This window comes from Pseudomonas sp. GM74 (assembly GCF_000282455.1).
GTDB lineage: Bacteria > Pseudomonadota > Gammaproteobacteria > Pseudomonadales > Pseudomonadaceae > Aquipseudomonas.
The window spans coordinates 1-57,232 of record NZ_AKJG01000008.1 but is presented as its reverse complement, the minus strand read 5'-3'; the positions used below and the strand labels follow the sequence as shown (position 1 = coordinate 57,232).

49 protein-coding genes and 1 pseudogene (1 of these 50 cut by a window edge) are annotated in these 57,232 nt (G+C 59.9%); 23 read left to right on the top strand and 27 right to left on the bottom strand.

Going from position 1 to position 57,232, the window contains the following annotated elements:
* Both PMI34_RS24185 and PMI34_RS24190 read left to right on the top strand, forming a co-directional pair.
* Positions 1-107, top strand: partial view of an ABC transporter ATP-binding protein gene (locus PMI34_RS24185; protein ID WP_008046409.1) — the final stretch only. Its footprint begins 658 nt before the window's first position; the window shows 107 of its 765 coding nt (coding positions 659-765); the start codon falls outside the window, past its left edge; it ends in the stop codon at positions 105-107.
* A 126-nt stretch (positions 108-233) separates the two neighbouring features.
* Entirely contained in the window at positions 234-1,142 is a 909-nt protein-coding gene (locus PMI34_RS24190) for a MurR/RpiR family transcriptional regulator (protein WP_008046408.1), read from the top strand.
* A 56-nt stretch (positions 1,143-1,198) separates the two neighbouring features.
* Here the strand turns inward: PMI34_RS24190 and PMI34_RS24195 are convergent, their stop codons facing one another.
* The 3 genes from PMI34_RS24195 to kynU all read right to left on the bottom strand — a co-directional run bounded on the left by PMI34_RS24195 (position 1,199) and on the right by kynU (position 5,360).
* Entirely contained in the window at positions 1,199-2,608 is a 1,410-nt protein-coding gene (locus tag PMI34_RS24195; RefSeq protein WP_008046406.1) for an amino acid permease, read from the bottom strand.
* 85 nt (positions 2,609-2,693) lie between these two features.
* Complete coding sequence (locus tag PMI34_RS24200; RefSeq protein ID WP_008046404.1) at positions 2,694-4,007, bottom strand: OprD family porin; 1,314 nt, start codon at positions 4,005-4,007, stop codon at positions 2,694-2,696.
* A gap of 102 nt (positions 4,008-4,109) precedes the next feature.
* Positions 4,110-5,360: a kynureninase gene (kynU, locus tag PMI34_RS24205; protein ID WP_008046403.1), complete on the bottom strand. Its 1,251-nt coding sequence runs from the start codon at positions 5,358-5,360 to the stop codon at positions 4,110-4,112.
* Positions 5,361-5,569: 209 nt separating this feature from the next.
* Between kynU and PMI34_RS24210 the strand changes: the two genes are divergently transcribed.
* Entirely contained in the window at positions 5,570-6,043 is a 474-nt protein-coding gene (locus PMI34_RS24210) for an Lrp/AsnC family transcriptional regulator (protein WP_007971266.1), read from the top strand.
* 15 nt (positions 6,044-6,058) lie between these two features.
* On the opposite strand, the gene PMI34_RS24215 is transcribed toward PMI34_RS24210, so the two are convergent.
* Positions 6,059-7,072, bottom strand: coding sequence for an AraC family transcriptional regulator (locus PMI34_RS24215; RefSeq protein ID WP_008046402.1), 1,014 nt, complete (start codon positions 7,070-7,072; stop codon positions 6,059-6,061).
* 379 nt (positions 7,073-7,451) lie between these two features.
* On the opposite strand from PMI34_RS24215, the gene antA reads away from it, so the two are divergent.
* The 3 genes from antA to antC are packed head-to-tail and all read left to right on the top strand — an operon-like array spanning position 7,452 to position 10,374.
* Positions 7,452-8,843, top strand: a complete 1,392-nt coding sequence (gene antA, locus PMI34_RS24220; RefSeq protein ID WP_008046401.1) for an anthranilate 1,2-dioxygenase large subunit — start codon at positions 7,452-7,454, stop codon at positions 8,841-8,843.
* A complete protein-coding gene (gene antB, locus PMI34_RS24225) occupies positions 8,843-9,334 on the top strand; it encodes an anthranilate 1,2-dioxygenase small subunit (protein WP_008046400.1) in 492 nt (163 codons plus the stop codon). Before antA ends, antB begins: the two co-directional genes overlap by 1 nt.
* Positions 9,335-9,351: 17 nt before the next feature.
* On the top strand, positions 9,352-10,374 hold the full coding sequence (gene antC, locus PMI34_RS24230; protein WP_008046399.1) for an anthranilate 1,2-dioxygenase electron transfer component AntC: 1,023 nt from the start codon (positions 9,352-9,354) through the stop codon (positions 10,372-10,374).
* A 57-nt stretch (positions 10,375-10,431) separates the two neighbouring features.
* Here antC and kynB read toward each other — a convergent pair whose 3' ends face one another.
* Complete coding sequence (kynB, locus tag PMI34_RS24235) at positions 10,432-11,085, bottom strand: arylformamidase (RefSeq protein ID WP_008046397.1); 654 nt, start codon at positions 11,083-11,085, stop codon at positions 10,432-10,434.
* A 299-nt stretch (positions 11,086-11,384) separates the two neighbouring features.
* Here kynB and PMI34_RS24240 point away from each other — a divergent pair, with 299 nt between their 5' ends.
* The 5 genes from PMI34_RS24240 (at position 11,385) to PMI34_RS24260 (ending at position 18,060) form a co-directional block, all read left to right on the top strand.
* Positions 11,385-11,726 carry a hypothetical protein gene (locus PMI34_RS24240; protein ID WP_008046395.1) on the top strand — a complete coding sequence of 114 codons (342 nt, stop codon included), beginning with the start codon at positions 11,385-11,387 and terminating at the stop codon, positions 11,724-11,726.
* A gap of 100 nt (positions 11,727-11,826) precedes the next feature.
* The gene (locus PMI34_RS24245) at positions 11,827-13,083 is read left to right on the top strand and encodes a TolC family protein (RefSeq protein ID WP_008046393.1); all 1,257 of its coding nucleotides are present in this window, start codon (positions 11,827-11,829) and stop codon (positions 13,081-13,083) included.
* On the top strand, positions 13,080-14,564 hold the full coding sequence (locus PMI34_RS24250; protein WP_008046391.1) for an efflux RND transporter periplasmic adaptor subunit: 1,485 nt from the start codon (positions 13,080-13,082) through the stop codon (positions 14,562-14,564). Before PMI34_RS24245 ends, PMI34_RS24250 begins: the two co-directional genes overlap by 4 nt.
* The gene (locus tag PMI34_RS24255; protein WP_008046389.1) at positions 14,561-17,713 is read left to right on the top strand and encodes an efflux RND transporter permease subunit; all 3,153 of its coding nucleotides are present in this window, start codon (positions 14,561-14,563) and stop codon (positions 17,711-17,713) included. Before PMI34_RS24250 ends, PMI34_RS24255 begins: the two co-directional genes overlap by 4 nt.
* Positions 17,710-18,060 (top strand): copper-binding protein, encoded by a 351-nt coding sequence (locus tag PMI34_RS24260; protein ID WP_008046387.1) that lies wholly within the window; start codon positions 17,710-17,712, stop codon positions 18,058-18,060. Before PMI34_RS24255 ends, PMI34_RS24260 begins: the two co-directional genes overlap by 4 nt.
* A gap of 682 nt (positions 18,061-18,742) precedes the next feature.
* Here the strand turns inward: PMI34_RS24260 and PMI34_RS28935 are convergent.
* Entirely contained in the window at positions 18,743-19,339 is a 597-nt protein-coding gene (locus PMI34_RS28935) for a hypothetical protein (RefSeq protein ID WP_008046384.1), read from the bottom strand.
* A gap of 468 nt (positions 19,340-19,807) precedes the next feature.
* On the opposite strand from PMI34_RS28935, the gene PMI34_RS24265 reads away from it, so the two are divergent.
* The 3 genes from PMI34_RS24265 to PMI34_RS24275 all read left to right on the top strand — a co-directional run bounded on the left by PMI34_RS24265 (position 19,808) and on the right by PMI34_RS24275 (position 22,398).
* Positions 19,808-20,293, top strand: coding sequence for an adenosine-specific kinase (locus tag PMI34_RS24265; RefSeq protein WP_008046383.1), 486 nt, complete (start codon positions 19,808-19,810; stop codon positions 20,291-20,293).
* A gap of 408 nt (positions 20,294-20,701) precedes the next feature.
* A complete protein-coding gene (locus PMI34_RS24270) occupies positions 20,702-21,511 on the top strand; it encodes a glycosyltransferase (protein ID WP_008046380.1) in 810 nt (269 codons plus the stop codon).
* A gap of 83 nt (positions 21,512-21,594) precedes the next feature.
* A complete protein-coding gene (locus PMI34_RS24275) occupies positions 21,595-22,398 on the top strand; it encodes a 2OG-Fe(II) oxygenase (RefSeq protein WP_008046379.1) in 804 nt (267 codons plus the stop codon).
* Between the two features lie 37 nt (positions 22,399-22,435).
* Here the strand turns inward: PMI34_RS24275 and PMI34_RS24280 are convergent, their stop codons facing one another.
* From PMI34_RS24280 to PMI34_RS24300, 5 genes are all read right to left on the bottom strand, one after another.
* Positions 22,436-23,185 (bottom strand): hypothetical protein, encoded by a 750-nt coding sequence (locus PMI34_RS24280; protein ID WP_008046377.1) that lies wholly within the window; start codon positions 23,183-23,185, stop codon positions 22,436-22,438.
* Positions 23,186-23,288: 103 nt separating this feature from the next.
* Positions 23,289-24,893, bottom strand: coding sequence for a DUF5666 domain-containing protein (locus PMI34_RS24285; RefSeq protein ID WP_008046371.1), 1,605 nt, complete (start codon positions 24,891-24,893; stop codon positions 23,289-23,291).
* Positions 24,890-25,732: a DUF6502 family protein gene (locus PMI34_RS24290; protein WP_008046370.1), complete on the bottom strand. Its 843-nt coding sequence runs from the start codon at positions 25,730-25,732 to the stop codon at positions 24,890-24,892. Before PMI34_RS24290 ends, PMI34_RS24285 begins: the two co-directional genes overlap by 4 nt.
* 130 nt (positions 25,733-25,862) lie before the next feature.
* Positions 25,863-26,411 carry a hypothetical protein gene (locus tag PMI34_RS29495; protein ID WP_443216115.1) on the bottom strand — a complete coding sequence of 183 codons (549 nt, stop codon included), beginning with the start codon at positions 26,409-26,411 and terminating at the stop codon, positions 25,863-25,865.
* Positions 26,412-26,715: 304 nt separating this feature from the next.
* Positions 26,716-27,288, bottom strand: coding sequence for a DUF2214 family protein (locus PMI34_RS24300; protein WP_008046353.1), 573 nt, complete (start codon positions 27,286-27,288; stop codon positions 26,716-26,718).
* 268 nt (positions 27,289-27,556) lie between these two features.
* On the opposite strand from PMI34_RS24300, the gene PMI34_RS24305 reads away from it, so the two are divergent.
* Both PMI34_RS24305 and PMI34_RS24310 read left to right on the top strand, forming a co-directional pair.
* Positions 27,557-28,189, top strand: coding sequence for a dihydrofolate reductase family protein (locus PMI34_RS24305; protein WP_008046350.1), 633 nt, complete (start codon positions 27,557-27,559; stop codon positions 28,187-28,189).
* A gap of 90 nt (positions 28,190-28,279) precedes the next feature.
* On the top strand, positions 28,280-29,086 hold the full coding sequence (locus tag PMI34_RS24310) for a glycosyltransferase family 2 protein (RefSeq protein ID WP_008046348.1): 807 nt from the start codon (positions 28,280-28,282) through the stop codon (positions 29,084-29,086).
* Between the two features lie 75 nt (positions 29,087-29,161).
* Here PMI34_RS24310 and sorB read toward each other — a convergent pair whose 3' ends face one another.
* The 3 genes from sorB to mqo all read right to left on the bottom strand — a co-directional run bounded on the left by sorB (position 29,162) and on the right by mqo (position 32,997).
* Positions 29,162-29,809: a SorB family sulfite dehydrogenase c-type cytochrome subunit gene (gene sorB / locus PMI34_RS24315; protein WP_008046346.1), complete on the bottom strand. Its 648-nt coding sequence runs from the start codon at positions 29,807-29,809 to the stop codon at positions 29,162-29,164.
* Positions 29,810-29,819: 10 nt separating this feature from the next.
* The gene (gene sorA, locus PMI34_RS24320) at positions 29,820-31,061 is read right to left on the bottom strand and encodes a SorA family sulfite dehydrogenase catalytic subunit (protein ID WP_008046338.1); all 1,242 of its coding nucleotides are present in this window, start codon (positions 31,059-31,061) and stop codon (positions 29,820-29,822) included.
* 289 nt (positions 31,062-31,350) lie between these two features.
* Positions 31,351-32,997, bottom strand: coding sequence for a malate dehydrogenase (quinone) (gene mqo, locus PMI34_RS24325; protein ID WP_008046337.1), 1,647 nt, complete (start codon positions 32,995-32,997; stop codon positions 31,351-31,353).
* Between the two features lie 391 nt (positions 32,998-33,388).
* Between mqo and ilvD the strand changes: the two genes are divergently transcribed.
* Complete coding sequence (gene ilvD / locus PMI34_RS24330) at positions 33,389-35,071, top strand: dihydroxy-acid dehydratase (RefSeq protein WP_008046335.1); 1,683 nt, start codon at positions 33,389-33,391, stop codon at positions 35,069-35,071.
* 150 nt (positions 35,072-35,221) lie between these two features.
* On the opposite strand, the gene PMI34_RS29635 is transcribed toward ilvD, so the two are convergent.
* The 3 genes and pseudogenes from PMI34_RS29635 to PMI34_RS24340 all read right to left on the bottom strand — a co-directional run bounded on the left by PMI34_RS29635 (position 35,222) and on the right by PMI34_RS24340 (position 37,606).
* Positions 35,222-35,947, bottom strand: a complete 726-nt coding sequence (locus PMI34_RS29635; RefSeq protein WP_443216116.1) for a methyl-accepting chemotaxis protein — start codon at positions 35,945-35,947, stop codon at positions 35,222-35,224.
* A gap of 132 nt (positions 35,948-36,079) precedes the next feature.
* Positions 36,080-36,835 (bottom strand): annotated as a pseudogene (locus tag PMI34_RS29630) (MCP four helix bundle domain-containing protein); the annotation flags it as partial.
* A gap of 96 nt (positions 36,836-36,931) precedes the next feature.
* A complete protein-coding gene (locus PMI34_RS24340; RefSeq protein WP_008046331.1) occupies positions 36,932-37,606 on the bottom strand; it encodes a DUF2238 domain-containing protein in 675 nt (224 codons plus the stop codon).
* Positions 37,607-37,760: 154 nt separating this feature from the next.
* On the opposite strand from PMI34_RS24340, the gene PMI34_RS24345 reads away from it, so the two are divergent.
* Positions 37,761-38,192, top strand: coding sequence for a nuclear transport factor 2 family protein (locus tag PMI34_RS24345; RefSeq protein ID WP_008046328.1), 432 nt, complete (start codon positions 37,761-37,763; stop codon positions 38,190-38,192).
* A 156-nt stretch (positions 38,193-38,348) separates the two neighbouring features.
* On the opposite strand, the gene PMI34_RS24350 is transcribed toward PMI34_RS24345, so the two are convergent.
* A complete protein-coding gene (locus tag PMI34_RS24350) occupies positions 38,349-39,437 on the bottom strand; it encodes a polyamine ABC transporter substrate-binding protein (RefSeq protein ID WP_008046327.1) in 1,089 nt (362 codons plus the stop codon).
* Positions 39,438-39,491: 54 nt separating this feature from the next.
* Positions 39,492-40,793 carry an NAD(P)/FAD-dependent oxidoreductase gene (locus tag PMI34_RS24355; protein WP_008046325.1) on the bottom strand — a complete coding sequence of 434 codons (1,302 nt, stop codon included), beginning with the start codon at positions 40,791-40,793 and terminating at the stop codon, positions 39,492-39,494.
* Between the two features lie 161 nt (positions 40,794-40,954).
* On the opposite strand from PMI34_RS24355, the gene PMI34_RS24360 reads away from it, so the two are divergent.
* Positions 40,955-41,842, top strand: a complete 888-nt coding sequence (locus PMI34_RS24360; protein ID WP_008046323.1) for a LysR family transcriptional regulator — start codon at positions 40,955-40,957, stop codon at positions 41,840-41,842.
* Between the two features lie 245 nt (positions 41,843-42,087).
* Here PMI34_RS24360 and PMI34_RS24365 read toward each other — a convergent pair whose 3' ends face one another.
* The 3 genes from PMI34_RS24365 to PMI34_RS24375 are packed head-to-tail and all read right to left on the bottom strand — an operon-like array spanning position 42,088 to position 45,061.
* On the bottom strand, positions 42,088-43,596 hold the full coding sequence (locus PMI34_RS24365; protein ID WP_008046321.1) for a tripartite tricarboxylate transporter permease: 1,509 nt from the start codon (positions 43,594-43,596) through the stop codon (positions 42,088-42,090).
* Positions 43,597-43,611: 15 nt separating this feature from the next.
* A complete protein-coding gene (locus PMI34_RS24370; RefSeq protein ID WP_008046320.1) occupies positions 43,612-44,094 on the bottom strand; it encodes a tripartite tricarboxylate transporter TctB family protein in 483 nt (160 codons plus the stop codon).
* Position 44,095: 1 nt separating this feature from the next.
* Positions 44,096-45,061 (bottom strand): tripartite tricarboxylate transporter substrate binding protein, encoded by a 966-nt coding sequence (locus PMI34_RS24375; RefSeq protein WP_008046318.1) that lies wholly within the window; start codon positions 45,059-45,061, stop codon positions 44,096-44,098.
* A gap of 213 nt (positions 45,062-45,274) precedes the next feature.
* Here PMI34_RS24375 and PMI34_RS24380 point away from each other — a divergent pair, with 213 nt between their 5' ends.
* Positions 45,275-47,674 carry a DUF3772 domain-containing protein gene (locus PMI34_RS24380; protein WP_008046316.1) on the top strand — a complete coding sequence of 800 codons (2,400 nt, stop codon included), beginning with the start codon at positions 45,275-45,277 and terminating at the stop codon, positions 47,672-47,674.
* 121 nt (positions 47,675-47,795) lie between these two features.
* Here the strand turns inward: PMI34_RS24380 and PMI34_RS24385 are convergent, their stop codons facing one another.
* From PMI34_RS24385 to feaR, 4 genes are all read right to left on the bottom strand, one after another.
* A complete protein-coding gene (locus PMI34_RS24385; RefSeq protein ID WP_008046314.1) occupies positions 47,796-49,286 on the bottom strand; it encodes an aldehyde dehydrogenase family protein in 1,491 nt (496 codons plus the stop codon).
* Between the two features lie 101 nt (positions 49,287-49,387).
* Positions 49,388-49,777: a c-type cytochrome gene (locus PMI34_RS24390; RefSeq protein ID WP_008046312.1), complete on the bottom strand. Its 390-nt coding sequence runs from the start codon at positions 49,775-49,777 to the stop codon at positions 49,388-49,390.
* A 328-nt stretch (positions 49,778-50,105) separates the two neighbouring features.
* Positions 50,106-50,438, bottom strand: a complete 333-nt coding sequence (locus PMI34_RS24395) for a hypothetical protein (RefSeq protein WP_238538753.1) — start codon at positions 50,436-50,438, stop codon at positions 50,106-50,108.
* A gap of 451 nt (positions 50,439-50,889) precedes the next feature.
* Positions 50,890-51,798: a transcriptional regulator FeaR gene (feaR, locus tag PMI34_RS24400; RefSeq protein WP_008046308.1), complete on the bottom strand. Its 909-nt coding sequence runs from the start codon at positions 51,796-51,798 to the stop codon at positions 50,890-50,892.
* Between the two features lie 281 nt (positions 51,799-52,079).
* Here feaR and PMI34_RS24405 point away from each other — a divergent pair, with 281 nt between their 5' ends.
* Both PMI34_RS24405 and PMI34_RS24410 read left to right on the top strand, forming a co-directional pair.
* A complete protein-coding gene (locus tag PMI34_RS24405; protein ID WP_008046306.1) occupies positions 52,080-53,402 on the top strand; it encodes a hypothetical protein in 1,323 nt (440 codons plus the stop codon).
* 54 nt (positions 53,403-53,456) lie between these two features.
* Entirely contained in the window at positions 53,457-55,583 is a 2,127-nt protein-coding gene (locus tag PMI34_RS24410; protein WP_008046305.1) for a methyl-accepting chemotaxis protein, read from the top strand.
* 137 nt (positions 55,584-55,720) lie between these two features.
* Here PMI34_RS24410 and hpaC read toward each other — a convergent pair whose 3' ends face one another.
* Positions 55,721-56,233 (bottom strand): 4-hydroxyphenylacetate 3-monooxygenase, reductase component, encoded by a 513-nt coding sequence (hpaC, locus tag PMI34_RS24415; protein ID WP_008046303.1) that lies wholly within the window; start codon positions 56,231-56,233, stop codon positions 55,721-55,723.
* A gap of 259 nt (positions 56,234-56,492) precedes the next feature.
* On the opposite strand from hpaC, the gene PMI34_RS24420 reads away from it, so the two are divergent.
* Positions 56,493-57,122, top strand: a complete 630-nt coding sequence (locus PMI34_RS24420; RefSeq protein WP_008046301.1) for a response regulator transcription factor — start codon at positions 56,493-56,495, stop codon at positions 57,120-57,122.
* The last annotated feature ends 110 nt before the right edge of the window (positions 57,123-57,232 follow it).

The window sequence follows — 57,232 nt, the reverse complement described above, 5'->3', positions numbered from 1 at the left end:
TGTACCTGCACAAGGGCGTTGTCGAAGAGCGCGGCGACCCGAGTGAGGTGCTGGTCAACCCGCAATCCGAACGCCTCCAGCAGTTTCTGTCCGGGAGTTTGAAGTAAGACCGCCGCCCCCCATCCACGGCTCGGCGCTGCCCTGACAAGGCAGGCTTGGGATACACTCCAGCCAACCTTGTCAGGGCATCAGGCACAGCCCTTCTTTCACCTTCAGGAAATGTTGAGCTGGATATGCCAACCCCATCGAAAGACACCACGGTCTATGCCGCGCCGGTCATGCGCAAACTCACGGAAATCGTTTCCGAACTGCCACCGTCACTGCGCAAGGTGGCGGACTTTATCCTGCGTCACCCGCTCAAGGCCGCGACGCTGACCATCGAGGAGATGGCTCACGAAACATTGACCTCACCCGCCGCCGTCAACCGCCTGGCCAAAGCACTGGACCTCGGTGGCTACAGCGGCATGAAGGCCGAGCTGGTCACCACGTTGCAGCAGATGGTGTCGCCGGTCGACAAGCTGCGCAACGAACTTGCCCATCGCCCGGGCGGCGCGTTTGGCCTGCATGAGCAACTCCAGAGCGCCAGCAGCAACCTGGCCACCGCGGCGAGCAATAACCACGCCGATACCTTCGATGCGTTCGTCACTCGCCTGACCACGGCACGCAAAATCTACATTCTGGGGTTCGGCAACAGTGTCTACTTTGCCGGCCTCGCCGCCTCGACCCTGATGCCCTTCTGTGCGGACGCCACGGCCATCAGCATGGAAGGCGGTAACGAAAACGCCGCTTACCGTCTGGCCGCGATCACCGACCAGGACGTGCTGCTGGCGATCGCCCTGCCGCGCTACTCCCTCGACACCCTGCAACTGGCACGCTTCGCCAATGAACGCGGCGCATCGGTGCTGGCCATTACCGACTCACCCGCCTCGCCGCTCACCGGCATTGCTCAGCACACGCTGTTTGCGCCTTGCGATCACCCGGTGCTGACCAGCTCCAACATCGCCGTACTGGCCTTGATCGAAGGCTTGGTCGCCGGCGTGATGGCGCGCAATAAAGAAGCGGTCAAGCTGGCCACCGAACTGACGGAAAGCGTGATGTCGTACCTGCACATCCCTGGCAGCGGCAAACCGGCTAAAAAGTGAGCGATGGAAATCCAACGCCCGCTTCTTGCTGATTGCGGTCTGGCGCAACCTCCAGACTATGCCTTGGACTGCGCATTCAGCGCTGCAACGGCCTTGGGTTTCCTGAAGAAAACGCCGTAGACGATCGACAGCACCAGCAGGAACGGCACACCGAACACCAGGGTCATCTTGAAGGCTTCTGTGAAGTAGGTCGTGATCATCACGGCCCCCATCAGCACCAGTCCCAGCAATGTGCTGTAGGGAAACAGGCGCATGCGGAACGACAGTTTGCGGTTGCCATTGCGTTCGTGAAAACGACGGAAACAGAAGTGCGTGAGGAAGATCATGAACCAGGTAAAGATCGCGCCGAACATCGAGATCGCCATCATCAGGGTGAACGAACTTTCCGGGTACAGGATGTTGAGCAAGGTCGCCAGTGCGATACCTGAACTGGAGAGCAACAGCGCGTTCAGCGGGATCCCGGTCTTGCTCAGCACACCCATGGACTTTGGCGCATAGCCGGCACGGGACAGGCTGAACATCATGCGCGTGGTGATGTACAACTGGCTGTTCATGGCTGACAACGCCGCGATCAGGATCACGAAATTCATCACGCCGGTGGCGCCGGGAATGCCGATGGCTTGCATCACCGTGACGAACGGACTCTGGGCATGGCCGGCCTGGACCCAGGGCACGATCGCCAGCATCAACGCCAGGGTCAGCAGGTAGAACACCACCAGTCGCACGATAGTCCCGCGAAAGGCTTTCTTCACCGCTTGTTCCGGGTCTTTCGCCTCGCCGGCAGCCACTGCGATCATCTCCACGCTCAGGTAGCTGAAGATCGATACGATCACCGCGACCCACATCCCTTGCAGGCCATTGGGGAAAAAGCCGCCGTGAGCGGTGTAATTGTGCACGCCGTATTCCGGGTTGCCGGAACCGAACACCACATACACCGCCAGGATGATGAAGCCGACGATCGCGCCGATCTTGATGGTCGAGAACCAGTATTCGAAGGTGCCGAAGGTTTTCACGCTGATGGCATTGAGCACGATCAACACGCTGGAGAACGAGACGATCCATATCCACTCCGGCACGTTGGCGAACCAGTACTTCATGTACATCGCCACCGCCGTCACTTCCGTGCCGACCGCGAGAACAATCGCCGCCCAGTAGGCATAGCGCACCAGGAACCCGGCCAAAGGGCTGACATAAAATTCGGCGTAGGCACCGAACGAACCCGAGGTCGAATGGGCCACGGTCATTTCCGCCAGGCAGCCCATCAGCAGCAAGGTGATGATTGCGCCGATGGCATAGCTGAGCAACACGCTCGGCCCGGCATAGCCGATGGCATAGGCGCTGCCCATGAACAACCCGGTGCCGATTGCACCGCCTATGGCGATCATGCTCATTTGCCCTGACGTCAGCTGACGCCGCAGACCGTGTTCACGGTTGGATATCGTTTCGAAACCGCAGTTATCGGTCATTTTTATGTCCTCTGGATTTTATCTTTCTTGAAGAGCACGTCGTGGGTTTTAAGGTGGGGATCAGCCACGCACAGCAGGACACGGATCAGAAAATACTCAGTGGATATTCGATGATCACCCGGACTTCGTTGTTGTCCGTGGTGTCGGCGCGGGCGACTTGCGCGGTGGAACGCACACTGGCCTGACGCACGCGTATTGAAAGGTCACGGGCCGTGCCCGACTGCACGACATAGCGCGCCTCGAGGTCGCGCTCCCAGCGCTTGCCGTTATCGCCGTAACGTCCATAGGCGCCATTGGGGCCACCGTCGTAATGGCTGTCATCGATGTGGTCACCACTGACGTAACGGGACATGAAGCTCAGGCCCGGCACGCCGAAAGGCGCCATGTCCAGGTCATAACGCAGTTGCCAGGAGCGTTCGTTGGGGGCGTTGAAGTCGAGGACCTGAATCGAGTTGGCGAGGAAAATCGAGGTGCCCGGTTGCTGATCGAACCCCAGGTAATCGAACGGCTCATCGCCATTGACCCGCTGGTACGCCAGGGTCACTCGATGGGCGCCGAACCTGTACGCGGTGGACAGCGACCAGGTGGTGTTGTCGATCTTGCCGGCCAGGCTCTGGCCGCTGTCGTTGGTGCGGTAGAGATTGAAATCCAGGTTCAGCGACTGGCCTTCACCAACGGCATAGGTGTAGTTGGCGTTGCCGTAGTACTGGCGCCAGATGTCGGTGAACTGCGAACCGTAGAGGCTGACATTCAGTTGATCGCTCAGGGCGTAACTGCCGCCCAGATAATCGACGCTGCGGGTTTCCACCCCGGCGTACAGCGCTTTGAGCGCGCCATCGGCATTGGTCGAATTACTGTCGTTGCCAGCGGTGAAGTGGCCGATGTCCAGTTGCAATGCCTTGAGCTCATTGCTGGTCAGTTGAAAGCCGGTGGCACTGCTGGTGAACAGGCGCGCATTGCCGGTGCCGAACACCGGGTTGAGCGGGGTCAGGTTGCCGTACTTGAGTTCGGTCCGGGAAATCCGCGCCTTCACCGCGCCGCCCGCTTCGGAGTACTCATCCTCGGGACGACCATCGGCATCGACTGGCAGCAATCCCGTGCCCGTGCGTCCCTTGCCACTGTCGAGCTTGAGGCCCAACTGCGCATAGGCATCGACGCCGAACCCCACCGTTCCCTGGGTGTAGCCGGAGCGGTAATCGAGCATGATCCCGTGGGCCCACTCGTCCCGATAGTTCTGCCCGCCCGGGTTGTTGAGGTTATTGCGGTAGAAATAGAAGTTACGGTTGGTCAGGGTCAGGCTGCTGTCTTCGACAAATCCGTTGTCGGATGCGGCACAGGCCATTTGGCCAAGGCAACTGGTAATGGCGAGCGGCAAGGCAGGCCAGAGGGACAGTTTCATTCTGCGTGCTCCTTATTATTGTGATTGCAGAACTGGTGATTGCCGGCGGCCGAAGCCCTGCCGCAGAGAAAATCCTGCGGCAGGAATCGGATGCCGGCGGGTTCAGGTCACGCTGTGGCGAACCTGGAATTGCGCTTGCGACCAGGTGTTCCGGTCGAGGATCTCGCCGAGGATCTGTACCGCATCCCAGACTTCGGTGAAGGTCGTGTACAGCGGGGTGAAACCGAAACGCATGATCCGTGGCTCGCGGTAGTCACCAATCACACCCCGCTCGATCAGGGCCTGGATCACTGCATAACCTTCGGGGTGTTCGAAGCTGACGTGGCTGCCACGCCTGGCGTGCTCACGGGGCGTGATCAACTTCAGTTCGTGGGCCGCGCAACGCTGCTCGACCAATTCGATGAACAAGTCGGTCAGGGCCAGGGATTTGCGGCGCAAGCTGGCCATGTCGGTCTGGGCGAACACATCCAGGCCGCACTCGACCATCGCCAATGAGGTAATCGGTTGAGTGCCGCACAGGTAGCGCGCGATGCCGCTGCTCGGCTCGTAATGCGACTCCATGGCGAACTGCCGCGAATGGCCGAACCAGCCGGACAACGGCTGCGGCACCAGGTCGCACAACTGTGGCGAAACCCAGACAAAGGCCTGGGAGCCCGGCCCGCCATTGAGGTACTTGTAGGTGCAGCCAATGGCGTAGTCGGCATCCGCCTGGTGCAGGTCGACCGGTACCGCGCCAGCGGAATGGGCCAGGTCCCAGATGGCCAGCGCGCCACATTCGTGGGTCAGCGCGGTCAGGGCCTGCATGTCGTGCATGTAGCCGGTCTTGTAATTGACGTGGGTGAGCATGACCACCGCCGTGTCCTGGTCAATGGCTTGCGGCAACGCTTCAGGACTGTCGACCAGGCGCAGGGTGTAACCCTGTTGCAGCATCTGCGCCAGGCCTTCGGCGATGTACAGGTCGGTGGGGAAGTTGCTCGATTCGCTGACGATCACTCGCCGCTGCGGCGACCTTGTGGCCTGTACGCGCAAGGCAGCGCTGAGTACCTTGAACAGGTTGATCGAAGTGGTATCGGTCACCACCACTTCACCCTCCCCCGCGCCGATCAAACCCGCCAGGCGGTTGCCCAAGCGCTCCGACAGCTCGCGCCAGCCGGCGCTGTTCCAGCTGCGGATCAGGCCATTGCCCCATTCCTCGGCGACCACCGCTTGCGCCCGCGCCAATGCAGCGACCGGCCGCGCGCCCAGGGAATTGCCATCGAGATAGATAATCCCTTCGGGGAGCGCAAACTGCTGGCGCAGGGGCGCCAGCACGTCCTGGGCATCAAGCGCCAGGCAACTGTTTCTTGTCGTCATCGGGTGTCCTGTTTTTTGTTATGCGACGCCATCCGGGCAGGTTGCATCAGCCGGTTCCGGCGCCCTGATTCAAGGCGATTCGCTTGCCTTTCGGTGGAGAGATAATGAACGAACCTTTGAAGAATTTTCGTGCAAAGTAACCAGCCATGTAGTAGTTATTTCGCAGAATATTCGAATCAAACCACAATAAACGCGGATTTATTCAAACCATGAATCTCGACTCGACAGACCTGCGGATCCTGCATCAATTGCAACAGGATGGCCGTATCAGCAATCAGGAATTGGCGGAGAAAGTCGCCTTGTCACCCTCGGCTTGCCTGCGACGTTTACGCCTGCTGGAAAGCGAAGGAATCATCACCGGCTATCGCGCGGTGCTGAATGCCGAGCGGCTGGGCATTGAGCTGGAAGCCATCGTTCATGTGTCGCTGCGACAGGACGTCGAGGACTGGCACGAGACCTTCATCAAGAAGGTTCAGCAGTGGCCGGAGGTGGTCACCGCCTATGTCATTACCGGGGCGAGCAACTATGTGTTGCGGGTCCAGGCCCGCAACCTCAAGCACTTCTCGGATTTCATCGTCAACCACCTCAACCGCACCGCCGGCGTCACCGACATACGTTCGGAAATCGTCCTGCAAAAAATCAAGGAGCGCGAGCAACTGCTTGATCTGGTGGTGCGCAAGTGAGGCCGGGGCGGTCTGTCAAAGTCCCTGTTGGCGCCGGGCTTCGTTGCGCTGCAAGGTCATGCTCGGGGTTTCGTCGAACAGCTTGCGGTACTCGGTGGAAAAACGCCCCAGGTGCATGAAGCCCCAGCCCATGGCGATCCCGGAAATACTGCGTGCCGTGCCGTGTTCGAGGATCTCCTGGCGGACGGCGTTCAAACGATGTTTTTTCAGGTAGGCCATCGGCGACAGGGCGAAGTACTTCTTGAACGCGTCGAACAACTTGAAGCGCGAAACGCCGGCAGCGGCTTCGATGTCCTCCAGATGCAACGCTTCCCGTGCGTTGTCGTGGATGTATTGCCGGGCCCTGACCAGGTAGTGCGGCAACTTCACCCCCAGCGCATCCCGCAGCTCCTGCGAATAGTTGTTTGGCTGGGCGAGGATCAAGCCTTTGATCAGCGAACTTTCAATGTCCCGGGTGAAGGCCACCTGCTCGAAGAGTTCACTGCTGCGCTCCATCTCGTCGATGAAATAACGCGCCATGCGCCACCACGACGCCGACGGCCCATCGATCGCATCCATCACCGGCTCGAAGCGTAGCGGCGCATCCAGAGGCCGTTGCAACATCCCCTCCAGAGCCTCGCTCATCGCCACTCGGGTAATCACCACCTGGACCTTGCGACAGTCACCCGAGATCGCCAGCAGCTGGTTTTCATTGGGGGAAATGATGACCCCTTGATCGCGGTCGGACCTGACCACGCTGCCATCTTTGCTCAGCTCCTGTTCGCCCACCAGCGGCAAGCTCAGGCTGTAACTGCTGAAGTGTTCGGCGTCTTCGATATCGATGGTGACATCGGTTCCGTATTCGATGGTGCCCAGGGTGGTGGCCATCGACTTGAACATGTTGGCGTTGTGATGAAAGCGGATCCGTTCAGGGTTCGCGCTCACCAGCCGATGGGGTCCGCAGATACCGGACATCCAGCTTCTGGCGGCCTCCAGGTCATCGCTGTCGACACGAATGTCGCGAAACTGCGGATCGACTTTGTTGCTCATCACGGTGCACTCAAGGTTTTTTTTCAGCGCGCTCTGATGGCGCGTACAGGGTTTGCAAGGGCAAGTTCCAGGCCACAAGACGGCGGCGCTGACCCAGTGGATAGCAATCGCCAATTAAGTGGATAACGCTTGGCGACTGGAGCCTTGAAATGCCATCAAAGGGTCTCGAACGCCTGCTCGAACAGTACCTGATCAGCGCAAACCGCAGCAGCCGTTTATCGCCTGGGGCATGCCGCTGGGTATTCGCTGCCCAGTACTCCCCTTGAGTGTTACCGCCAAACTTTATGGACTGCCTTCGCCCACAAAGCGGATAGACCCGGGCCCACCCCACTCCCTCTAATGACGTACCGATTAGCCCCAATAAAAACAGGTACACCTCATGAGTGGCGAAAGAAACGTCGAACAATGGAAAACGTTCATCGAAAGCTGCCTGGACTTCCGTCCCGCAGAGGGCGTATTCCGCATCGCCCGGGACATGTTCACCGAGCCACAACTGTTCGATCTGGAAATGGAACTGATCTTCGAGAAAAACTGGATCTACGCCTGCCACGAAAGCGAACTGGCCAACAACCACGACTTCGTGACAATGCGCGCCGGCCGCCAGCCGATGATCATCACCCGAGACGGTGACGGCCGGCTCAATGCACTGATCAATGCCTGCCAGCATCGCGGCACGACGCTGACCCGCGTCGGCAAGGGCAACCAGTCGACCTTCACCTGCCCTTTCCATGCCTGGTGCTACAAAAGCGATGGTCGCCTGGTCAAGGTCAAGGCACCGGGCGAGTACCCGGAAGGCTTCGACAAAGCCACACGCGGCCTGAAAAAGGCGCGTATCCAGAGCTACAAGGGATTCGTCTTCATAAGCCTTGATGTGCAGGCCGACAACAGCCTGGAAGACTTCCTCGGCGACGCCAAGGTGTTCTTCGACATGATGGTCGCCCAGTCGCCGACCGGTGAACTGGAGGTGCTGCCCGGCAAGTCGGCCTACACCTACGACGGCAACTGGAAACTGCAGAACGAAAACGGCCTCGACGGTTATCACGTCAGCACGGTGCACTACAACTACGTGGCCACGGTGCAGCATCGCCAGCAGGTCAACAGCGAGAACGGCACCACCGCCAGCGGCACCCTCGACTACAGCAAGCTCGGCGCCGGCGATGCCAATACCGATGACGGCTGGTTCGCGTTCGATAACGGTCACAGCCTGTTGTTCAGCGACATGCCGAACCCTTCGGTGCGCTCCGGCTACGCGACCATCATGCCGCGCCTGATCGAAGAACACGGCCAGCAAAAGGCCGAGTGGATGATGCATCGCCTGCGCAACCTGAACATCTATCCGAGCCTGTTTTTCCTCGATCAGATCAGCTCGCAATTGCGCATCATCCGCCCGGTGGCGTGGAACAAGACCGAAATCATCAGCCAGTGCCTGGGGGTCAAGAACGAGTCGGACGCCGACCGCGAAAACCGCATTCGCCAGTTCGAGGATTTCTTCAACGTCTCGGGCCTGGGTACACCGGATGACCTGGTGGAGTTCCGTGAAGCCCAGCGGGGTTTCCAGGCGCGCCTGGAGCGCTGGAGCGACATCTCCCGCGGCAGTCACCGCTGGACCAGCGGCGCCACGCCCAACAGCGAATCGATCGGCATTGCCCCGGCCATGACCGGCACCGAATTCACCCACGAAGGGCTTTACGTCAACCAGCACAGCAACTGGCAGAAATTCCTGCTCGATGGGCTGGACGCCAAATCCCTGAAACTCCGTGAGGTGCAATGATGAATGCGCAGTTGCAGTACCAGATCGAACAGTTTTTCTATCGCAAATCCGAACTGTGCGACGCCCAGGACTGGGATGCCTATGTCCAGCTGTTCGCCGAACACAGCGAGTTCCATTTGCCGCAATGGGACTCCGAACACGTCTACACCCGCGACCCCAAGCGCGAAATGTCGCTGATCTATTACCCCAACCGTTCAGGCCTGGAGGACCGCGTGTTCCGCCTGCGCACCGGCAAGTCCGCGTCCTCGACGCCGATGCCGCGCACCCTGCATCAGATCAGCAATGTGCGGATCGGCGAGCTTGCAAACGGCGAGCTGGAGGTGCGCCTGAACTGGCACACGCTGTACTACCGCCTGGCGACATCCGAGCAGTTTTATGGCCATGCGACCTATCACCTCAAGCCCCTTGCCGATAGCTGGCTGATCACCCGCAAGCACGTGTTGCTGCTCAACGACACCATCAACTCGGTACTCGATTTCTACCACCTCTGAATCCAAGGAGACCGGGCATGAACCATAAGGTCGCGTTCAGCTTTGCCGACGGCAAAACGCTGTTCTTTCCCGTACAAGCCAACGAAATCCTGCTCGATGCAGCCCTGCGCAATGGCATCAACATTCCCCTGGATTGCCGTGAAGGCGTCTGTGGAACCTGCCAGGGACGTTGCGAGTCAGGCGATTACAGCCAGGACTATGTGGATGAGGAAGCCCTCTCCAGCCAGGACCTGCAACAACGCAAAATGCTCACCTGCCAGACACGGGTCCAATCCGACGCGGCGTTCTATTTCGACTTCGCTTCCAGCCTGTGCAACGCCGCCGGCCCGGATCAATTCACGGCAACGGTCACCGACGTCAAACAGGTGTCGGCCAGCACGGCGATCCTGCATCTGAACCTGGGCAAGGTGGGACCATCGCTGGATTACCTGCCCGGACAGTACGCCCGGTTGCTGATTCCGGGGACCGGGAACAAGCGTTCCTACTCGTTCGCCAATCGGCCGAGCGTCAGTAATGAACTGCAGTTTCTGATTCGCCTGCTTCCCGATGGGGTGATGAGCAACTACATCCGCGAACGTTGCCGGGTGGGCGACGAAATTGCCCTGGAGGCACCGCTGGGGGCTTTTTATCTGCGACACATCGCCAGGCCGCTGGTCCTGGTGGCCGGTGGCACCGGTCTTTCGGCGTTGCTGGGCATGCTCGACGAACTCGCCGAGCGCGGCTGCGAACAGCCCGTGCACTTGTACTACGGTGTGCGCGATGCGGCCGACCTGTGCGAACAGGCGCGTATCAACGCGTATGAACAACGCATCCCGGGGTTTCGCTACACCGAGGTGGTCAGCGATCCGTCGCCTCACTGGACCGGCAAGCGCGGCTATATCGCCGAACACTTCGACGTCGCCGAACTGCGCGATGGCCAGGTCGACATGTATGTCTGCGGGCCGCCGCCGATGGTGGAGTCGATCAAGACCTGGCTGCAGGCGCAGGCACTGGACAGCGTGCATCTGTACTACGAGAAATTTACCGAGAGTAATGCCTGACACCGCCCACCCGAAGGGGGCGCCAGAGTGGCGTCCCCTTCAGATCTGTTGAATGGGTTACACAGGTTGTGAGGTACGCAGCGGCCGTAAAATCGCCCTGACCGGACTGGCGTCCAGATGAGCGAACCGCAGCGGCAAGGCGATCAACTCATAATCCCCTTCCGGGACCTCATCCAGCACGATGCCTTCAAGAATCGCCATGTGATGGCGGGCCACGGCGCCGTGGGAATCCATGGTTTTGGATTGCTGCGGGTCCAGTGACGGCGTATCGATGCCGATCAAGCGCACGCCAAGGCTCGCCAGCAGTTCGATGGTTTCCTTGGCAACCGCCGTGAAATTCGAATCCCAGGTCATCAGCGGTGCTTGTCGATAGGTTCGCAACAATACCCGCTCAGGCACATCGTGCAAACGCCCATCCAGTTGCCCCGGCTGCACCAGCTCGCCGCTGTCCAGACAATGCAAAACGCGGCAAGGCCCGATATAGACGTCCAACCCGACCTCGCCAATCGCCGCGCCATCGGCGCTGTAATGCAACGGCGCGTCGACGTGGGCACCGGTATGGGGCGACAGGGTGATGCGTCCGACATTCACCGGACACTCGGGGCCGTAGGTCCAGACACGCTCCTCTCGAAAAGGCGTGTCACCCGGCCAGGTCGGTGTTTCGCTACTCAAGGGTGGACTGATGTCCCACAACGTTGTGTTTTTTGTCATTGCAATGCTCACCGTGGTTTCCGGGTGAAATGATACAAGTGGCAGACGTGAAGATTCGTGCAAAAAACCCAGGCAGCCCGGCGGTCTTTCGCACAATCCACCAAGGATGAGCGGGATGGCGGCAGGAAATTTCAACACCTGTCGCTTGTGGGTGATTGCACAGACAGCGTAAAACCTCTGTCAGCGATAATGCTGGCTTAATTCCGGCACGGTGATATCCCCTGAATCAACGCCTTCGGCAGGCTGAGAGAACATTCATCCAATTGTAAGAGCCCATTTCAGCCTCTAAACTCCAGCCCATGAAACGCTACCTGCGGTTTTGCCTCATTTTCGTGATTAGCCTGGCGCTTCCCCTCAGCGGGATGGCGGGTGTTCAGGCGCCCACAGAACCGTGCCCGATGAAGACGATGGGCATGGCGATGATGGATGACATGGGAATGGACTGCTGCAACGACATGAAAAGCCCGACAGAGCATGGCAAACCCTGCAAGCCGGGCCAGGAATGCAAGACAGGCGGCATGCTGCAAGTCTCTATCCTCAAGCCCCCTGTCACCGTGTTCAGCCCCGTAGTGGTTTCCTTCTTCAGTGATTCCCTGCCTGTACAAACCCCGTCCGGGGTATGGCGACCGCCTCGCGTTTGATTCCTGTCCAACATTGAGCCTCATTCCGCATTAGCGGGATGGACTGGCTGCGCGCCTGTCTTTTTGACGCGTGCAGTGGATGATCACAGGAATCGCAAACATGAACACCAAGTGCTATTGCACAGGTTGGTCCCTCGTGGCCGGTCTTGCGGCAAGCGTACTGGCATTGCCGGGCTTCGCTGCCGCATTGACACTCGATGAAGCGTTGCGACTGGCCGAAAACAATGCGCCGTCGCTGACTGCACAAGATGCAAAGATTCAGGCTGCCAGCAGTGCGGCTATCCCAGCGGGTGAATTACCTGACCCCAAGTTGCTGGCAGGTGTGCAGAACTACCCCATCGGCGGCCCGGATCGCTGGAGCATCAACGACGACTTCATGACCATGCAAATGGTCGGGGTCAGGCAAGAGATGCCCAACAGCGACAAGCGCAAAGCGCGCATTGAGGTCGCCGATGCGGCCGTTGATCGCGCTGCGGCAGAGCGTCGAGTCGAACGCCTGAAGGTACGCCAGTCCACGGCGTTGGCCTGGATCAGCAGCTACTCGGTCGAGCGAAAAGATGCGCTGTTGCGGGACTTCTACAAAGAAAACCGTCTGCTGACCGATACCGTCCGGGCCCGGATTGCCGGTGGCCGCGCTCAACCCGCCGATGCGGTGACGCCCAAGCAAGAAGCGGCTCGACTGGCGGAGCAACAGGACGATCTGGTTCTCCAAAGAGCGCAGGCCCGAGCGGCCCTCAAACGCTGGATAGGCTCCGCCGCCAACGACAAGCCTGTGGGCAGCTTGCCGCAGTGGCCTGTCGATTCCTCAAGCTACGCCCATAAACTGCAACACCACCCAGAGTTGGCCGCGTTTGCGCCAATGACCCGCGAAGCGCAAGCCAAGGTTCGTGAAGCCGAGTCGGAGAAAAAGTCAGACTGGAGTTGGGAGCTTGACTATCAACATCGCGATCGCCAGTTCGGCGACATGGTCAGTGTGCAATTGTCCTGGGACTTGCCGCTGTTTCCTGACGCCCGGCAAAACCCCAAAATCGCAGCCAAACAGGCTGAACTCAGCCAGCTTGAGGCTGAGCGCGAAGCCCTGTCACGCGAGCACACTCAACAACTGGAAAACGAACTGGCTGACTATGAACGCCTGAATCGTGCAGTAAGCCGGAACCAGGAAAGCCTGCTGCCGCTGGCCAAGGAAAAGGTCGAACTCAGCATGGCCAGCTACCGTGCCGGCAAAGGCGATTTAAACGCCGTTGTTACCGCCCGACGTGAACTCATCGAAGCCCGACTCAAACAGATCGACGTGGAAGAACAGCGAGCGCTGAGCAGTGCGCGTCTGTTTTTTGCTTATGGGGAGTCCAGCCAATGAACCTTGAAAAATGGAACGGGGCATTGCTGGCAGGTATCTCGCTGGCATTGGGTGTTGCCGGCGGCTACTGGTTCGCTCACCAGCGCTTGAGCGCGGTACCTGTTGCGACCCAGGAGCAGAAACTCAATTCGCCGGACGAACGCAAGGCTCTGTATTGGTACGACCCCATGTACCCGCAGCAAAAGTTCGATAAACCGGGTAAGTCACCCTTCATGGACATGCAACTGGTCCCCCAGTACCCCAGCGACACAGGGGACCGTGCGAGCGTCAGTATCGATCCGGGTCTGACCCAGAATCTCGGTCTGCGATTTGCGACCGTCACTCGCGGAATCTTTGATTCCAGCCTCGACGTGACAGGTGTCCTGGCGTTCAACGAACGTGATGTCGCTGTGATTCAGGCACGCACCCCTGGCTTTGTGGAGCGGGTCTTTGCCCATGCACCCGGTGATGTGCTCAAAGCCAACGCGGCATTGGCGGATATCCTGGTGCCGGAGTGGGCGGCCGCCCAGACAGAGTTTCTTGCCCTCAAGCGCAACGGTGATGCCGACCTGCTGGCTGCGGCCCGCCAGCGACTGAGGCTCACAGGGATGCCGGTTGCGCTGATCGCCCAGGTAGAGCGCAGTGGCAAAGTCCAGCCGAACCTGACCCTCACCAGCCCCATTAGCGGTGTGCTGCAAGAATTGAACGTGCGTGCGGGTATGACCGTGGCGGCTGGCGAGACTCTGGCACGCGTCAATGGCTTGAGCAGTGTCTGGCTCGCCGTGGCCGTTCCAGAATCGGATGCGGGAGCTATCACCGTGGGCCAGGCAGTCGAGGCGCGCTTGCCAGCCTTTCCAGGGGCAACGCTCAGTGGCAAGGTCAGCGCGATTTTGCCCGAGACCAATCCGGACAGCCGCACCCTTCGCGTGCGGGTGGAACTGCCCAATCCGGACGGGCGCCTGAGACCCGGTTTGACGGCACAGGTCCGCCTGAATCGTGCAACTGAGCAAAGTGTGTTGTGGGTGCCGAGCGAAGCGGTGATTCGCACTGGTCGACGTGCCCTGGTGATGCTCGCCGAAGACGCCGGCCGCTATCGTCCGGTGGAGGTGCAACCCGGGCAGGAAAGCGATGGCAAGACGGCGATTTTGAAAGGCCTGGAAGAAGGCCGGAAGGTGGTGACCTCTGGCCAGTTCCTCCTCGATTCCGAGGCCAGTCTCAAGGGCATTGTTGCGACCTCGCAGGAAGAGTCACCACCCAGTGTTGCAGCAGCCGGCTTGCATGAGGCGGATGGGCAGATCGTCGAGATCAACGACAAAGACGTCACGCTCGCCCACGGTCCCTTCAAGACGCTGGGCATGCCTGGCATGACGATGACGTTCCCTCTCGCCAGTCCGGCACTGATGCAGGGCCTCAAGGCGGGTGACAGGGTTCGGGTCGCAGTGAGCCAGACCGACGACGGCTTGCGTGTCGAGCGCCTGGATAAATCGGGGAACCAGCCATGATTGCTGCCCTCATTCGTTGGTCAGTGGCCAACCGGTTCCTGGTGCTACTGGCGACGTTGTTCGTCACGGCTTGGGGTATCTGGTCGGTACAGAGCACGCCCATTGATGCACTGCCAGATCTCTCGGATGTCCAGGTGATCATCCGCACCCCTTATGCAGGACAAGCGCCGCAGATTGTCGAGAACCAGGTGACCTATCCGTTGGCCACCACCATGCTCTCGGTGCCGGGTGCCAGGACCGTGCGTGGTTATTCCTTCTTCGGCGACAGCTTCGTCTACGTGCTGTTCGAAGACGGCACGGACTTGTATTGGGCTCGCTCGCGGGTGTTGGAGTACCTGAGCCAGGTACAAAGCCGGTTGCCGACAAGCGCCAGGCCTGCGTTGGGGCCGGATGCGACGGGAGTGGGCTGGATCTATCAATACGCACTGGTGGATCGCGGTGGTGGACACGACCTGGCGCAACTGCGCGCGCTTCAGGACTGGTTCCTCAAGTTCGAACTCAAGACGCTGCCCAACGTCGCAGAGGTGGCGACGGTCGGCGGGATGGTCAAGCAGTACCAGGTGCAGCTTGATCCCCTGAAACTGGCCAGCCTCGGTATCACTCAGGCTGACGTGACCGACGCTATTGGCAAAGCCAATCAGGAAACCGGAGGCGCGGTGCTGGAGATGGCGGAGACCGAGTTCATCGTGCGGGCTTCCGGTTACCTGAAGACGCTCAATGACTTTCGGGCAATCCCGCTCAAGTTGGGTGCCGGTGGTGTGCCGGTGACCCTTGGCGATGTCGCCACGATTCAGTCGGGACCGGAAATGCGGCGTGGCATTACTGAACTCGACGGCGAAGGCGAAACCGTCGGCGGTGTGGTGATTTTGCGCAGCGGCAAGAATGCTCGCGAGACCATTGCAGCGGTCAAGACCAAACTCGACGAGCTGAAAAGCAGTTTGCCGGCCGGGGTCGAAATCGTCACCACCTACGACCGCAGCAAGTTGATCGACCGCGCGGTGGAAAACCTCAGCCACAAACTGATCGAAGAATTCATCGTCGTCGCGTTGGTCTGCGGGATCTTTCTCTGGCATCTGCGCTCATCGCTGGTGGCGATTATTTCACTGCCGGTGGGGGTGCTTGTTGCCTTCATCGTCATGCGCTACCAAGGCATCAACGCCAACATCATGTCATTGGGCGGAATCGCCATCGCCATCGGCGCCATGGTCGATGCCGCCGTGGTGATGATCGAGAACGCCCACAAGAAAATTGAGGCCTGGCACGTGGCGAATCCAGGGGAAGAACTGAAGGGCGAGCGTCATTGGCATGTCATGACCGAAGCAGCGGCAGAAGTAGGACCGGCGCTATTCTTCTGTTTGCTGATCATCACCCTGTCGTTCATTCCTGTGTTCACGCTGGAAGCTCAGGAAGGACGGCTGTTCGGCCCTTTGGCTTTCACCAAGACCTACGCCATGGCCGCAGCGGCAGGATTGTCAGTGACCTTGGTGCCAGTGCTGATGGGCTACTGGATTCGCGGGCGAATCCCCAGTGAGCAACAGAACCCGTTGAACCGGTGGTTGATCCGGATCTATCAGCCGGCCCTGGACGCGGTCTTGCGTCGACCCAGGATCACGCTGCTGGTGGCGCTGCTGGTTTTTGTCAGCGCGCTATGGCCAATGTCTCGCCTGGGTGGCGAGTTTCTCCCCGCGCTGGACGAGGGCGACCTGCTCTATATGCCATCGGCCCTGCCGGGATTGTCGGCGCAGAAAGCGGCGCAACTGCTGCAACAGATCGACCGTTTGATCAAGACCGTTCCAGAGGTCGAACACGTCTTAGGTAAAGCCGGTCGTGCCGAAACCGCCACCGACCCGGCACCGCTGGAAATGTTTGAAACCACCATCCAGTTCAAGCCACACGAGCAATGGCGTCCAGGCATGACTCAGGAAAAGCTGGTGGAAGAACTGGATCGCGTGGTGCGCGTTCCCGGCTTGACCAACATCTGGATACCGCCGATTCGCAACCGTATCGACATGCTGGCGACGGGTATAAAGAGCCCGATCGGCGTGAAGGTTGCCGGCACCAATCTGGCGCAAATCGATGCGGTCACCCAGGCGGTCGAGCGAGTGGCCAAGGACGTGCCCGGTGTCAGTTCGGCCCTGGCCGAACGACTGACCGGTGGCCGCTATATCGATGTGGATATCGACCGCAAGGCCGCTGCTCGTTACGGGCTGAACATCGCCGATGTGCAGTCCATCGTGGCCGGTGCCATCGGTGGTGAAAACGTCGGCGAGACCATTGAAGGCCTCGCACGTTTCCCGATCAACGTACGTTACCCACGGGAGTGGCGCGACTCGCTCGGTGCCCTGGAGCAATTGCCGATCTACACCCCTCTGGGTAGCCAGATCACCCTTGGCACGGTAGCGAAGATCAAGGTCAGCGATGGCCCACCGATGCTCAAGAGCGAGAACGCACGGCCTTCAGGCTGGGTGTATATCGATGTGCGCGGGCGAGATATTGCCTCGGTGGTCGCTGATCTGCGTCGGGTCGTCAATCAGCAGGTCAAGTTGCAGCCCGGCATGAGCCTCAGTTACTCAGGACAGTTCGAGTTTCTCGAAAGGGCCAACGCACGGCTCAAACTGGTGGTGCCTGCCACGCTGCTGATCATCTTCGTGTTGCTCTACCTGACTTTTGCCCGATTCGATGAGGCCCTGCTGATCATGGCCACGCTGCCATTCGCACTGACTGGGGGGGCATGGTTTCTCTATCTGTTGGGCTTCAACCTGTCGGTCGCCACCGGGGTCGGTTTTATCGCCTTGGCCGGTGTTTCTGCCGAGTTTGGCGTGATCATGCTGCTCTATCTGAAAAATGCCTGGGCCGAACGTGTAGACCTTGGCGACAGCACTGAATGCGGGCTGGTTGCCGCGATTCGTGAAGGTGCTGTGCAGCGTGTTCGACCCAAGGCCATGACGGTGGCCGTCATCATTGCCGGCCTGCTGCCCATTCTGTTGGGCAGCGGAACCGGTAGTGAGGTGATGAGCCGTATCGCCGCGCCCATGGTCGGCGGCATGGTCACGGCACCCTTGCTGTCCCTGTTCGTCATTCCGGCAGCGTATCGCCTGATGCGTCGCCGTCACCTCCAAGTTGCCCCCCCTCAAGGAAAACCCGTATGAAACTGACCCTGATTGCAGCTGCCAGCACCGTAGTTACGCTGTCGTTTTCTGCCCTGGCAGAGGACATGCCGGGCATGAAAATGGACGGTATGGGGGGCATGCAGATGCAGCAAGAAACAAAACAGTCCCCCGTCGCCACTGCCGAGGGAACGATCAAGGCTATCGATACTACGAAGAATACGGTGACCATCGCTCACGGCGCGGTTCCAGCCGTGCAATGGCCACCGATGACCATGGCCTTTTCCGTAACGAAAGATCAGCTGACAGGACTGACAGCGGGAGATCGCGTGACGTTCTCCTTTCGGCTGGATGGCAACAAAGCCACGATTGTGTCCATTAAACAGTAATTACCGGTGGTGGAAGTGTCCGGCACGTTTTGTCGTGCCGGACTAACCCATTAAATCCGCTGGTTCAGGAAAAACGGAGGATTCGGGGTTTTGTGAACGGCTGGCATTTGCTTACCCGTCCAGTTCCGTCTCCTCTTGCGTCATCCTCGTCAGTGTTTCAGACCTGCGACAGATTTCGAAAAAAAAGCCGCAAGCCCCGCGATTCTTCAGGGCTTGCGACTCATTGCCGATACGTCCTTCAAACCTCCGGGACGTCATCGGCGGGTAGGCCTGCCGTGTTCATTGCCGAACGTGCGGGCCTAGTTCTCTATCTCAACCGTATCGAAATCCGGCGCGTCAGGTGCGTCAGGTGCGTCTGGGGCATCTGGTGCATCCGGGGCGTCAGCCACATCCTCTCTGGCCGCCCGCGCCTTGGCTTTGGCTGCGTCTCTGGTTGCATCCGCAGCAGCTCGTGCTGCATCCCTGGCAGCATCTGCGTCGGCCTTGGCGGCGTCCCTGGCTGCATCCGCAGCGGCCCGGGCAGCGTCTCTGGCTGCATCTGCCTCTGCGCGCGGTACGCCAGCAGCTCTTGCGGCATCCCGGGCTGCATCCGCCTCAGCTCTGGCGGCGTCCCGGGCTGCATCTGCAGCGGCTCTTGCCGCATCCCGGGCTGCATCTGCATCAGCCTTGGCTGCGTCTCTGGCTACATCAGCGTCATTTCTGGCAACGCCCCTGTCTTCCGCGGCTTCCCTGGCAGCATCAGCAGCGTCTTCTGCAGCTTCCCTTGCAGCGTCATCGGCATCCTCTGCGGCTTCCCTGGCTGCATCTGCAGCGTTATCCGCGTCGTTGTCATCGTCGTTGTCACGCGCGTCGTTGTCTTTCGCTTTGCCTGGGCCTCTATTCCCGGCCATGGCACCATTGTCATCGTCGTTGTCACGCGCATTGCCCGGGCCTCTGTTCCCGGCCATACCACCATGGTCAGCATCGCCGCGACCGTCACCGCCATGACCTGATGCGCCATGACCGCCACCGCCGTCACCACCATGACCACCGCCTCCGGAGCCTCCACTGCCGGAGCCACCACCGCCTCCGTTGCCGCCACCACCGTGGCCGCCTCCGCCACCGCCGTCACCACCGTGACCACCGCCTCCGGAACCGCCGCCACCACCGTGACCACCACCTCCGGAGCCACCGCCACCACCGTGACCACCGCCTCCGGAGCCTCCGGAGCCGCCGCCACCGCCACCGCCGTGACCGCCACCGCCTCCGCCGCTTCCACCACCACCGCCGCTGCCGCCATCTTTGGCGTACACGCTGGAGAAACTACCGATGTAATCGGGCACCAGAACAGTCGATGCCGACAGAACCCCGCCTATTGCCAGAGCCAACAAACATTTCTTGAGCAACATGATGCACCTCCGCTTGGAGTTGCGTCGTCACCTCCCTATCGAACGCAATGTCCAGTGAATTCCCGGCCGCCCATTGGAGCGGCCAGCCAACCGGCACGGCCATAAATCTGCAGCATTAACGAGCCACTGCGGTACCCGTACGATCCCTCAGAGCCAGCTGGCATCGTAGCGTGGGAAATATTCCCACACCACTTAGATTAGTCCTGTCAGCCCAAGTGTCAACGACCGGATATCAGTTCCGTGGCACGCGTTGAGCAATCCGCCAAAAGCAGACAGAGGACGCGGCAATCGCAAATGACTGGCTATGCTTGGTTTGTTGCCTGGCTCTCCTGGCAACATCGAGGAAGGAGACGTTTGAGATGCAACTCATCACGTTGAAAATCGAAAAGCCGGATGTGACGAACTTCATTCTGGGTCAGACGCACTTCATCAAGTCCGTCGAGGATATCCACGAAGCGCTGGTCAATACGGTGCCCGGCATCCAGTTTGGCGTGGCCTTTTGTGAAGCCTCTGGCCAATGCCTGGTGCGATGGTCTGGCACCGATAGTTCAATGATTGAACTTGCACAGAAAAATGCGAAAGCCATCGCCGCGGGCCATAGTTTCATCATTTTCCTGGGCGACGGTTTCTATCCGCTGAACGTGTTGAACACCATCAAAATGGTTCCAGAGGTATGCCGTATCTTTTGTGCAACAGCCAATCCGACCGAAGTGATTCTCGCCGAGACGCAGCAAGGGCGTGCGATCCTGGGCGTAGTGGATGGCTTTTGTGCCAATGACATCGAAGGCGATGAAGACATTCTGTGGCGCAAGAACTTGTTGCGCCAGATTGGCTACAAACTGTGAGTTGCAGGGTGTGCCCCCCAAGCACGCTCGACCGATGCATGATACGCGGCGCGTGACGCCCTGTTTGGGGCGCAACTGCACGTGCTGGCACGCCCCATGACGTAACAAATTACCTGAATGCCTTGCGCGAGAGCAGTTCACACCGTCCCGAGACGCTGGCCTGATCAGCCTCCGGATGTAACTAATCAAGTCAAAATGTTTACCTGCAGAGCAGATCCTTATACGATGAACTCCGCTTCTACTGCTCTCCGTCGGGCCTGAGCAAGCCTTGGTTATTATGCATGACAAAGCGACTTAACAAATTGTGCTCTATGATCACGCAAGATTTTGCGCGAAAAAACAAGCAAGTACTGTATAGAAGTTCAATCATTCATATAACCAAATAAAATAACATAGAGCACCTGAACGATGAACAACCCTGATTTACTGGCCGAAAGCTCCAAAGCCTTCAGCATAGTTATAGTAAATTACAAAACACCAGAAATTACCAAGATATGCCTGGACTTATTGCACCAGCATTTTGGCAACAACAGCGTCCCGGTATGGGTGGTTGACAACTATTCCGCCGATGAGAGCACTGAGTACCTACGAACTCTTGACTGGATCAATCTGATCGAGCGCTCTATTTCTGAACCAGAAGCGGGCCATATTGCCCATGGCAAGGCACTTGACCTGGTTCTGGAGCGAATTGACACCGATTATTTATTCCTGATGCACACCGATACATTTGTTTTCGACAAGAATGTTTTTCCGATGATGCTGAATAAATGCTTGAAAAACCCGAAGGTCGCGGCCGTCGGTTGTGTCGAGCAAATTAACCGCGGCACCATGAGAACTGCCTGGCGTTTTAGCTCACGACTGTTCAAGCACCACTTCAGACGCCTGAAAATCTCCATGGGATTGCGTTCCAGAGAACCAAAGCCGTACAAAGAAGTCTACTTGAAAAGTTTCTGCACCTTGTGGAACTGCAAACTTGTCAAACAGCACAACATGCACTTTTCGATGGATGATCGCGTGCCAGGCTATACCCTCCAGGACCGCATGACCGAGCTTGGTTATATCGTTGAAATGTTATCGCCGCGTAAAATCTTCAGTTATCTGGACCACATTCAATCCGGCACTGTTGCAGCGGTTGGCGGTTATGGTGAAACTCATAGGCGAACCAAAATGTACAACAACATCCTTAAGCGTCTGAACAAGGACGACAGGACAAATTGAGCGGCGAATAGACGCAACGAGCAGGGCGTTCAACCCTGCGTGAAGTCACCCATACGTTTTTATATCAGGTCATTGGAGCGGTAATGGCACCCATCACTCAAGCACTACCTATCACCCTGTCCCCGGAGCTTGATTTCGACCAGAATGCCGCCAGCGCCTTTGGTGCTTCGTTGACCGGTAGCTATGTTCAGGCTGCGCCATTTCCGCACATAGTGATCGACAACTTCTTGCACGAAGACCTGATTGCGAGCATCTGCTCGCACTTCCCGGTCGAGCCAACCAACAATGAAATGCTCTACGAGCGCGGCTATAAAGGTCAACGGAAACGTCAAATCAGTCCCAACGAATGCGACCCCTATTTGAAGACTGTTTTCAACGCCTTTAACTCGGCCCCCATGTTGCAGTTTCTTGAAAAGCTCACAGGCATCGAAGGTTTGATACCCGACCCCTACTTTACCGGTGGCGGCCTGCATGAAACGAAAAGCGGTGGTTTCCTGGGGGTGCACTCGGACTTCCGGCTCAACAAAAAACTTAATGTTGAGCGCAGACTGAATATCATCATTTATCTGAATGAAGACTGGCAAGAGGAATACGGCGGCAACCTGGAACTTTGGGATGTCGGCATGAAGACCTGCCTTAAAAAAGTCCTGCCCATTTACAATCGCTGTGTCATTTTCAACACAGACAAGGACAGCAATCATGGGCACCCGGAACCTTTAACGACTCCGGAACACATCACCCGCAGGTCTATCGCGCTTTATTACTACACCGCGGGAACCATGGCGATCGATCCGGCACAAAGAAACAAAACCCACTACAAACCAAGGCCCAAGGATCGTTTGAGCCTGAAGTACTACATCAACAAGTTGATCAAGAAGAAAAACTGAACTGCAAAACGCCCGGGAGCGAGGCAAGGGCCAGGAATCAGAATGCGTGGCTAAGCAACAGTCCGGTCTCGCCATCCGGGCTGGCGTCGGAAAAGCCCTTGACGGCATACAACTGAAGCTTCCACTCCTGATTGAGCTTGTGCGTGAGGAAGAGCGTGAGTTCCTTGATCTCGTCGCCCGTGGAAACGACCTTCTGCCGCCAGTCGTAGGACACGCCCGCCGTGGTGCGCGTGAACACGGGCATGGCAAGGCCCAGGCCGGCGAATATCGGGTTGTCGAAGTCTGAGCCCGACGGGTCGCCGAACTTTTTCCAGCCCAGGGTCGCGAACCCGGTCACACGACCGAAGGCTTTGGCGACGTCGACCTGGGCGGAATAGTCGGTTTTTCCGGTGCCCAGGCACTCGTCTTCGTCGGCGGTGGGCAACTTGACCTTGCCGATCAGGTCCACGAACAGCCCGCCAACGCTGCCGTCCAGCACGGCATAGTCGGCACCGGCAACGGTGTCGCCCAAACCGCTTTCCACCTTGCCGCAACCGCCAGGCAGCGGCTCGCCGTCAGGGCCTACCGAAGGATTGGTGATGCGTAGCCAGGGCACGGTGAGCTTGTAGGTCATGGGACCGGTTTCGTATCTGCCCACCAGAGGGACGTACCAGGTTTCGGACATAGTACCGGTGCCATAGTCGCCTCGCGAGTAGTCGGTTCCGATCGAGGTCGTGAAGGTATCGGCCAAGACCGGCGAGGCCAGGCTGGCAAGCCAACCGACGAGCAGGATGTGCCTGGGGTCCATGTTCACCTCGTGTCCGGCGTCATCGAAGTTCACACGCATGTTTTGTTGCGTGACTTACCCCAGCCTAGTTACTTATGACGAAAGTGCATCATGTCTGCACTCTTTAACCCGACCTGCCGGAGTGATCGATTTTTTCAACTGGTTCAACCTTCTCGACTTTTTCCGGCCGATCAACTTTTTCGACCTTCTCGACCTTTTCCGGCCGATCAACCTTCTCTACCTTCTCTACCTTCTCTGGCCGATCAACCTTCTCGACTTTCTCCGGACGTTCTACCTTCTCTACCCTCTCCACTTTTTCGAATTTGCCGGATTGATCGACCTTCTCGACTCGCTCTGACTTGCCAGACTTGTCCACGTCAACGCGTTCTATCTTGTCGCCACCGCCATGGCTGTCACTGCCCCCGTGGCGAGTATCGTCGATGACACTGCCTGCGCTCTCGGAGCGGCCGCTCCTGTCACTGCCGGAGTTCCCCGAATCCCCCGAGCTGCCTGAATTGCCGGAGTTTCCGGAGCCGCTCGAGTCACTCGAGTTGCCCGAGCCACTTGAGTCGTCGGTGCCTTGCTCGCTGGTGCCGAGTCCTCCGTGCCGGTTGCTGGCTGGCGAATCGGAGCGCTCGCGGGGCAATTCGATACGCGTTGCCTGCACCTCCCATGCGCCCGTGAACACGCCGTTTATCCGCACGCGTCGATCCAGCGCCAGCTCCGAAGCCTGCACACCGACAAACACGGTGTCGCCCGCCAGGGTCACATTGAAGCCGCCCACCACCAAATGGCGGTCCTGCCGGCTCTGTACCAGGCCCTCGATCACTGCATTGTGTGCCCGGCCAATGAAAGGCAGGCTCGGGTCGGGACGGCTTTGGCTCACGTCCAGTTCGCGACCGGACCAGTGGCCGCGCACCAGCATTTCCCGCGCCGGGCCAGAGTGGTTGCGCAGTTTGATTCCCTGGAGATAACCGCTGCGATCCACCGGGCCGATGGCACTGGCCTCCTTGAGGCCGGGCGCCCGGTCGATGCGGCTGGCCACCACTTCGCCGCGAGCATCGCGCAGCCCACTGACCCGAACGGGATCGCCCGGGCGCAGGTCGGCAGCGACCTGGGCACCCTTGGCCAGGCGTACCGGTTGCCCCATGACGCGCATCGGCATGGAATCGCGCGGCAGGGCTGTCAAAGGACCTTCGTAGGCGTGCAGGATAGAAATGCGTCCGGCCTCCAGACCGCGCCGGGAGTTGAATGCTTGCACGGCAACCACTTGGCCTATCGCCAGGCGGGTACTGGAGGTGGCAATGCCATTCTCGCTGACAGGAACGTTTTTGTTGAAGTGCACTTCCACGCCATTGACGCAGATCGAGGCGAACCCGGTGATGGTGCCGACAATGCCGGTACCTCCAATCCCACCGTTATCGTTGCTGATACCCGTACCACCCACGCCGCCTGCAACGGCCCCGGTGCCGCCAATGCCGCCAGGGCGCTTTTTCAACGGTGCGCCGGTACCCCCGACTCCACCGTTGTCGGTGTCAATGCCGGTACCGCCCATGCCGCCAGGTGCTGCGCCCGTGCCGCCGGTGCCTCCCGGTGCCTGGATGACCGGCACTTCGCTGGTGCCCGCGTCATTCTGGCTGACACAGGCCGGGGCGGCTTGCAACACAATCGGAAGCACGAGGCCCAGAACGAGGGCGATTGCACGAATCAGGCGCAGTTTGACGGTCATGATTCAGGAGCTTTTGGCGAATTGGGATCGGAAGCCTCAGTGTAGAAGTACAGGCCGACCGTGATGCGCTGGCGCGGTTCGAGGCTGGGCAGGTCCCGGAACTCCAGTTCGGCGGCGAGTCGGTTGAAGCTCAACAGGGCCTGCATTCCCTCGCTGGCCACGGCCTCGCGCAACGCCTCGACGCTCATCGGGGCCAGTGCGTCATAGTGGACACTGCGTTCAAAAAAGGCCGGGCCTTCGCTGCTCAGGTTGTGTACAGCAGCGCAGGCATGATCATGCAGATTATGCCCCAAGTAAGCCGCTTTCTCATCGAAACCCTTTTGTGGCACGAAGGCCTGGGCTTCAAGGTGCACGCACTCTTTTTCGTCGAGGCGCACGATCCCCAGGCGCAGCCACTCGTCCAACACCACCCGCGCCCTGATATCGGTACTGACTTTCGCCACCAGGGCGTCAAAGGAGCGGTCTCCACCGACACTGGCCAATCGAGGCAGTGGCTGTGGCTGGCCGGCGTCGTTGCAAAAGGGCGCACTGGCCCAGGCGTTGACCAGTTGCGCACCGAACGTGATGTTTTCCGGAAGCATGGAAGCAGCCGGGTCGCCTGTACTGCGCAAGCGCCGTACATCCTTGCGATGCACGCCGGTGAGCAGGCTGATGCGGCTGTCGCTCGGTGCCTTCTCGCCCAGGCGGAACTCACGGTCCGCCACTTCGACGAAAACCTCCTTGAGCAGGTCGGCAAACACCAGGTAGGTGACGCCTTTGCGCAGCATCAGGCGCACCAGCGGCCGCATGACATGTCGCAAGGCTTTGAGGAGCGAGGTGGGCAGCGTGGACGATTGCATTCAGCGAATTCCTGGATAGATAACCCCAGTATAGCCATGTGGGAAATAATCCCATGAAACCACGCGCGTATTTTTTGCCACGAATCATGCAAAACCGGCCCCCAGGGTTTTGCATGAGTCACAAAACGCCTCAGATCCGGCTATTGTCGTCGCCGGGCTCGCCGCCGACATGGACGCCGTGGTCATCACCCGGCTCGCCGCCGACGTGGACGCCGTGGTCATCACCCGGCTCGCCGCCAACGTGGACGCCGTGGTCATCGCCCGGCTCGCCGCCAACGTGGACGCCGTGGTCATCGCCCGGCTCGCCGCCGACGTGATTGCCGTGATCATCGCCCGCTTCAGCATGGGTACCACCGCGACCGGAGTTCGCGCCTCCAGAACCGGCATGGCCTGAATTCCCATGGTCGCTGCCGCTGTGACCACTGTTACCACCGTGACCACTGTTGCCGCCATTCCCGCTGTTACCGCCATGACCACCGCTGCCGCCACCGCCGTTTCCACCACCACCACCACCACCACCACCACCACCACCACCACCACCACCACCACCACCACCATCCTTGGCATAGGCACTGGAGTCATGGGAAATGGAATCTGGTACCAGAACGATGGAAGCCGAAAGGACACCGCCAATTGCCAGCGCCAGCAATCCTCTCTTGAAAAGCAGGTAATTGTTCATCGTGCATTCTCCTGGTGATTTACCGCGAGCAGTGTCAACGCCATACGCGTTGCAATCCGGGAGCGGCATGGAAGCAGACCGTCAAACCTGAAGCTTCTTCTGAATTCTCGTGCGTGGGATTTTTTCCCACACACAGAAGTTAGCCCTTTCTGGCTCAGGGTCAATCCGCGCAGGAGAAAGCCGACCGACGGCCAGGGGGACACAGATGGGGATGGAGGGGTTGCCCATGCGGGAGTGGCATGGGCGGTGGTACTTTGCGTTTTAAACCGGAGGTTTACAGGTGCGAAACACAGTTTGTTGATCGCTACCCCGGTACCGAGGTTTTTTGCGCACCGACACTGCCCGCCCTGCCGGCGACTGCCAGTGCCACGCAACAAGCCAGTAACGAGAATGCGGCGAATGCACCCATCACATGCAGGTAAGGCAACACGTGATTCCAGGCTCGAGCCACTCCCAGGAAAGCGGCGAACAGCCAACCGCTCATGGACAGCGCCCCCAACAGGGCGAGCCGCGAGCGGCCTGCACTGCGCAGTGCGACGAAGGGGGCCTTTTGCAGCAACGGGAAGCCGATTCGATGCAATAGTGCACCGTTGAGGCTCAGCAGCGCGACGACCGTCACCTTGGCCCAGAGCTTCTGATTGAGCAGATACGCATCGCCTTCATTGAGATACCCCTGAAGCACCAGCAACAGACCGCTTGCCCAAAGGGCCAACAGCGCGAGGCTGACAATCTTCTGGGTTTCATCGAGGTATTCAAGCCTCGCCTGATCGAGTATTTCCTTGCGCCAACTCCAAAGCTTGTGATCCGCCTGCAACACCCTCCCCAGGGCAATACACGTAGCGAGCAGATGACCGTATACGAGAAGCATTTTGAGCATTGCCTTGACCTTAATTATTGTTTTGGCGCGGCGTTCCCTGCTTCGCTGGATTGAAAACGAATGATACAAATTAGCAATTGCACTTTCAAGACAAATGCTCGCTAACATTCACCCGTACCGATCACCATACGACTTTCGTCGTATACGGACCGCGCGTTTTGTTGTCGATTTCACAGCGCCTGGTTCGACTACCTTTCAGGGAAGGGTCTCAAGGAATCGCAGACCTCCCCGTCTAAACACTCAAGCCAGGATCAATCAGGAGAAGAACATGCGCACACTGACCGTTGCCGCGTTCGTGAGTCTGGACGGCGTCATGCAGGCTCCCGGCGGGCCTGAAGAGGATTGCAGCGGCGGATTCCGCTTCGGTGGCTGGATCGTGCCCTATGCCGACAAAACCACCGGCCAGGCCGTACAGGAGCTGTTCTCGCAGCCATTCGAGTTGCTGCTGGGGCGTCGCACCTATGACATCTTCGCCGCTTATTGGCCGCACACTCAGGCCGATTCACCCCATCACACCATCGCTGACCTGTTCAACGCCGTCCCCAAGCATGTGGCCACCCATCGCGCCGACTCACTGGCCTGGCACAACAGTCATGCGCTGGAGGGCAACCTGGTCGACGCGATCAGCGCGCTCAAGCACCAGGACGGCCCTCATCTACTGACCCAAGGCAGCGGTGACCTGGTGCGGCAACTGCTTGCCGCCGGCCTGGTGGACGAATTGCGGCTGATGATTCATCCCATCCTGCTGGGACGCGGCAAGCGCCTGTTCGACGACAACGCACAAGCGTCAGCCTTCACCCTGATGAATTCGATCAGCTCACCCGGGGGTGTGCTGATCGCCCGTTACCTCCGCAGCGGCGAGGTGCGCACAGGATCATTCGAAGGCGTCAGACAGCGATAGCCAGCCTCTCTGTCGTCCAGGTGAAATTAAGCTTGGGCTAAGGTTGCTTCTTTAAACTTCGGCACTTTCGAGTCGTCGAGTATTTCGAAGATGGGCAGTGTCGATACAAACGCCAGGCCACCGTTCAGCATCGTTCTGGTTAATTACAAAACCCATGATTTGACCAGGATCTGCCTGGACCTTTTGCGTGAACCGGTACGAAAAGCCGGAATCCCGGTCTGGGTGGTCGATAACGGTTCGGCGGACGCCAGCGTCGAATATTTGCGCTCGCTCGACTGGATCAACCTGATCGAGCGCGATGCCCCCACCAAAGAACCGGGGCACATCGCCCATGGCAAAGCGCTGGACATGGCGCTGGCCAGGGTCAACACCGACTACCTGTTCCTGATGCACACCGACACGTTCGTCTTCAATTCAAACGTCTTTGCGATGATGATGGAGCACTGCACCAAGGATCAAAACGTCATCGCCGTCGGTTGCACGGAGCAACTCAACCGCGGACTGCCAAGGACCGCGTGGCGCTTCACTTCACGCCTGATCAAGCACCACTACCGACGCCTGAAGCAATCGCTGGGCCTGCGCTCAAAGGAGCCGAAACCCTACCGGGAAACCCACCTGAAAAGCTTTTGCACGCTATGGAATGGCAGGCTGATGAAGCAACAGGGTCTGTATTTTCAGATCGATGACCGTGTGCCCGGCTATGAGCTGCAAGACCGCGTGATCGGGCTTGGCTATAAAGTCGTGTTTCTCTCGCCTGGCAAAATCTTCAAGTACCTGGACCACGTCCAGTCCGGCACCGTCGCCGCTGCAGGCGGCTATGGCCGGGATCACCGGAGGACCAAAATGTACCAGGACATCCTCAAGCGCTTCAGTGCAACCAACTCCTCAATGTCTTGAATAAACCCGCTTCCACAAAAAAGCCCGCTGACGGTCGCCGGCTCAGCGGGCTTTTCGCATCAGGCTGAGACTGACTTACTGCTGCAGGATAAAAGTCGCCAGGCTTTTCAGGTCGTCCGGGCTCAACTGCGCGAAAGGCGGCATGGGCACGTCGCCCCACTTCCCGCTGCCACCTTGCTGGATGCTGACCATCAACCGGTCCATTGCCTGCGGGTCCTTGGCATATTTGACCGCCACATCGCGGTAGGCCGGGCCTACCACTTTGTGATCGATCCCGTGGCAGGACAGGCAGGCGTTGTTCTGCAGCAAGGCCCTGGCGTCGACTTTTGCCACAGTCACCACCGGGGGCTGGGCCACCGGGGCGTTCGAGGCAGCCTGAACATCGGCATCATTGGCCTTCGCACTGCCGTAGGTCACTGCCAGGTAAGCGCCGATAACACTCACATCCTGGTCGCTGATCGGAGCGCCGTACACGTGCTGCATCTTGCCCGCTTCGGCGGTCCACTGCGCCAGGCTCATGCCCGGCGGCTGGAAGTTGATGTAATCAGCCGAATGGCAGACGGAACACTTCTGCTGCGCCAAAGCGTAGCCAGGCATCGTGCTGGGCTTGAACACAGCCGTTTCAGGCGGCAGCGTGATCGATAGCGGCGCGGCGCCAGCCAGGGTCGCCAGGCAAACCTGAGCCGCGCACAGCAAGGCGGTCATGCATTTTACAAGTTTCATGCGACCCTCCTCAGGCGACGGTCACGTGGGTGGTTTCGACGACGTGGCGGCGGTAGCCAGCGGGGTTCCAGTCGGCTTGCAGCGGTTGAGTCTCGCCGGCACTGTTGCTGGCTCGCACCATCAACGGTGTAGCGCCCTTGCCGGTAAAGCTGATCGGCAGTGTCCACTCACGGAAGGAGTAACGGCCAAGGTCCAGCCCGAGCGTGGATTCACGCCAGGTTTTTCCCCCGTCGATCGACACCTCCACCTTGTTGACCCCAACGCCACCGTCGAACGCGATGCCCTTGAGCTGCACGCTTTTGTTCAACGGCAATACATCGCCGTGTTTAACGCTGGTGATGAAACTGCGTACCGGCAACCTGGAAATCGGCAGGGTTTTCGCCGCCGTGGTGCCGGGGGCAATGCACAAGCAATCGTTATCCGGAACCCGGTAACCCTTGGCCATGAAGAAACCGTCGTAGGTGTGGTCGACCACTTCGATCTCACTCAGGTGCTTGACCCAGTACGTGCCGAAATAGCCTGGCACCACCAGGCGAATCGGGTAACCGTTGAGAAAAGGCAGGTCGGTGCCATTCATCGACCACGCGATCATCGGCTCGCCGTCCATGGCATGGCTGATGTCCAGCGCCTTGATGAACTCCGGCGTGCTTGGCAATACCGGCTTATCAAGCCCTCTGAAAGTCACTTGCCGGGCCTCGGCTTTTACCCCCGCCTTTTCCAGCACAGCCTTGAGCGGTACCCCCACCCACCGGGCATTGCCCATTGAGCCATTGCCCAACTGAGCGCCGAACACCCGCGGCATCGAGAAGCCACGGCTGTTGCCCGAACACTGATTGACGGCCACCACCTCTACCGGTTCAGCGAGGGCCTTGAGCTCGGCAAGGGAAAGTGACAACGGCGTGTCGACCGAGCCTTTGATCGTCAATCGATAGCTGTCCGGATCGATGCTGGTCGGGAAATTGGCCAGGTGGTAACGCACGAAAAAGGCGTCATTGGGGGTGATCGGCCCTTCGTTGAAGACGGGGAACGGCGTCTCCAGATGCGGCGGCCGAGTGGTCACCAGGGTCAACGGACGTTTTTGTGGGTATTGCACCAGCGGCCGTGGGCCGGCGGCAAAGGTCACTTCTTCAGCGTTTTCGTCGGTGGCCCTGGCCAGGGTTGCCAACGGCGAGGCCGCCACAGCCAAAGTGAATGCATCGCGTAAAACCCGCCGGCGGGTCGGCTGGCTGTTGTCTACAAAACTGAACTTCATTCTGCGCTCTCTATGATTGTTTTATTGAGATGCAACTGACAGTCCCTTGTCAGGGTGAAGAGGCATCGGCCTGAAGGTGCCAGTGCGGTTTCGCTTTATTGTTCGACAAACCAGTATCGTCACGTGCAAGCGGGCTGCTTCACATTGAGCGTCAGAGACTTGGCAATTGATGACAGGGGTGGCCGAAACGTGCGGCACAGAGAGGCTTTGTTCGAAACGATGTTGTCGCCCACAAAAAAGCCCACTGACAGTCTTCGGTTCAGCGGGCTTTTTTTGATCCGGTCTCTAGTTACAGAGCCATATCACTCGCAGCATTAGCCTTCGGTGCCTTCGCATCCGTGTCGACAGTCACTGGCTTCACAGCCGGCGCGATCACCGCTGGTGGCGGAGTCAGTTCCAGCACCTTGGCGGTGTAGGCCCATTCTTCAGCGACTTTCTCAGGGCTGGCATTCAGTTGAGTGCCGTAGCTCGGCACGATCTGGTGCAGCTTTGCCTGCCAATCAGGGGTCGCTACCTTGTCCTTGAACACTTTCTGCAGCACGGTCAACATGATCGGTGCGGCGGTCGATGCGCCCGGGGAGGCGCCCAGCAGGCCGGCGATGCTGCCGTCCTGGGAAGCGACGATCTCGGTGCCCAGTTTCAGCACGCCACCGGCGGCTTCGTCACGCTTGATAATCTGCACGCGCTGGCCGGCTTGCCACAGGCGCCAGTCTTCAGCCTTGGCGTTCGGGAAGTATTCTTTCAGGGCGTTGAGGCGGTCTTCGTCAGACAGCATCAGCTGGCCTGCCAGGTACTCCACCAGCGGGTATTCCTTGATGCCGACCTTGGTCATTGGCCACACGTTGTGGGTGGTCGTGGTGGTCAGCAGGTCCAGGTACGAACCTTCCTTCAGGAACTTGGTGCTGAACGTCGCGAACGGGCCAAACAGGATCACGCGCTTGCCGTCCAGCACGCGGGTGTCCAGGTGCGGAACCGACATTGGCGGAGCGCCAACGGAGGCTTTGCCGTAGGCCTTGGCCAGGTGTTGCTCGGCAATGGTCGGGTTTTCGGTCACCAGGAACGAGCCGCCTACCGGGAAGCCTGCGTACTCCTTGGCTTCAGGAATGCCGGACTTCTGCAGCAGGTGCAGGGCACCGCCGCCGGCGCCGATGAACACGAACCTGGCGTCGGTTTCGGTCTTGCTGCCATCTTTCAGGTTTTTGTAGCTGACATGCCAGCTGCCGTCTTCGTTCCTGGTGATGTCCTGCACTTCGCTGGACAGCTTCAAGTCGAACTTCGGTGTGGTTTGCAGGTGTGCAACGAACTGGCGGGTGATTTCGCCGAAGTTCACGTCGGTGCCGAGCGGGCTCCAGGTGGCCGCGACTTTCTGGCTCGGGTCACGCCCTTCCATCATCAGCGGCACCCACTGCTTGATCACAGCCGGGTCTTCGGAGTACTGCATGCCGGCGAACAGCGGGCTCGCTTGCAGGGCTTCGTAGCGTTTTTTCAGGAACTTGATGTTGTCATCGCCCCACACGAAGCTCATGTGCGGCGTGGAGTTGATGAACGAACGCGGGTTCTTCAGCACGCCTTGCTGAACCTGCCAGGCCCAGAACTGGCGGGAGATCTGGAACGCTTCGTTGATTTCAACGGCCTTCGGGATCGAAACCTTGCCGTTCTCGTCTTCCGGGGTGTAGTTCAGCTCGGCCAGGGCGGAGTGACCGGTACCGGCGTTGTTCCAGCCGTTGGAGCTTTCCTGGGCGACGCCGTCGAGGCGCTCGATCATTTGCATCGAGGTGCCAGGTTCCAGCTCATTGAGCCACACACCCAGGGTCGCGCTCATGATGCCGCCGCCAATCAGCAGCACATCGACTTTCTTTGCCTCTTGCGCGTGGACGGAAGACATCCCCATGGACAAAGCCAGCCCCAGCAGGGCCGTGTTCACTTTTTTAAACATCTGTAGCACCTATGATAAAACGCCATCCGCCCTTCCATCCTCACGCGCACAGCCCCGTGTTTCGCGGCAGTCACGGGTGCGGCACTCAAGGATTGCAGGGTGGGCACACAAGGCCGATGAACCGCATCGACCCCAGTTTAATGTCCCTTCTGAACTGACTTTTTATCTTTATTGGCTTCAGCTACTTGAGCGACAGTGATTCGGTCGGCACGTCTCAAGGACACGCAAACTGAATAGATCAAACCAAGTTGGCGCGAAGAATATCACGACAAGGCTTACCCGCGCGTCTGTTCCCGACCGGTTAGTCCGGGCCCGGGCGCCCGGCCTTCTATACTCATCCTGTTTTTCTCAACGCGTGTGTGAGCAACAGCCATGAGCGACAGGAGCAGTCATGAGCGATAAAGACGATCTGCGCAAGTACTCCTCTCAAGTGATCGACGGCGTGGAGGCCGCACCGGCGCGCGCCATGTTGCGGGCCGTGGGCTTTACCGATGCAGACTTCACCAAGCCGCAGATCGGCATCGCCTCGACCTGGGCCATGGTCACCCCATGCAACATGCACATCGACAAGCTGGCGCTCGAAGCCGAAAAAGGCGCGAATGCCGCCGGTGCCAAGGGCGTGATCTTCAACACCATCACCATTTCCGACGGCATCGCCAACGGTACCGAAGGCATGAAGTATTCGCTGGTGTCCCGCGAGGTGATCGCCGACTCCATCGAAGTGGTCACCGGTTGCGAGGGTTTCGACGGCCTGGTGACCATCGGCGGCTGCGACAAGAACATGCCGGGCTGTCTGATCGGCATGGCGCGGCTCAATCGCCCGTCGATCTTTGTCTACGGCGGCACCATCCAGCCGGGGGCCGGCCACACCGACATCATTTCCGTGTTCGAGGCCGTGGGCCAACACGCGCGGGGCGATATCAGCGAGATCCAGGTCAAGCAGATCGAGGAAGTGGCGATTCCCGGTCCCGGTTCCTGTGGCGGCATGTACACCGCCAACACCATGGCCTCGGCCATTGAAGCATTGGGCATGAGCCTGCCCGGCTCCAGCTCCCAGGACGCCATTGGCGGCGACAAGGCCTCTGACAGTTTCCGTGCCGGCCAGCAGGTCATGGAGCTGCTCAAGCTCGACCTCAAGCCTCGCGACATCATGACCCGCAAAGCCTTCGAGAACGCCATTCGCGTGGTGATCGCCCTCGCCGGCTCGACCAACGCCGTGCTGCATCTGCTGGCCATGGCCAATGCGGTGGACGTCGAGCTGACCCTGGATGACTTCGTCGAGCTGGGCAAGGTTTCTCCGGTGGTCGCCGACCTGCGCCCCAGCGGCAAATACATGATGAGCGAACTGGTGGCCATCGGCGGCATTCAACCGCTGATGAAGCGCATGCTCGATGCCGGCATGCTGCACGGCGATGTGCTGACCGTCACCGGCCAGACCCTGGCGCAAAACCTGGCCAACGTGCCCGACTACCCGACCGGCCAGGACGTGATCCGGCCTTTCGACCAGCCGATCAAAAAGGACTCCCACCTGGTCATTCTGCGCGGCAACCTCTCGCCCACCGGCGCCGTGGCCAAGATCACCGGCAAGGAAGGCCTGCGCTTCGAAGGCACGGCCCGGGTCTATCACGGCGAGGAAGGTGCGCTGGCCGGCATTCTCAATGGCGAAGTGCAGCCCGGCGAAGTGATCGTGATCCGTTACGAAGGGCCCAAGGGCGGCCCGGGCATGCGCGAAATGCTCTCGCCAACCTCGGCGGTCATGGGCAAGGGCCTGGGCAAGGAGGTGGCGCTGATCACCGACGGGCGTTTTTCCGGTGGCTCCCACGGTTTCGTGGTCGGCCATATCACGCCGGAAGCCTTCGAAGGCGGGCCGATTGCGCTGGTGGAGAATGGCGACAGGATCATCATCGATGCCGAAACCCGGCAGATCACGGTGGATGTCTCCGATGCCGTGCTGGCTGAGCGCAAGTCGCGCTGGGTGCGCCCGGAATCGAAATACAAGCGCGGGGTGTTGGCCAAGTACGCGAAGACCGTGTCCAGTGCTTCGGAGGGGGCTGTGACGGACAAATACCTTTAGCCCGTCGTTTTGCATTGCCGGGTCTGCCGCCTTCGCGAGCAAGCCCGCTCCCACAGTTGATCTCCTTTTGACGAAGATCCCCTGTGGGAGCGGGCTTGCTCGCGAAGAGGCCGTGACAAACACCGAATCTCTTGATTCAGTACATCAGCCTCAAAGCCTGAACCGATCCACCGACTGCGACAGCTGCCCCGCCAGGCTGGACAGTTCATCCGTGGTCGAAGCGGTCTGCCCGATCACCTTGCTGTTGCCTTCGGACATGCCGGCAATCATCTCCACCTGGTGGGCGATCTCGTTGCTGGCCAGGCTTTGCTCGCCGATGGTGCGGCTGATGTCGTTGACCAGTTGCGTGGTGTTGAGCGTGGCATCAAGGATTTCACGAATGGCGCGCTCGACATCGGCTGTCACCGCCATGCCCTTGTCGACCTGAGCCACGCCCTCCTCCATGCTGACCACCGCCTCGCGAGTGCTGTGCTGGATGCGTGCGACCATGCTGGCGATTTCCTGGGTGGAAGCGCTCGTGCGCCCCGCCAGGCTGCGGACCTCGTCGGCCACCACGGCAAAACCACGCCCTTGCTCGCCGGCGCGAGCGGCTTCGATGGCGGCGTTCAATGCCAGCAAGTTGGTCTGGTCGGCGATGCCCTTGATCACCTGGATGATGTTGAAAATCCCTTCCGACTCTTTGTCCAGCGTGCGAATCACCTGCGCCGACTGCTGCGCCGAACGCGCGATGCCGCCCATGTCGTTGACCACCTGGTGGATCACCCGGCCGCCATCCTTGGCCAGGGCTTCGGCCTGATTGGCCATGTTCAGCGCCATTTCGGCATGCCGGGTGATTTCCTCGATGCTCGCGGTCATTTCGCTGGCGGCCGCGGCCATGGTGCTGGCCGCGGCGCTTTGTTGCTGGCTGCTGCCGGCCACCTCATGGCAGCCGTTGCTCAATCGCTCGCTCATGCCACTGACGCCGTGGGCGTTGCTGCGCACGACCTCGATCATGCCGCGCAAATCCCGCTGCATGGTCGCCAGGCTACGAATCAAGGCGCTGGCTTCGTCCTTGCGGGTGGGCTCGACAATTGGCTCGCTGAGGTTGCCATGGGCAATGTCCTGGGCAATACGGCTGGCGGTTTGCAGCGGGCCCATGATGCTGAGGATCGCCGAACGCCCCAACGCAAGCAGCAGCAACAGACTGACGATTAGCACGCCGAGGAGGGTCAGGTTGGCGTTGCTGATCGCTTGCGCCGTGCCCTGGCTGGTCTGTTGCGTGTCGTTTTCGATCAACTCGCTGAGAGCTTCCATCTGGTCTTCCAGCTGGCTGAAGGCGCTGTTGAACGTGCCCACTTCCTGTTGCGCGGCTTGCGGGTTTTCCAGCGCCAGCCCGACGATGCGCTCGGCGGCACCGATGTAGGTGTCGAGGCTGGGCTTGACCTTGTTGAGGCCGGCCTTGATGGTGTCGTTGACCGGCAACTTGAGGTTTTCCCCAAGTACTTCGCGAAAGCGCCGGGTGTGTTCCTCGATGGAACTGCGCACCTCGGCTTTGCTGCTGGCGCTTTTGTTCAAGCCCACCAACATGGCCGACAGCACATCGGCGCGCAGCGCGTCGTGCATCATGTCGGCTTCGAGGTGATTGCGCAGCGCGGCCATGCTGACGCCGTCGTCGTCCACGGCCCCGGCCATTCGGGTGGTCCCCAGGTAACTGACCAGGCTCATGATCAACGCGGTAAGCAATCCGGTGCCGATCAGCAACATTAAACGCAGTTTTATGGACACTCTGTGGTTCCTCTCTGGCACGTTTGGCGGCGGGTCTGTCCCGCACGGGTGGCACGCTTGAAGAGGTTATCGACGGGATCGAACGGTAATTGAAGCCTATCCCCACAGATTGTTTTTTTTGCGACATGCGGTCGCCATCGGCTGTTTTTGCGCCCTGCCGCGCAAGGACACCAGCAACAGGCTGACAAACGCACCAGCTACCGCGATGGTCATGTCCTTTTGCGAGTCCCACGGATCGTTTTGTGCGCCGACGAAGGCCTTCGCCGTGTCATTGCCCAGGAAGGCACCGCCGACCCACTCCACCAGTTCGTACACGGCGGACGTCGACAGCATGATGTTCAAGGTCACGAAAAACAGCCAGAACCCCCGCAGCGGCGTCAGGCGCCACAGCACTTCGCGCACCGGATAAACCAGCAGCAGCCCGTAGCTCAGATGCACCAGTCGGTCATAGTGATTGCGGTGAGCACCTGCCGCCCGGTCTAAACTGAAGCCCAACCACGCCGAAGACCAATGATCGTAAGGCACCTGGGAATAGGTGTAGTGGGCGCCCAGTTCATGCACACACAAAAACGCAAACACCAGCGTGATGGACATCGCCGACAAACGGAACCGCCGAGAAACCGCGACCAACGTCCCCACCAGCAACAGCACCAGCAGGTTTTCCAGCGCCCAGTCCACACGGCTGCGGGGAGAAAACCCCGACACCCCGACAATCAGCACAAACACCAAGAGCAACGTCAGGTCGAGCCGTAAACGCGGGTCAGGCTGCATGGCGCACTACCTCGAAGTCAGGACATCGTCCTTTAAGCTTCGAGGCAAGGGCGCCCTGCAAGTTCGCTTTTTTCATCTACGGCGTGATAGGTTGTACGATGACTGACGAACAACGATCCAGTCATCGCGCTATCCCAACAACAAGGAAACACCCATGAAAAAAGCAAAAGTGCTGATCGGTTTTCTGTGCCTGTTCAGCGGCTACGTCGCCGCCACCCCGGCTGCCGTCGACAAGGACGTGGCCCAGGCAGTCGACCACCTGACCCAGGCCATGCTGCACAAAGACATCCCGGAACTGAACGCCTTGACCGCCGAGAACCTGACCTACGGGCACTCCAGCGGCAAGATCCAGGACAAGAAGGCCTTCATCGCCGACATCGAAACCGGCAAAAGCGCCTTCAAGACGCTTGAGATGCAAAACCAGACCATTACCGTCTCCGGCGATGTCGCGCTGGTCCGCCACCACTTCTCGGCGCAAGCGCTCAAAGGCACTGAAGTGGTGCCAACCGAAATCGAAAACTTCCAGATCTGGCAAAAGCAGGACGGTAAATGGCTTTTGGTGGGACGTCAGGCTTACAAGTTCTGATGCATTGGTAAAACCACCACCGTACCTGTGGGAGCGGGCTTGCTCGCGAAGGCGTTGTATCAGACACCCTGGATGTCGACTGACACTCCGCCTTCGCGAGCAAGCCCGCTCCCACAGGTTCAGTGTCACATCAGGTTGACCACGATCATAAGACGGTCAGGTATTGGTTTTCAGCTTGGTCCACAGCCGCGTGCTCAACCGTGCGATGGCTGCGGGCAAGTCTTCGACGGTAAACAGCTTGTCCATCACGCTTTTCGGCGGATAGATCGCCAGGTCCTGCTTCACCGCCGGGTCGACGAAGGCATCCGCCGCGCTGTTGGGGTTGGCGTAATGGATGCTGTTGCTGATGTTGGCAATCACCTTCGGCTCCAGCAGGTAGTTCATGTAGGCGTAGCCGTTCTTCTCATGCGGCGCATTCTTGGGCATGACGACCATGTCCAGCCACAAGGTGGAACCCTCGTCCGGGATCGAGTAGGCAATATCGATCCCGTTTTTCGCCTCCCTGGCGCTGGCGGCAGCCTGCACGATGTCGCCGTTGAAACCGATCACCGCGCAGACGTTGCCGTTGGCCAGGTCGCTGATGTACTTGGACGCATGGAAATACTGGACGTAAGGCCGGATCTTGAACAGCGCCTGCTCGGCTTTCTTATAGTCGGCAGGCTCATGGCTGTGGGGTGGCAGGCCCAGGTAGTTAAGCGTGATCGGCAGGATCTGCGTCGGGTTGTCGATGATCGCCACCCCACACTCGCTGAGCTTCTTGATGTTGTTCTCGTCGAAGAACAGCTTCCAGGAATGGGTCACGTCGGTATTGCCGAAGATCGCCTTGATCTTCTCGACGTTGTAGCCGATGCCCGCCGTGCCCCACATATAGGGGTAGCCGTACTGGTTGCCCGGATCGTTGACCTCAAGTTTCTTCATCAGTGCCGGGTCGAGGTTTTTCCAGTTGGGCAACTGGCTCCTGTCGAGTTTCTGGATGGCTCCGGCCTTGATCAGTCGCGACAGGAAGTGGTTCGACGGGCTGACCACGTCATACCCGGTGTTGCCGGTCATCAGCTTCGACTCCAGCACTTCGTTGCTGTCGTGAATGTCGTAGGTCGCCTTGATCCCGGTGTCCCGGGTGAAATTGGCCAGGGTGTCGTCGGCGATGTAGCCGTTCCAGTTGGAAATGTTGACGGTTTCGTCGGCATGAGTGACGACGGAAAAGGTCGAGATCAGGGCCACAAGGGAAAGCGTATTGACGCGCATGTTGAATCACCTTCGATGGGAAGTGCTTTTGTTCTTGTTGTGAAACGGATGTTTTCAGATTTCGCTTCTGGCCCGGACCGTTTCCACGCGCATACGCAGCATGGCACCGATGTCGAGCAAGGGCTTGGGCGGCAGCCAGCCGGGTTGCGCCCGTTGCATGACCGAGTGCAGCAACGGCGAATCACGACCCGAGGCCAGCTCCGCCAGCAAGCGGCCCCACAGCGTTCCCCGCGCCACGCCGGAACCATTGCACCCGGCCACGGCAAACACGCCCTCCTCGGCTTTGCCGAAATACGGTTGCCCGGAGCGTGAAGCGCTGAGATGGCCGGTCCAGGTGTATTCGATGTCCCGCTCGCCAAGCATAGGGAAACGTCGTTGCAACCCCAGCACATGATGCTGGCGGCGGATCGACAATTCGCTCGATGACAAATCCCGCGAGCGGTATTCCGCCGTGTTGCGGATCATCACCCGACGATCCGGAGTCAGGCGCACCGTGGCCCCGAGCGGGCGGGTCGACAGCACACCCCAGGACGCTGGCGCACCGAGGGCTTGAAACTCTTGATCGCTGAGGGGCCGCGTGAGGCTGGCGCTGAGTTCCATCGCAAATGTGCCGCTGTCCTCGATACCCGAGCGAGGGATAAAGGCATTCAGGCAGACCAATACCTGTCTGGCCTCGACGCCGCCATTTTGGCCCCCGGCGCGAATTTGGCCGTTGCCCAGGCGCTCAAGACTCGTGATATCGGTGTTCTCGTAGACCGTCACTCTCGGTGGCAGGGCATCGAGCAAGCCCCGAACGTATTTCGCCGGTTGCAGCAGCGCGTTGCCGTTACCGCACCAGATCGCCGCGCGGTAGTGCCGGCTGCCGAGTTTCTCGATCAACGACTCGCCCTGCAGAAACTGCGCGCTGGCGCCAACGGCACGCAAGGTCTGCAGCTTGGCCTCGACCTGGGTCAGCTTGCGTGGATCGCTGACGGCAAAAAAATAACCCGACTCCCTGAAGTCGCATTCGATGCCGTGGCGGGTAATCTGCTTGCGCACTTCGTCGGCGGCTGCGCGGCCGATGGACGTATCCACCTGATACCCGGCGAACCCGTCACTGCCCACCAACTCGCCAGCGGCTGGATGCTCATGGGCCACCACAAAACCGGAATTGCGCGCCGATGCCCCCTGCGCAGCCCGCTGCCGGTCAACGACCACGATGCGTGCCCGGGGGTGCAACTGCGCGAGGGCATGCGCAGCACTGAGGCCGGTGATTCCAGCGCCAATGACCAACCAATCGGCCTGCTGCGTGCCCTTGAGCGGCTCGCGCAGCGGTGAACTCCCCGCTTGCGCGATCCAGCCACAGATATTTTCCATGTGTCACCTCGTTTTCTTGTTATGCGAACCGTGGCGAATCAACTGCGTTGCATGCATGATTCGCATGAACGGTTTTCGATGACGGCAGCCATGACTAGAATCTAGAGGCTCCTCACAGGCACAACCAACGTTATTAATTCATCGAGGCATTCACAAAACGCATGGACAAGATTCGCCACGCGCCCTCGCTCCAGGGCTTGCAGGCCTTGGTGGAAGTCGCCACCGCCGGCAGTTTCACCCAGGCAGCGCAAAAGCTTTGCCTGACGCAAAGTGCGGTGAGCCGACAGATCCAGCAACTGGAGAGCCACTTTGGTGTGCCACTGTTTGTCAGGAGCAGCCGCAGCCTTCAACTGACCGCCGAGGGCGAGCAGGTACTGGCCAGCGCCCGCGGCATCCTCGAACAGTTGCGCACCCTCGAAGACCGGCTCGCGCCGCAAAGGCGCCCGTTCCGCATTCGCATGCACGTGTCACTGGCGGTGCGCTGGTTGCTGCCCAGGCTGAGCGAGTTCTACCGGCATCACCCGGATGTATCCCTGGCAATCGAAACCGTGGCCACCGAAGTGGTCGAGCCGGCCAGTGACAGCGACGCCTACATACTCTATTTGCCCGAGCCGTCCACGGCGCCCGATTGCCTGACCCTGTTCGAAGAGGCATTGGTGCCCGTGTGCGCGCCAGGCCTGGGCACTCCGATCCGGCCATTGGCTTCGCTGGAGGATCTGTCAGGGTTCGCCTTGCTGCACCGCTCCTCCGATCAACATGACTGGCAGGTCTGGCTGTCAGCCCACGGCGGCAAGTCGTTGCATGACTATCGGCACATCCCCTTCAACCTCGACGAACTGGCACTCGATGCCGCCGCCCGGGGCCTGGGCGTGGCGATGACCGACATGACCCTGGCCGGTGAGTCGATTCAACGGGGCGAACTGGTGATTCCGTTTGGTGAGCCATTGAAGACCCGGGGGATTTACTCGCTGTGCCTGCAACCTTCGGCGGCATCGCATCCAGCCTGCGCACCGGTCATGCAGTGGTTCACCACGCAAACCACTGCATGACCCTGTGGGAGCGGCGGTGCGGCGATCCGGCTTGCTCGCGAAGGCGTCGAGTCAGTCAACTTATCTGTTGAATGACACACCGCTTTCGCGGGCAAGCCCGCTCCCACAGTAATTTCTGTAGTTAACGAATACTGCGTACACCCACTGACCCTGTGGGAGCGGCGGTGCGGCGATCCGACTTGCCCGCGAAGGCGCCGGGTCAGTTGACAATTATTTCACTGACACACCGCTCCCACAGGGATTGCTCAATCATCCTCATGCAACTTGATGCCGCGTTTATGCAGCACATGGGGCACCACCAGCACCAGCAGCGTCAGGGCGAGGAAGAACGCCGAGATCGGTTGTGTGAGGAACACTGTCCAGTCGCCCTCGCTGATGGACAAGGCGTTGCGCAGTTGTTTCTCGGCCATCGGACCCAGCAGCATGCCGACGATCACCGGGGCGACGGGAAAGTCGAAACGGCGCATCAGCACCCCGCCCCAGCCAATGGCCAACATCAGGATCAGGTCGAAGGATGAGTGGCGCATGCCATACACACCGATGGTGGCGAACACCAGGATGCCGGCGTTCAGGTACGGCCGGGGGATTTGCAACAGTTTGACCCACAGCCCCACCAGCGGCAGATTCAACACCAGCAGAATCGCGTTGCCGATGTACAGCGAGGCCACCAGCGTCCAGACCAGTTCGGCGGAGGTTTCGAACAGCATCGGCCCCGGTTGCAGGTTGTAGTTCTGGAACGCCGCCAACAGGATCGCCGCCGTGGCGGACGTCGGGATGCCCAGGGTCAGCAACGGCACCAGGGAACCGGTCGCGCTGGCGTTGTTGGCCGCTTCCGGGCCGGCCACGCCTTCGATGGCGCCCTCGCCCTTGTTGGCGGAAAACTCCTTGGGGTACTTGCTGAGTTTGCGTTCGGTGGAATAGGACAGGAAGGTCGGAATCTCGGCGCCACCGGCCGGAATCGAGCCAAACGGAAAGCCGATCAGCGTGCCCCGCAGCCACGCGGGCACCGAGCGTTTCCAGTCGGCGCGGGTCATCCACAACGAAGTCAGGCGATGCCGGCCCTCGTTTGATTCCTTTTGATAGAGCAAGCTGTACAAGGCCTCGCCCACCGCGAACAAACCAACCGCCACCAGCACCACTTCGATACCGTCCACCAGTTCCGGCACGCCGAGGGTGTAGCGGGCAATGCCCGAGGTCGAATCCAGGCCGATCAAACCGATGGTCAACCCGACGCCCAGCGAGGCGAACCCGCGCAGCATCGAAGCGCCGAGCACCGCCGACACGGTGGTGAACGACAGCACCAGGATCGCGAAGTATTCGGTCGGGCCGAAATTCAGGGCCAGCCTGGCCACGATGGGTGCAAACAGCGTCAGCAAGATCGTGGCGATGGTGCCGGCGACGAACGAGCCGATTGCCGCCGTCGCCAGCGCAGGTCCCGCCCGGCCGTTGCGCGCCATCAGGTTGCCTTCCAGGGCCGTGACCATGGAGGACGATTCACCCGGCGTGTTGAGCAGGATCGAGGTGGTGGAGCCTCCGAACTGCGCGCCGTAATAGATACCGGCGAACATGATCAGCGCGCCGGTGGGGTCGACCTTGGCGGTGATCGGCAACAGCAGGGCCACCGTCAACGCCGGACCGATCCCCGGCAACACGCCGATGGCGGTGCCGAGCAGGCAGCCGATGAACCCCCACATCAGATTGATCGGCGTCAGCGCCGAGGAAAAACCCATCGCCAGGCTTGAAAGAATGTCCACGGTGTCGATCTCCTTTCAAAGCCAGATGTTGATCAGCGACGGCAGGGAAACCCCCAGCCCGGCGTTGAACAGCCAGTAGATCGGCAGGGTCAAGGCAATGCCGATGGCCAGGTCCCGCACGGGATGACGGCTGCCGAAACCCCGCGCCGAGCAGGCAAACAGCAACCCGGCGGCCAGCACGAACCCGATCACGTTGATCAGCACCGCCACCCCGACAAGCCCCGCCGTCACCCACGCAGCACCGGTTTTTCCACCGGGCACCGTGGCGGTGTCGTTATCCAGCTCTCGAAAGCCGCCGCTGACGGCCTGATACCCCAGCAGCAGCCCCACCGCACCCAGAAACGCCGCCACGACATAGGGATAGACGTACGCCGGCAGGATCACGAAGCCCATTTCGGGCGGAAAACGGTGGGCGCCAATCGCCAATACGACGCTGATGGCGATCAGGCCGATGCCGACCGCCAATTGCGTCGGCACCACTGCGCGCTGTGTGGCCATCTCAAAGCAGCCCGACCTTGACCAGCATGGCGTGCAACCGCACGTGTTCTTCCTCGACGAACTTGCCGAAGTCATCGCCGGTCAGCACGCTGGGCGTCCAGGCGTTGGTCTGGATATTGTCCTGCCACACCTTGCTGTTGGTGGCGGCCACGACCGCGTCGATCACCTCTTTACGCTGCTGCGGGGTAAGGCCCGCCGCACCGTAAACGCCGCGCCAGTTGCCGATAGTCACATCGTAGCCGCTCTCCTTGAGGGTCGGTGCATCAATGCCGGGAACCCGCTCCGGCGCGCCGATGGCCAGGACACGGAACTGACCGGTCTTGATGTATTGGCCCAACTCGGCGTAACCGCCGGTGATCACCTTGAGCTGGCCGCCCAGCGCCTGGGCAACCACCTCGCCACCGCCACCAAAGGCCACGTAGTTGACCTTGTTGACCGGCACGTCCAGCTTGCCCGCCAGCTCGGCGATGCCGATGTGATCCACCGAGCCCTTGGAGCCGCCGCCCCAGGCGATGCTCGTTGGCTTGGCCTTGAAGGCCTTGATCAGGTCATCGAGGGTCTTGAATTCGGATTCCTTGCGCACGGCGATCACGTTGTACTCGGTGAACAGCCGGGCAATGGGCGTCACATCCTTCAGGCTGATCTGCGGTTTGTTCTGTTCGATGCCCGCGACCATGATCGCGCCGACCACCAACAATGCGTTCGGATCGCCCTTGGTGCTGTTGGCAAATTGCGCCAGCCCCAGGGTTCCGCCCGCCCCGCCCTTGTTCTCAAAGGTCACGGCCTTGGCCGTATTGACCTCGACCATGGCCTTGCCCAGCACCCGGGCGGTCTGGTCGTAACCACCGCCCACGGAACCCGGGGCCATGAATTTCACGGTATCCAGCGCCAAGGCTGGCGCTGCAAGCACGGCAGCGGTCAAACCGGCGGCCATGCAGCGACTGAAACGACGGATCAAAGCGGACATGGGCATCTCCTGATTGCATTGTTTTTATAGGTGCCGCTTGCCCATCGACGCGCGCGATGAACAGGGGCCTGCAAACAAGCTTAGGCCATGGATCCTCGGGTTGATCTGTTTTGCTCAAACTACCCGCGGCACTTTCGACAAAACATCGCTCCAGGGTGCGTGTCATGGCCTAACCTCATTGGCTAAGTGACCAACAACCCGTCGAGCTCGCCGATGCGCAATGTCTTGAAGTCAATGGTTTACGTCGCCTTCGCGGTTGTGGCGGCAAGCCCGGGATGGCTGTTGGCGGGGGACATGGCCGACGCACCTGCTCTTGCGCCTGCCCCTGCCCCCGCAGCCCCGATCATCAGCATCTCCGACAGCGAATTGCTGGGGGTGCAAAACCAGCTCAACAGCCTCAAGCAGCAGGTTTCCCAGGCCACCAATTACACTCAGCTGGAAAGCTCACAGGACCTGGTGCAAGTACTGATACAGGACATTGAACGCCTGTCCACTTCACTACTGCCTGGACAGGCACAATTGCAGGCGCAACTCAACGTGCTGGGGCCAGTGCCGCTTGACGAGAACGCACAGGTGACGACGGCCATTACCTCCCAACGAGACGCCCTCGGCGAACAAAAAGACAAGATCGACAGCCAACTCAAAACCCTGGCCGCGCTCAAAATAAATGCCGGCGAGCTGATCACGCAGATTGCCAGCATCCGGCGCAGTCTGCTGGAAGCGGAAGTGACCCAGCAGACCAGCAGTATCCTGAACCCGAGCTTCTGGTCGCCATTGTTCAATCTTCCGATCGATGACCGCCAACGTTTCAGCGCCCTCATCGAGCAACTCGAGACCACGCACCGGGCCGCCTGGCAACCCGGACAACGCGGGATCACGGCCGCCCTGCTGATCCTGGCCCTGGCCATCTGGACCGTGGGGCGAAAGCTCGCCGGACGGGCCCTGGCCTGGTTGTGCATCCATCGAATGCCTGAAGGCCGGTTGCGGCGCAGCTCCCTTGCACTGGCGTCGGTGGTGGCGACGGTGCTGACCGCCGGCATCGCCCTGCAACTGCTGAATTTTGCCGGGACCCGGCAACTGCCCTACACCCCTCTGCTGGCCGACCTGGCGCAGTATCTGGAAAAGCTGGCCTATACCTGCGTGCTGATCACCGGGCTGAGCCGCGCGTTGTTGTCCACCAAGCATCCTTCATGGCGCCTGCCCGATATTGCCGATCCGGTGGCGCTGGTGATGGAGCCCTATCCGAGGTTGCTGGCCAGCCTGCTGCTGGTGCTGGTGACCCTGGTGCAGATGAGCAATGTCACCGGCATGAGCGCCGAAGTGGTGTTGTTCGGTCGGGGCGTCGTGGCATTGGTCGCGGCACTGGTGATCGGTGCGCTGTTGTTGCGCGTCAGCAAGACGCGCAGAGACCTGATCATTGCCGGAGAAGCCCCCGAAGGCGTCACCACCTTCGCCGGTCTGATTTACACCTTCACCGGCGCTGCCGTGGTGGTGTCCCTGTTCGCCCTGTTGATCGGCTACGTGACGATGGCCCGGTTCATCACCTATGAATTGGTCTGGATATTCATCATCTGCGCCGGTTTCTACCTGCTCACACAGGTTTACCAGGACACTTGCGACTACCTGTTCTCGCCCCGCAAACCCACCGGCAAGGCGATCAAACAACTACTGGGCATCGGCAATCCACGCCTGGAGCAGATCTGCACTGTAATGTCCGGGGCTGGCCGCGCCATCCTGATACTGATCGGCGTCATTGCCCTGTTTGTCGGTGGCGTGGGGACAACGCTCGGGCAACTGGTCACCGGCACCGTGGCCGTACTCGGCGGCGAAGGGCTGCGCAAACTCAACATCGTCCCGGACAACCTGCTCAATGCCATCCTCGCCCTGGTGATCGGTATCTACCTGATTCGCTCCTTCCGGCGCTGGCTGGATAACGAGTTCCTGCCCAAAACCGAGATGGACCCGGGCATGTGCGCCTCGCTCAGCACCCTGTTTGCCAACATCGGTTACGCATCCGTGGTGCTGCTCACGCTGTCGTCGCTGGGGGTCAAGTGGACCAACCTGGCCTGGATTGTCAGTGCCCTGTCAGTGGGTATCGGCTTTGGTCTTCAGGAGATCGTGAAGAATTTCATTTCCGGCCTGATCCTGCTCACCGAGCGCCCGGTAAAGGTCGGCGACCTGATCAGCATCAGCGGCGTCGAAGGCGACATTCGCCGGATCAACGTACGGGCCACGGAGATACAACTGGCCGACCGCTCGATCATGATCGTGCCCAACTCCCACCTGATTTCGCAGAACCTGCGCAACGTCACCCTCGGCGGCAGCGCCCAAGGCGTGGTGATGCTCGAACTGGTGTTCCCGCTGGACATCGACCCGGAGCAAGTACAGAACCTGCTGTACGACACCTTCACCGAACACGAATCGATCCTGGATAAACCGGTGCCTTATTTGCGCTTCAGTCAGCTGAAGCCTGAAGGCATCACCTTGACCATCACCGGCTATGTCGGCAGCCCACGCACGGTCAGCGCGATCAAAAGCGAGCTGCTGTTTGAAATTCTCAAGCGGCTGGGGGCTGCGGGGATTGAACTGGCGAAACCGCCACCCGCAGCATGATGGGGGAGCGAGCCTGCTCGCAATGGTCGCCAACGATAATGCGAACTGACTGACAGACCGCATTATCTTGACGTTTTTCGCAAGCAAGTCGGATCGCCGCACCGTCGCTCCTACAGGTTGATCAATGGGCGATGCACACCGACTTGAGCTCAGTGTAAGCCTCGATCACCGCACGCCCGAACTCACGGCCCATGCCCGATTGCTTGACGCCACCGAACGGCATCGCCGGGTCGAGCAACACATGGGCGTTGATCCAGACCGTACCGGCTTCGATGCGCGGCACCAGGTTCATCGCCTTGCCCAGGTCGTTGGTCCACAGGCTGGCGGCCAGGCCGTAGCGGTTGTCGTTGGCCAGTTCGATCACGGCGTCTTCGTCGTCGAACGGCATCACGCCCAGCACCGGGCCAAACACCTCTTCGCGGGCCACGGCCATGCTGTGGTCGATGTCCGCCAGGATGGTCGGCTGCACGAAGAAGCCGTCGCCTTCCAGCAACTCGCCGCCCGTCACCACCCGCGCACCTTGCTGGCGGGCCAGTTCGATGTGCTTGAGCACGCTTTGTTGTTGCTTGCGCGATACCAGCGGGTTGATCGCCGCGTCGCAATTCATGCCGGCGCCAATCGGCATCGAGGAGACGACGGCGGCCAGGGCTTCGACGAATTGGTCGTGGATCGAACGGTGCACGTAGAAGCGCGAGGCCGCTGCGCAAACCTGGCCGTTGTTCAGCAAGCCACCGAGGATCGCGCCTTGCACGGCTTTTTCGATGTCGGCATCGGCGAGCACGATCATCGGGTTCTTGCCGCCCAGTTCCAGGGAGAAGCGCGTCATGTTTTCCATGCACGCCACGCCGACACTCTTGCCCACGGCGGTGGAACCGGTAAACGACACTTTGCTCACCAACGGATGCGCGGTCAGCACGCCGCCAACGGAGGCGCCGCCGCCAGTGACCACGTTGAACACGCCGGCCGGGATGCCGGCTTCCAACGCCAGCTCAGCCAGGCGCATGGCGGTCAGCGGGGTTTCCATCGCTGGCTTGATGATCACCGTGCAACCGGTGGCCAGGGCCGGCATCAGTTTCCAGGCGGCGATCAGCAGCGGGAAGTTCCACGGCACGATGCCGACCACCACACCCACCGGCTCGCGCTTGGTGAACGCGGTGAACTTCGCGCCCGGTGGAAGCGGGATCGACACATCGAAGGTCTGGCCTTCGATCTTGGTCGCCCAGCCGGACATGTAGCGCATGAATTCCACGGTGGCGTTGAGGTCCAGCGCGCGGGCCATGTTGATCGACTTGCCCTGGCTCAGGGTTTCCAGCTGGGCCAGTTCTTCGGCGTGTTCTTCGACCAGACGGGTGAAGTTCAGCAGGATGCGTTCACGGTCCGCCGGGCGCAGGCTGGACCACACGCCAGATTTGAAAGCCTTGTGGGACGACTGCACGGCGCGCTCGACGAGTTCCAGCGGCGCATCCAGGGTTTCGCACAGGGTTTGCCCGGTGGCCGGGTTGACCACGGCGATACTGTCGCCCTCGGCAAGCACCCACTGGCCATCAATGAAGCAGCCGTGGCGACGTTCGAGGAATGCAGCAATCTGGGGCAGGATTTCAACGTTGCTCATAATTCACCTTTCATTCAGATGCAGGAGCCGACTCAAGGCCGTCTTCGCTGGCAAGCCAGCTCCCACAGGGGTTGGTGGTTGTCAGGCGAAAATTCGACTGATCAGTGTTGTTCTTTGAGGAAGCACGCGACCGCCTGGCGGTCGTCGGCGGAAGCCAGGCCCATGTAGGGCATGTAGGTGCCCGGCACGAAGGCCTGGGGCTGGGTGATCAGTTGCGCGATGTTCTCTGCCTGCCAGTCGACGTCTTTGTCGCGCATGGCCTGGGAGTAGCTGAAACCCTCCAGCGAGCCGGACTTGCGCCCATACACACCGAACAGATTCGGCCCCATCATGCCGGTCGTGCCCTTGGTCACCGCGTGGCAGACGCTGCACTCGGTGGCAAACACTTCGCCGCCACGGCGCGTGTCCGGGGCACACTCGGCGGCGGACACCGCCTGGACCAGGGTGAAGGACAACAAACCGATCAGGGGCAAACGCAGCGAAGTGAACATAGGAAAACGACCTTGAAAATCCACGCGCCCGCCAGCAAGCGAACGCCAACACTAAAAATGCCGAGGCAACGGTGCTTCGGCAGGTTGGTAGGGATTGTCGGTGGTCGCCGACACGCAGGTTTTGCCCTGCGTGCCAGTTGTGTTGGCGGTTGTGCCAGATTGCGCAGGAGCTGCCGCAGGCTGCGATCTCTTGATCTTCCTGTTCTCGATATCGTCGACAGCAAGATCAAAAGATCGCAGCCTACGGCAGCTCCTACCAGAAGGCGCACTCAATTTATGCAGTGTAGATTTGCGAGATCAGCACTTGCACTAGCCAAACAGGTGATGGCTACTTCAGCTTTTTCAACTCTAAAAAATCGTAATCCGACTCCGGATTCAAACCATACTCTGACAACATCTCATCAAACTCTGCCTTCGAAACATTCTTGTAGTCTTTTAGTTTAGCCAGAGCCACAGCTAAAGATGGCGAACGCATTATCGACCTGTCGTTCTTCGAAACCTCCAAACTACCGGAGTCAAAGTAAAGTATTTCGTAGCTTTGTAAATTTAACATCATGAAGTCTCTTTGCAGGATCAGGTAAAGCACTTCTGCCACCCCCATCGTCACCTTCACTGCCGTCTTGTACCCAGGGGCCTTCGGCAATGTGCGGAGATGAGCCATATTCAAGCTCATCGTCAAAACAAGGAACGACTCCAAAATTTTCGCATTTCATTTTTTATTACCCGCTATTAGAGAGATCGCCACCAAAATCAAGTGACGCATCTACTTTTAATAACTTTCAAAACGGAGCGCAAGAGACATTTTTTTACACGCAGGAAATTTCACTCAATATAAAAAGATGGTTCGCACAGGACATTCGGAATATTTTTTTCTTATTAACGTCGTAAAAGCATCATTACACCGATAAGTTTTTACAAGCCTTTAAAAACAAAATAAACGTTGACCACAAAGCGAACGATGCTGGCCTCGGCCGTCTGTAGGTCGGAGTAGGCAATTTCCTTCTTTTTTCAAAGTATCTTTTTTGAGTTTGCGTTTTAGCTTTATAAAAAAACGACGGACGGCAACCTTGCTGATCGGTTGCCATTGCGTGGCGGGGTCCTGGCCGGACCACTCAATTCGTATACCGCTTGCGATACTCACCCGGCGAAACGCCAAAGCGCGACTTGAACGCCGTAGAGAAATAGCTCGAATCGTTAAAGCCCCACTCATAGCCCAGCGCACACAGCTTGCCCTCGCCCCGGGCATGGCGCAGTTGTTCGGCGCATAGGTCGAGGCGGCGGTTTTTCACGTATTGCGCCACCACCAGGCCGTGTCGGGAAAACAGCCGGTACAGGCCGCGCACGGAGACGCCCACCTGGGTCGCCAGCCATTCGGGGCACAGCGCTTCGTCACCGATGTGTTCATCGATAAAGCGCAACGCCTTGCGGAAGGTGCGTACCTGGGGTGAGTCGTCCACTTCGCTCTCCCCCATCGCCGGGCGCAGCAAGCTGATCACCGCGTCCAGCGTCGCTGCGCTTTCCGCGTGATTGAGGCCTTGTTCCGTTGAACCGAGGATCAGGCGATGGGCCAGCCCCGCCATCGGAGCCGAAGCCGGAATGCGTTGCGCGGGTTTGACCGTGGTGTAACGCATCTGCTGTTCGACCCGCTCCCGGGGCAGTATCAATGACAACTGACGGGCGTTGTTGCGGTAGACAAAGTTGCTTGGGCGCGTGGAGTCGATCAGGGTGATATCCCCCGGCAACAGGGTGATGCAACTGCCCTGCTGCTCCATCACGGCTTCGCCGGCCAGCTGGAACGCCGCGTAGTAATGGGAGCCTTCGCCCTGATCGATCTCATGCTGCGTGCGGAACAGTCGGGCCTGGGCCACGTCGACAAAACTCATCTTGAGCTCACCGCTGCGGTACTCATCGATCGAGCCCGCAAACTGCGTCCCCAACACATTGGCACCAAAGCGTCCGCAGACCTGATTGACCTTGTCGAGCCATTGATCAAAGCGCTCGACCTGTTGTGCATTGCTCATCGCAGCCTCATCCATCGCATTAGTCGCTGCGAGGCGCCCTGCACTTTTCGCTCCTGTTGCTGGCCACCGCGAAATACCGCGGTGGCCATGCCAATCCATGCGCGATTACTGCGCAGCGCGCGTTCTCGCGCACCAGGAACCGGCGTCGTGGCAACGCGCCGGGCAATCTGGCATGCACAACCAACTAATTGGCAAACAGGGAAAAGGGCAAACAATGGCCGCGCCTTAGTATCCGGACAGACCGCAACCCTGCGCTCAAGAACAAGAACGGATGCCACACCATGCTCAAGTCCCCCTTGCTTCGTCTCTCGACGCTCGCGCTGATGATCAGTGCCGGCAATGCCGGTGCCTATGAACTCTACGCCGATGACGACAGCCACCTGAACGCTACCCTCGAAGCCGTGTTCGGCATTTTCCACAGCCAGGAAAACTACGCCCTGTCCGGTCGCCTGAATGAAGGCAGCTCGTCGTGGCGCGAGGGTTACATCAAATACGGCTTGAGCTTCGATCAGGGCCTGGGCGGTGTGGGTACCGCGTACGGCGCGGGGAACATGCTCAGTTCCGGCACCTGGGGCGATGGCGATGCCGCCGGCTTCTCCGATGGATCGGAACGCACCACCAAGTTCGAAGACGCCTACCTCGGCTGGCGCTCGGCCGATCTGTTCGGCGCGTTGGGCAGTGACGGCGTCGACCTGTCCTTCGGTCGTCAGAACATCGTGGTCGGCGACGGTTTCCTGATCGATGGCGACGCGCTGAACATGGGCAAGGGCCTGGCCGACGGCGAATTCAACCGTGGCGGCGCCTACTACCTGGCAGCCCGCAAGGCCTTCGACGAAACCGCCGTATTGCGTCTGGGCGGCAAGGAAGGCTGGCGCAGCGACCTGATGTGGCTCAAATCCGACAACCGCGCCCAGGCCAAGACCGAAATGTACGTCGGCACCCTGGAGCACGTGGCCGAGGCCGGCACGGTCGGACTGACCTTCATCAAGACCACCGATATCGATGAACAGTACGCCTCGCCGATCCAGCTCGAACGCGACGGCATGAAGACCTACAGCCTGCGTGCGGCAGGCAACGCCGGGGTGAAAGACCTGTTCCTGTCCGGTGAATACGCCAAGCAGGACAAGCCCCACACATCGACCGAAGACGCCTGGTACCTGGAAGCGGGCTGGACCTTCTCCGACGCGGTCTGGACACCGAGCGCCAGCTACCGCTACAGCCGCTTCTCGGAAGGCTACGACACCCTGTTCTACGGTTTCAGCCGTGGCTACGGCACCTGGTTCCAGGGTGAAGTGGCGGGCAACTACGCCGGGCCGTTCAACAGCAACTCGCGCATCCAGAACGTCACGATGAAGGTCTCGCCGCTGGAGAACCTCAACGTCGGCGCGATGTACTTCAACTACGACACCATCGACCGCAACCTGGGCAACACCGATGGCCACGAAGTCGACCTGTACGCCGAATGGCACGTCAACGACCACCTGACCGTGATGCCGTTGGTGGGCATCTACCAACCGGACAAGAGCGCCGAAGACGGTGGTACCCAACTGGGTAACAACGACAGGAACGTCTACGCCCAGGTGGTATTCGCCACCGGTTTCTAATCTCGGCCGCGGGCAGTGGCCACTCCATTGCCCGCGTGGAAAAAGGTATTTCCAATGCACAGAACATTCCTGACGATCCAGAGCAAGATCGCCCTGCTCGCCGGTCTCTGTCTGCTGCTGGTCGTCGGCTTGCTGATGGGGTTGTCGCTCTATCAGACCCACAAGAGCAGCCAGCAAGTGGCCGAGGCCAGCGGCGACATGCTCGCCAGTGCGGCCAGGGAACACATGCAGGCCCTGGGCAAAGTGCAGGCCATGCAAGTACAACGCACCTTCATGCAGACCCACGAATACGGCCAGGGGTTATCGCGGTACCTGCTGTACCTGCGACAGCTGCAACATCAGGGCAGCCTGACTCGTCCGCAACTGCGCCAGGAACTCAGCACCCAACTTCATCAAGCCTTGATCGACAAGCCCGACCTGCTCGGGCTTTATGTCATTTTCGAACCCGGTGGACTCGACGGCGCCGATGCCGACTTCGCCGGCCAGGCCGCATTGGGCAGCAATGAAACCGGTCGCTTTTCGCTCTATTGGGTGCAGAGCAAACCCGGCGAACTGCAAGCGGTCATCGGTGACGAAGGCCTGCTCGCCAACACCGAGCCGGGCCCGAGCGGCGCACCGTACAACGCCTTCTACACCTGTGCCCGCGACACCGGCCAGGCCTGTGTGCTGGAACCCTATTTCGACGAGGCCTCCGGCAGCCGCAAACTGGTGACCAGCGTGGCCTTCCCGCTACTGGAAAACGGCAAGGTCATCGCCGTGGTCGGGTTGGACATCAACCTCGCCGCCCTGCAGCAGAACAGCGAAGCCAGCGCCCGTGAACTGTTCGATGGCAACGGCCAGATCAGCATCGTCAGCCCCCGTGGGGTGATGTCTGCCAACAGCCAGGACGTCGGTCGCCTCGGTCAGCCAATGGACAACGCCGAAGTGATGGACAGCCTGCGTCAGGGCCAGCCAAAAGTGTTTGTCGACGCCCGGCAAATCAAGGTGCTTGAACCGCTGTCACCGATTGCCGGTGCCGCGCCTTGGGGCGTGTTGGTCGGTGTGCCGCAGAACGTGTTGCTGGCGCCAGTGACTACGCTGCAAAACGAACTCGATGCCCGGGGTGTGCAAAGCACCGCGCTGGAACTGTTGCTCGGTGGCGGGTCGGCCCTGCTCGGCCTGCTGTTGATCTGGTACACCGCGCAACGCATCACCCGGCCGCTGCAAGTACTGACCCGGGTCATGGAAGACATCTCACTTGGCGAAGGCGACCTGACCCGGCGCCTGCAAGTGCAATCGAAGGATGAAATCGGTCAGCTGGCGACGGCGTTCAACCGCTTTGTCGAACGCATCCACCATTCGATCCGCGAGGTGTCGTCTGCCGCCCTGGGCGTCAATGAAGGCGCAAGGCGCGTACTGGATGCGTCGAATTCGTCGATGAGCAATTTCGACGATCAATCCACCCGCACCAACAGCGTGGCGGCGGCGATCAACCAGCTCGGCGCCGCCGCACAGGAAATCGCCCATAACGCCTCCGATGCCTCGCAACAGGCTTCGTCCGCACGGCAGCAGGCCGAGGATGGTCGCCAGGTGGTGCAGCGCACGATCGAGGTGATGAACGAACTGTCCGGCAAGATCAGTGCTTCGTGCGCCAACATCGAAGTGCTCAACGACAAGACCGTGAACATCGGGCAGATCCTCGAAGTGATCAAGGGCATCTCCCAACAGACCAATTTGCTGGCGCTCAACGCAGCGATTGAAGCGGCGCGGGCCGGTGAAGCGGGTCGTGGCTTTGCCGTAGTCGCCGACGAAGTACGCAGCCTGGCCGGACGCACCCAGGCCTCGGCGCTGGAGATCCAGCAGATGATCGAGGAACTGCAGGTGGGCGCGCGGGAATCGGTCACCACCATGACCGAGAGCCAGTGCCACAGCGAAGAAAGCGTCACCATCGCCAACCTCGCCGGCTCCCGCCTGGGCAGCGTGACCCAGCGCATCGGCGAGATCGACAACGTCAACCAGTCCGTCGCCGCCGCCACCGAGGAACAGACGGCGGTGGTCGAGGCGTTGAACGTCGACATCATCCAGATCAACACCCTGAACCAACAAGGGGTGGAGAATCTGCAATCGACGTTGCGGGCATGTACCGAACTGGAGCAACAGGCCGGGCGGTTGAATCAGTTGGTGGGGAGCTTTCGGATCTGAGATTTGGGTTGCCTGATATGCTGCTATCGCGAGCAAGCCCGCTCCCACAATTGGATCGCTGCCGTGCACAAAATCCGTGTACGCCGCAGATCCCTGTGGGAGCGAGCTTGCTCGCGATTGAACGATAACGCGGTCTATCAGCAATGCGTCCCGGCATGCTCAACGCGATGAAACAACCGGTTGAAGTACACCAGGCTGTCGCGCGGCTCGCGCACGCCCACCTTCGTCAGTTCCACGAACATCACCGAATGCGAGCCCACTTCCTTGCACTCGCTGATCCGCCCCTCAAGCTGCACCAGGGCATCGCGCAGCACCGGCACGTCGGCCGCGCCGTCGTCCCACAGGTCCCAGGCGAAGCGTTCGTCCATCGGCACCTTGGTCATGCCGGCGAAATGACGGGCCAGTTCTTCCTGCTCGCCACACAGCACGTTGATGCACAGATGGCCGTTGGTGCGGAACACGTCGTGGGTGGCGCTGTTGCGGTTGACGCACACCAGCACGGTGGGCGGCGAGTCGGTGACCGAGCACACGGCGCTGGCGGTGATGCCGCAACGTCCGCCGGGGCCGTTGGTGGTGATGATGTTCACCGCGGCAGGCAGCTGCGCCATGGCGTTGCGAAAGTCGATTTGCTGCTGGCTCAGGTCGGCCATGTCGATGCCCCTTCCTTCAGGAGGACCGCTATCTGGCGGCCCGTAGGTGATGGAACAAGACTAAGGCTGCGGGCGCGCCGCAACCATTCTCGCGATCCCCATGGCGGGGTTGGGTTTCCGCTAGTCGACTAGGTGGTTTCTTTATCGCAAGGGCCGGCCACAGTGGGTATTCTGCATACTGGTTCCAGAAAGATGAGCCAATGCGTGCCGCACGTTCCCGTGCGAAAACAATAATTAGAAGACTTTCGTGGCAGCCCCGATGGAAATCCGTAAACCGATTGTTTATATCGTTGACGACGACAAGGACCTGCGAACCTCACTGGCCTGGTTGCTGGAGTCGGTGAGCGTGCAGGCGCAATGCTTTGCCGGCGCCGAAGAGTTCCTCAGCCAATACGACCCCAAGCAGCCCGCCTGCCTGGTGCTCGACGTGCGCATGCCGGAGACCAGCGGTTTCCAGTTGCAGGAAATCCTCAACCAGCGCGGCAGCACCCTGCCGACCATTTTCGTCTCGGCCCATGGCGACATTCCGATGTCGGTCACGGCGATGAAGAACGGCGCGCTGGATTTCGTCGAGAAGCCCTACAACCCGCAGCAGATGATCGACCGCATCCAGGCCGCGCTGAAGACCGCCGTACACGCCCAGGCCGATCAGCAGCAGCGTCAGAACCTGCAAGGCAAGCTGGCACTGCTGACCAGCCGAGAGCGGGAAGTGTTGATGCTGGTGATCGATGGCAAGGCCAGCAAGGTGATTGCCCGGGAGCTGAACATCAGCGTGAAGACCGTTGATGTGCACCGCACCAAGATCAAGGAAAAGATGGGTGTGAGCAGCATTGCCATGCTGGTGCGCGAGGTGCTGCATTTACCGGTGGATGAGCCGGCGCGGCACTGACATTCCGTACTCGCCGTCAGGCCGCCTTCGCGAGCAAGCCCGCTCCCACAGGTTCTTCAGTGCACACAGCATTTGTGTACGAAGCAGATACTGTGGGAGCGGCGGTGCGG

What these genes read in the sequence shown, in the direction of transcription:
- PMI34_RS24395 (WP_238538753.1), bottom strand. Translation starts at nt 50,438, where the DNA reads ATGGCTCATCTCCGCACATTGCCGAAGGCCCCTGGGTACAAGACGGCA.
- PMI34_RS24265 (WP_008046383.1), top strand. Translation starts at nt 19,808, where the DNA reads ATGCAACTCATCACGTTGAAAATCGAAAAGCCGGATGTGACGAACTTC.
- PMI34_RS24420 (WP_008046301.1), top strand. Translation starts at nt 56,493, where the DNA reads ATGGAAATCCGTAAACCGATTGTTTATATCGTTGACGACGACAAGGAC.
- feaR (WP_008046308.1), bottom strand. Translation starts at nt 51,798, where the DNA reads ATGAGCAATGCACAACAGGTCGAGCGCTTTGATCAATGGCTCGACAAG.
- PMI34_RS24410 (WP_008046305.1), top strand. Translation starts at nt 53,457, where the DNA reads ATGCACAGAACATTCCTGACGATCCAGAGCAAGATCGCCCTGCTCGCC.
- PMI34_RS24385 (WP_008046314.1), bottom strand. Translation starts at nt 49,286, where the DNA reads ATGAGCAACGTTGAAATCCTGCCCCAGATTGCTGCATTCCTCGAACGT.
- PMI34_RS24195 (WP_008046406.1), bottom strand. Translation starts at nt 2,608, where the DNA reads ATGACCGATAACTGCGGTTTCGAAACGATATCCAACCGTGAACACGGT.
- PMI34_RS24405 (WP_008046306.1), top strand. Translation starts at nt 52,080, where the DNA reads ATGCTCAAGTCCCCCTTGCTTCGTCTCTCGACGCTCGCGCTGATGATC.
- PMI34_RS24215 (WP_008046402.1), bottom strand. Translation starts at nt 7,072, where the DNA reads ATGAGCAACAAAGTCGATCCGCAGTTTCGCGACATTCGTGTCGACAGC.
- PMI34_RS24300 (WP_008046353.1), bottom strand. Translation starts at nt 27,288, where the DNA reads ATGCTCAAAATGCTTCTCGTATACGGTCATCTGCTCGCTACGTGTATT.
- kynB (WP_008046397.1), bottom strand. Translation starts at nt 11,085, where the DNA reads ATGACAAAAAACACAACGTTGTGGGACATCAGTCCACCCTTGAGTAGC.
- antC (WP_008046399.1), top strand. Translation starts at nt 9,352, where the DNA reads ATGAACCATAAGGTCGCGTTCAGCTTTGCCGACGGCAAAACGCTGTTC.
- antB (WP_008046400.1), top strand. Translation starts at nt 8,843, where the DNA reads ATGAATGCGCAGTTGCAGTACCAGATCGAACAGTTTTTCTATCGCAAA.
- PMI34_RS24210 (WP_007971266.1), top strand. Translation starts at nt 5,570, where the DNA reads ATGAATCTCGACTCGACAGACCTGCGGATCCTGCATCAATTGCAACAG.
- PMI34_RS24355 (WP_008046325.1), bottom strand. Translation starts at nt 40,793, where the DNA reads ATGGAAAATATCTGTGGCTGGATCGCGCAAGCGGGGAGTTCACCGCTG.
- PMI34_RS24305 (WP_008046350.1), top strand. Translation starts at nt 27,557, where the DNA reads ATGCGCACACTGACCGTTGCCGCGTTCGTGAGTCTGGACGGCGTCATG.
- PMI34_RS24240 (WP_008046395.1), top strand. Translation starts at nt 11,385, where the DNA reads ATGAAACGCTACCTGCGGTTTTGCCTCATTTTCGTGATTAGCCTGGCG.
- PMI34_RS24270 (WP_008046380.1), top strand. Translation starts at nt 20,702, where the DNA reads ATGAACAACCCTGATTTACTGGCCGAAAGCTCCAAAGCCTTCAGCATA.
- PMI34_RS24370 (WP_008046320.1), bottom strand. Translation starts at nt 44,094, where the DNA reads ATGGCCACACAGCGCGCAGTGGTGCCGACGCAATTGGCGGTCGGCATC.
- PMI34_RS24190 (WP_008046408.1), top strand. Translation starts at nt 234, where the DNA reads ATGCCAACCCCATCGAAAGACACCACGGTCTATGCCGCGCCGGTCATG.
- PMI34_RS24200 (WP_008046404.1), bottom strand. Translation starts at nt 4,007, where the DNA reads ATGAAACTGTCCCTCTGGCCTGCCTTGCCGCTCGCCATTACCAGTTGC.
- PMI34_RS24290 (WP_008046370.1), bottom strand. Translation starts at nt 25,732, where the DNA reads ATGCAATCGTCCACGCTGCCCACCTCGCTCCTCAAAGCCTTGCGACAT.
- PMI34_RS24245 (WP_008046393.1), top strand. Translation starts at nt 11,827, where the DNA reads ATGAACACCAAGTGCTATTGCACAGGTTGGTCCCTCGTGGCCGGTCTT.
- PMI34_RS24260 (WP_008046387.1), top strand. Translation starts at nt 17,710, where the DNA reads ATGAAACTGACCCTGATTGCAGCTGCCAGCACCGTAGTTACGCTGTCG.
- sorB (WP_008046346.1), bottom strand. Translation starts at nt 29,809, where the DNA reads ATGAAACTTGTAAAATGCATGACCGCCTTGCTGTGCGCGGCTCAGGTT.
- mqo (WP_008046337.1), bottom strand. Translation starts at nt 32,997, where the DNA reads ATGTTTAAAAAAGTGAACACGGCCCTGCTGGGGCTGGCTTTGTCCATG.
- PMI34_RS24380 (WP_008046316.1), top strand. Translation starts at nt 45,275, where the DNA reads ATGCGCAATGTCTTGAAGTCAATGGTTTACGTCGCCTTCGCGGTTGTG.
- PMI34_RS24350 (WP_008046327.1), bottom strand. Translation starts at nt 39,437, where the DNA reads ATGCGCGTCAATACGCTTTCCCTTGTGGCCCTGATCTCGACCTTTTCC.
- PMI34_RS28935 (WP_008046384.1), bottom strand. Translation starts at nt 19,339, where the DNA reads ATGGCGGCAGCGGCGGTGGTGGTGGAAGCGGCGGAGGCGGTGGCGGTC.
- PMI34_RS24345 (WP_008046328.1), top strand. Translation starts at nt 37,761, where the DNA reads ATGAAAAAAGCAAAAGTGCTGATCGGTTTTCTGTGCCTGTTCAGCGGC.
- PMI34_RS24360 (WP_008046323.1), top strand. Translation starts at nt 40,955, where the DNA reads ATGGACAAGATTCGCCACGCGCCCTCGCTCCAGGGCTTGCAGGCCTTG.
- PMI34_RS24375 (WP_008046318.1), bottom strand. Translation starts at nt 45,061, where the DNA reads ATGTCCGCTTTGATCCGTCGTTTCAGTCGCTGCATGGCCGCCGGTTTG.
- PMI34_RS29635 (WP_443216116.1), bottom strand. Translation starts at nt 35,947, where the DNA reads ATGGCCGCGGCCGCCAGCGAAATGACCGCGAGCATCGAGGAAATCACC.
- PMI34_RS24340 (WP_008046331.1), bottom strand. Translation starts at nt 37,606, where the DNA reads ATGCAGCCTGACCCGCGTTTACGGCTCGACCTGACGTTGCTCTTGGTG.
- PMI34_RS24250 (WP_008046391.1), top strand. Translation starts at nt 13,080, where the DNA reads ATGAACCTTGAAAAATGGAACGGGGCATTGCTGGCAGGTATCTCGCTG.
- PMI34_RS24255 (WP_008046389.1), top strand. Translation starts at nt 14,561, where the DNA reads ATGATTGCTGCCCTCATTCGTTGGTCAGTGGCCAACCGGTTCCTGGTG.
- PMI34_RS24390 (WP_008046312.1), bottom strand. Translation starts at nt 49,777, where the DNA reads ATGTTCACTTCGCTGCGTTTGCCCCTGATCGGTTTGTTGTCCTTCACC.
- PMI34_RS29495 (WP_443216115.1), bottom strand. Translation starts at nt 26,411, where the DNA reads ATGAACAATTACCTGCTTTTCAAGAGAGGATTGCTGGCGCTGGCAATT.
- PMI34_RS24280 (WP_008046377.1), bottom strand. Translation starts at nt 23,185, where the DNA reads ATGGACCCCAGGCACATCCTGCTCGTCGGTTGGCTTGCCAGCCTGGCC.
- hpaC (WP_008046303.1), bottom strand. Translation starts at nt 56,233, where the DNA reads ATGGCCGACCTGAGCCAGCAGCAAATCGACTTTCGCAACGCCATGGCG.
- PMI34_RS24285 (WP_008046371.1), bottom strand. Translation starts at nt 24,893, where the DNA reads ATGACCGTCAAACTGCGCCTGATTCGTGCAATCGCCCTCGTTCTGGGC.
- sorA (WP_008046338.1), bottom strand. Translation starts at nt 31,061, where the DNA reads ATGAAGTTCAGTTTTGTAGACAACAGCCAGCCGACCCGCCGGCGGGTT.
- PMI34_RS24310 (WP_008046348.1), top strand. Translation starts at nt 28,280, where the DNA reads ATGGGCAGTGTCGATACAAACGCCAGGCCACCGTTCAGCATCGTTCTG.
- PMI34_RS24275 (WP_008046379.1), top strand. Translation starts at nt 21,595, where the DNA reads ATGGCACCCATCACTCAAGCACTACCTATCACCCTGTCCCCGGAGCTT.
- ilvD (WP_008046335.1), top strand. Translation starts at nt 33,389, where the DNA reads ATGAGCGATAAAGACGATCTGCGCAAGTACTCCTCTCAAGTGATCGAC.
- kynU (WP_008046403.1), bottom strand. Translation starts at nt 5,360, where the DNA reads ATGACGACAAGAAACAGTTGCCTGGCGCTTGATGCCCAGGACGTGCTG.
- antA (WP_008046401.1), top strand. Translation starts at nt 7,452, where the DNA reads ATGAGTGGCGAAAGAAACGTCGAACAATGGAAAACGTTCATCGAAAGC.